Source organism: Methylosarcina fibrata AML-C10 (genome assembly GCF_000372865.1).
GTDB lineage: Bacteria > Pseudomonadota > Gammaproteobacteria > Methylococcales > Methylomonadaceae > Methylosarcina > Methylosarcina fibrata.
Window position 1 is genome coordinate 434,383 of sequence record NZ_KB889965.1, and the last position, 57,671, is coordinate 492,053.

Consider the following 57,671-nt stretch of genomic DNA (forward strand, 5'->3'; position numbering starts at 1 on the left):
GCTTTGTTGCAACGGACCCACCAGATAATAGGCCGGAACGATCACCGCCAACGCCAGGACCGACAGCATCACGGCCGCCGTTTGCGGCCAGCGGAAAAAGTCGAGGCTCAGCTTATGGTACCATTTAGGTTGAGTTGATTGTTTAGTACCGGAAGGCCGCGCACAGGCCTGTGTCGACGCGGAAGCTTCGGGCTGATGCAGCCGGCTCTTCAAGCGGGAAAAAGACGCCTGCGCCGCCGAGTCCAGGGCATCGGCCTGATTGACGGCCAGAGAAATCTTTTGCAGGATAGCCATTTCGCGCCTGCAGGTCAGGCACACTTTGATATGCTTCTCGACCGCCTTTAATTCGTGATCGTGCAGCGTTTTATTGACATACCACGGCAGCAACAGAGCTATTTCCTGATGGGCGAGATAAGGATTCACAGGATTTTCTTTCATTTTAAACTCCTGAATTTTCAAACGGCAGTGAAAATTCGCTCATTGTTCTTTAAGTACCAGGGCCAATTTTTTACGGGCATGATGCATACGGGTTTTAACGGTATTTTCCGGACAGTCCATCAATTCGGCGATTTCGCTGTAATGAAGTCCGTGATAATAGGTCAATTCGATCACGGCGCGCTGTTCGGCAGAAAGCCTGTCTAAAGCCGATTCCAGCCAGTTTTCCAGTTCCGTTTGAGCCGCCACGGTATCGTTTTGTGCTACCGCTGCCGGGTACAGTTTTTCGACCTCCATGTCATCCAGCGATTCTTCCGCGAAAGGGCGATGGTTCCGCAAGGTCTGGCGCGCTTTATTGTACGCAATACCGAGTATCCAGGTTGAGACTTGGCACTGGCCGTTGTAAGTTTCGGCTTTTTCCCAGACCACGTACATGACGTCGTTGATGACTTCGTCGATCATGTCCGTCCTTCGGGTTATCCTGGCGATAAAACGGAACAACCGGCTGTAAAATCGATGATAGAGCAACTCGAATGCTTGTTCGTCCGCTTGGCAAATCCGGGCGATCAAATCGGCATCCTGGTTGGGTTGATCTGTTTTATTTTCGGTATTCAATGGCTTGCCTGGTAATCCGTTCATGATGTTGAAGCGCGACTGAGCCTATAGGGTAAAAAATCGGATGATTTACATGCATTGTATTTCCGGTTATTACCAAAAGGTTCAACGGCTATGAAATTTTTTATGGGGTCGCGGCTCCGACAGGATGGTCAAAATCCGATGGCGACTGAAAAAAATAAGGTGGCCGGGAGGACTTCGGGATAATAACTGGTGTAGTCGGCGTCTCCATGGCTATGGCTGCTGGCGGTGGTAATCGCATCGGCATAACGAAGGTCCAGGGTGAGGAATTTGTAAAATCCAGTGAAGCCTGCATTCCAGTAAAAATAGTCGTAATCGATCGATTTTCGTGTTCTGGTATAGCCGGCGCTGCCGGAGAATTCCAGAAAGTCGGTGATCGGATATCGCCCGGTCATCTCGAATAAACCCGCCGGGTGGCCCCGGTCGTAGTAATCCTCGGAAAAGGAAGCGGCCAAACTGATAATGTCCCGGTAATGCAGAAACAGGTAAAATTCGTTGTAATCGGACGAAATTCCGTAAATGTCGCCGTCGTAAATATAATGGCTCCATTGAGTGTCGAGCCGCCAGTCCTCGGAAAGGCTGAAACTCCAGCCCAGATACGGCGTTACTTCAAAACGGGTCGCATTGGCAAAACCCTTGTCGCCGAAATCGACGGTGGCCATCGAGGCGCCCAGATAGCCTCCGGTCTTGTGTTCGTAGTCGATATTGGCCTGATAAGAGAACTGGTCGTTACTCTTGGAATAGCCGCGGCCTACGTAATTGCTGGTAACGGAGGCCGCTCCGTGAATATCGGCAAAAATTTTACCGGCGTATGGCAAAATCAGCATCGCGCAAAGCAACTGAGAGAGCAGATGTGGTTGATACAGGGTTACCATACGATAAATTATACCTGGGCTTATTTTTGTAACGAATGACCGCTAATAATACGTTAACTTATTCTAATATATCCTGCTTCTTTTTCTAACCCGGATGGCTCCCAGATGACAGATCGACAATCGATGGCCCGGAACGAGCGAGGGATTGGCCGTGCCTCGCGCAAGGAACTCATCGCATGGGCCTTGTACGACTTCGCCAATTCCGGCTATACCACGGTGGTGCAGACCACGATATTCAGCACCTATTTTGTCGGCGTGGTCGTCGGCACCGTAGCGGGAGTGTCGCCGGGCCTGGGCACGCTGCTGTGGTCGCTGTCGGTCGGCGCCGCCAATTTTGTCGTCATGGTCAGTGCTCCGGTGGTAGGGGCTATTGCCGATTACCGGGCCAGCAAGAAACTCTTTTTATTATTATCTTCCGTCGGCTGCATCGCGGCCACGGCCATGCTGGCGATGGTCGGTCCCGGGGACGTCCTTCTCGGGATGATCCTGGTGACGCTGTCGGTCGTCATGTTTGCTTACGGTGAAAATCTGGTGGCGGCTTTTCTACCCGAGCTGGTCCCCGAGCAGCAGATGGGGCGCCTCTCGGGTTACGGATGGGGCCTCGGCTATGTCGGAGGATTGCTGACTTTGCTGCTTTGTCTCGGTTACATCACCTGGGCGAAAGGCCATGGAATTACGGAGGCCCAGGCAGTGCCGGCGACTTTGCTGATCACCGCCGGCATTTTCGCCTTGACCGCCATGCCGACCTTTCTCTGGCTCCGCGAGCGGGCGCAACCGGTACCGGCCGAGATGAAACTGTCGGTCGTCACCGCCAGTTTTCGGCGGTTAAAGCACACCTATCAGGAAGCCAGACGTTTCCGGGATTTGATCCGGTTCTTGCTGACACTGGCCGTATACCAGTCCGGCGTCAGTACGGTCATCGTATTGGCCGCGATTTACGCCCAGGAGGAAATGGGCTTCGATACTCAGTCGCTGATCGCATTGATCATGGTCATCAACGTGACGGCCGCGGTCGGCGCGTTGATCTGCGGCCAGTTGCAGGACCGCATCGGTTCGGTGCCGACGCTGGCCGTCACCTTGGTGATCTGGATTGCCGCTCTGATTGACGCCTATATGGCCGAGCAACGTTCGGACATGTGGTTGAGCGGAAACCTGATCGGGCTGGCGATGGGCGCCAGCCAGTCGGTGGGCCGGGCCCTGGTCAGCAAGTTTTCGCCCGCCGAACGGGCAGGGGAGTTCCTGGGGCTGTGGGGATTGGTCAACCGGCTGTCGGTGATCGTCGGACCTTTAAGCTACGGCTTGATCAATTATTGGAGCGGCGGCAATCACCGTCTGTCGCTGTTGTCGACCTTGCTGTTCTTCGCAGCCGGGCTTCTTCTGTTGCTGCGGGTCGACGAAGCCCGGGGCCGCCGGGCCGCGGCCAATGATCCTTTGCTTAACGGCCGGTCTTAAACGGATTGGCCTGGTTGTCGGGCAGATGCAGCGAAATCAGAAAAGTGGCGGCGAAAACCAGAGCGCCCAGTACGAGTATCGATAGTACCGGGTCGGCTTGTTGCGAGGCGGCATAGGTGTAGCTTCCGACCGCCAGCAGCATCGTAAAATTCTGGAAAAAACCCTGAAGAGCAACGGCCGCGCCGCTGCCGATGCTGAGCTGGCCCAGCTCCTGCAGCGCCGCATTGACCGGCACGATGAACATGCCTCCGGTCAGGCCGACAAAGAACAGCATGAAGCGGGCCGGCCAGAGGCTGTCGGTGAAACCGAGGCCGATAATGAACAAAGCCATCAAATAAGCGGGCAACCGCGCGCGGCGCAAGCGTTCCAGAGGAATCAGCCGGGGCACCAGCGCCGATCCGGCCATAATGCCGACCGCCAGAAACAGGGTTAGCCCGGCAATTTCGGAAGCGTTCTGCAATGCCAGCATCAGGGGCGCCCAAGCGACGATCATCACTCTCAAAGTCGCTGCGGCCGCCCAGAACAGGGAAGCGCCCAGCATCGAAAACCTCGAGCGCGGCGTCGTGAAAAATTGTTCCATCTGCCGGAAAAACAAAAGGAATTGAGACCCGGACACAGCGGGTCGGCTGGGCCGGACCGGCAGATAGAGAGTGATCAGGGCGGAGGCCAGAAACAGAAATACGGTGCCCGACAAGGCCAGATCGGTGGAATAATCGGCCACTTTCGCGCCGATGCCCATCCCCATCAGAATCGCCAGAATGGTGGATCCTTCGATCAGGCTATTGGCTTTGACCAGATGCTGGTGCCCCGCTATTTCCGGCAGAATCCCGTATTTGGCTGGACTGTACAGAGCGGCGCCGGCGCCGACGAGGCCATAGGCCGCCAGGGGATTGACCTGCCAGAGCAGGAGGCCTGCGCCTGCGGCCTTGACCAAATTGGCAATGATCAATACCCGCGATTTGGCATGATGGTCGGCGAAGCCTCCGACCCAGGGCGCCAGCACGACGAAAGCGACCAGAAACGAGCTTTGCAGTGCGGGAACATACCAGGCGGCCTGGGACTCCTGCTTCATGACCAGAGCGATCACGGTAAACAGAATGGCGTTATCGGCAAAGGCCGACAGGAATTGGGCAATCAGTAACGGATAGATGAGTTTGTTCATTGGGCCGGTAGGATAGAGGATATGCGAATCTCGGAGCTGTTCATCGGCTGAATGCGGCACGGCAGCCGCGAAAATTCCGCCGGTTTTCCGTCCCTTAAAGCCATTCGTAAACGCTTCGTCGGTTCTCAAGTTTAGGCGATAATGGAGCAATCGCTTTACTCATCGAGTAGCCTTGCTGCCGCCGAAGCCTTCGCCTGCAATTCGGCCATGCGCTCGGTCAGTGTTTGCATGAACGCCTGACGGCTGCCTTCCCAATGCACGGGCGTGCCGACGAAAGCGTCGATGAAAAAAGGAACCAGAATGCATTCGCCTTTCGGCAGGCTTTTGCCCAGGCCGTAAAAGAAAACCGGCACCACCGGAACGGCCGGGCGTTCGCTGAGCAAATGGCCGAGGCCGTTCTTCAGCTTGCCCATTTTTTCGGGCTGGCCTCGGGTACCTTCGGGAAACAGAATCAGGATGGCTCCCCGATCCAGGGCTTCGGTCAGCGGCGCCAGTGCTTTTCGGCTATCGTGAACGGGCTTGCGCTCGATCGGAACGATGCCGACCACGTTCAATGCAAACCATTTCAACCATTTATTCCTGAGAAAATAATCCGAAGCGGCCACCGGGTGCACTCTGGGAATGATCCTCAAGGGAAACAGCGACATCAGCGCCAGCGCGTCGAGATGGCTGTTATGATTGGCAACGACGACCGCCGGTCCGGATGTCGGCAGGTAAGAGCGGTCCCGCACGTGCAGGCCCAGGATGATTAAGACCAGTGGCCTGACGACGAACGCGTAAAACAAAAGGCGCAGCATCGGCGGTTAATAGTAGAGATAATGGACGAAATGAAAGAACAAGGGCGCCGTGTAGGTCAGACTGTCGAGCCGGTCCAGAATGCCGCCGTGTCCCGGAAGCAGACTGCCGCTGTCCTTGACGCCGAGGTCCCTTTTCAGCGCAGAAATAGTGACGTCCCCAACAAAACCGCCGAGGCCGATCAGGGTGCCCGCCGCCAGCGAAGCGGCGAATGAAAGCGGCGTCAGATAAGGCGCAAACAGAACCGCCAGCAGCACCGTGGTCGCGACGCCGCCCACGAAGCCGGCGACCGTTTTATTCGGGCTGACCTTGGGCGAAATCTTTCGGCGGCCGAAGGTTTTACCCCAGAGATACTGGGCAACGTCGTTCAGTTCGGTCAGCACGACCAGGAAAATGAGCAGACCCATGCGGCCGCCCGCCGGATTGGCTGCGGCGGGCAATACCAGCATGTACGCCATATGGCTCAGGCTGAACACGGTAATCATCAGACCCCAGTGAAGCGTGCCGATCGCGCGCAGGAAGCCCTGGGTTTCGCCGATCAGAATCATGCGCATCGGCAGCAGAAGAAAGACGTAGACCGGAATGAAGATGATGAACAGGCCGTACCAGCCGGTCCAGACCCAGTAATACTGAAACGGGATGGCCAGATAGGCCCAGAACAGGACGCGGTGATCGGCGCGCCGTGTCGGTATCAGCGAAAGATATTCCTTGAACGCCAGAAAACTGACGAAACCCAGCACGGCCACCGACACGGTGCGGTTGAAAAGAACTGCCGCGGCGAACCCGCCGGCGATCAGCCACCAGGTCCGGACGCGTTGTCTGAGTTCGGTGTAATCGTGCTCGGGCCTCGTCCTGACCAGTGCGATCGAAGCGAGGCTGGCGATCAAGAGCAGGGCGCCGATCGCAAGGAAGGCGATTTGTACGCTGAAAGGCAAGCCATGCCAGCTCATTCTGCAGCTTCCTGCAAGGCGCGGCGCGAGCGGTTGACGACGGTCAGCAAGGTGAGCGCCAGGACCAACCCGAACAATCCGTTCAGCCATGTTCCCGGCACGACGCCGGCGCCGATGGCGAGCCCCGCCGCGCCGAAGACAAAGGCCCGGTCGCTCTTGCCCATCGGTCCGTCGTAGCGGCGGGATGCGCCTATCTGGACCGCGACGACGCCGGCCATTTCGGTCAGCAACGCGCCGACGGACGCGAGCACGACCCATGTCGGCGACACGCCCGGAAGCAGCGCAAACGGCAAATACAGTGCGGCATCCGAGACCACATCGGACAGTTCATTGAGCACGGCACCGAGAGGGCTTTGCATCCCATGTTCTCGGGCCAGCATGCCGTCGATGGCGTTCAGGGCCATGCGGATCAAGAGCACGGCCGGCAGCATCAGATACATTTCCGGCCGGGTGCGGCCCATCGCAGCCAATAGCGTTCCCGTGGCCAGCGACAAGGCCAGCGCGGCCAGCGTGACCTGGTTCGCGGTGAATCCGCCGTCCGCGAGCTTGCGGGTCAAGGGCCTAAGCCGATTCTGGAAAGCGGGCTTGAGATCGTAGATGGTCGCCATGCTGGTTTTTCCCGGAGCTGAAAATGATCGTTCAATCGGTTTGCTGTTGTTCTTAGGGTCGGCTCGATACCGGAGTTTTCGATTCTACTCCTCATCGTCGTCATCGTGCGGATCGCCGTCGATTTGCCGGGCGGCCAGCTCGGTGACGGCCGGATAATTGGTTTTTCCGGTCGCAAGCACCGGGATGGCGTCGACGACAAGGATTTTTTTCGGCAGTAAAATGGTCGCCACGCCTTCGGAGGCTTTGGCCAAGGCCTGAACGCTGGCCTGTTTTTCGGTGGTCAACAAAATGACCTGCTCGCCCTTTCTCGGATCGGGCAGGCTGACGGCGGCATGATGCGCTTCAGGCCAGGCTTGAATGGCCAGTTGCTCTACTGCGGTCAACGACACCATTTCGCCGCTGACTTTCGCAAAGCGTTTGCTGCGGCCGCGAATGCTGATGAAGCCTTCCGCGTCGACGTGCACGACGTCTCCGGTGTCGTACCAGCCTTTGCCGTAAATCGATTCCGGCGGCACGAGTTTTCCGGGGTGGTCGGCCAGCAAATAGCCCAGCATGATGTTGGGCCCGTAAACGTGCAGTTTGCCGGCGTCGCTCAGGCCGGGCACGGGCTCCAGTTGGTACTGCATGTGCGGCATGAAGCGGCCCACCGTGCCTTCCTTATAGAACATCGGCGTATTGACCGAGGCGATCGGCGTCGTTTCGGTGGCGCCGTAGCCTTCGAGAATGCGGATGCCGAATTTTTCGGCCCAGAGATCACGCGTCGTCGACTGAAGTTTTTCGGCGCCGGCCACGACATAGCGCATATTGAAAAAATCGTAGGGATTGGCTTTCTTGCCGTAGGCGGCGAGAAAGGTGTTGGTGCCGAACATGATCGTCGCCTTGATTTCGTAAGCGATTTCGGGAATGATGCTGTAATGGAGCGGCGTCGGATAAAAGAACACTTTCATCCCGCTCAAAACCGGCAGCATCGAGCCTACGGTGAAGCCGAAGGAATGGAACATCGGCAGAAAATTGAGTACGATGTCCTGCGGGTTGAAACTGATGCAGGCTGCCAGTTGTTTCAGGTTGGCCAGGATGTTCGAATGGGACAGCACTACGCCTTTCGGCGTGCCCTCGGAACCCGAAGTGAACAGGACCACCGCCGGGCTGTCCGGATGAAACTGACGGTCCTTGTACCAAAAGTCGGCGGTCCTGCCTTGCAGCCAGGCCTTAAACTTGTCTCGTTTGCCGATTCGGCCGGCCAGATCTTCCAGATAGACCAGAGTGACTTTCCGGGACAATTGCTCGGCTTCTTCGATCAGTTTGCCTTTTTCGATGAAACGGCGCGAGGTCAATACGGTTTTGACCCGGGCGGTGTTGCAGGCGGACAGCATGGCCGCGGAACCGGTGGAAAAGTTCAGCATGGCCGGGATGCGGCCGTGCAGTTGAAGCCCCAGAATCACACTCAGGGTATTGGTCGAATTGGGCAGCAGCACGCCGACCGCTTCCTCTCGCTCCGAGATGCCGGTAAAAGCGTTGCCCAGCGCGATCGTTCGAGTGATTACATCGTCATAGGACAGCGGTTTGCGCTCCAGGTCCTCGATGACCAGGTGGCTGCCGCCATGAATTCGGCGAGCTTCCAGCAGCGCGGAAAAAATGGTGCGGCGGTAATGGCTAGTGACGAACATCATGTCGATCATGATGTCGGTCAAAAGATGGCCGCTGTATTTTCGGCGTTCCTTGCCCTTCAGATGCTCTGGCGCGGCAATCCGGGCCGGCGGCAGGATCTGTATCCTGATTTTGGGAAACCAGCGCAACCTGACAATTTTACGCAGCCTGGACACGTGCGTGTATTGAGCGCCGTCGATGCGTATCGGCAGGATGGCGGCCTCGGAGCGATCGGCGACCATGCCGGTGCCGTCGTAGATTTTCATCAGGGAGCCGGTGACCGTGATGCGGCCTTCGGGAAAGATGACCGTTTTGGTATCGTGCTGCAAATGGTGGAGCAGATCCTTAAGTGATAACGGATGGCTGGGGTCCATCGGAAATACCTGCGACAAGCCGAGGAAGGGCCTTAACCACCAGCGCTGGGAAATGTGGGTATTGATGGCAAAGGTGATCTCGTCCGGCAAAAACACCCACAGCAGCAAGGGATCCAGAAAGGACGTGTGATTGGCAACGATCAAGACCCGTTTTCCGGCTTCGTGATAGTGTTCGAAGCCTTTGATTTCCATACGGAACAACAACGTCAATACTCCGGCCAAAAGCCTTTTTAGCACTTTTTTCAACATAGATTTTCTCCCGGCGCCATCTTAGCAAATTAAGACAAATCATATAGCGATTTACTATAATGGAAAATTAAACATTGTTCAATTATTAATTTTTCATTTCTTGATTCGTAATGACATCAGTAAATAACAAGAGGTTTTGTCGCTGCTCTTACGTCTATTGAGGCTGAGTTGTCATTCAAGACATGCGAGCTTTATCATCTCGATCGTGCTCGTCGATAACAAGGAGGAAAAATCGGTACGGACTTAAAGGATTCGTCTGTGCCCAAGCTTGCATTGGCTCGTGTTAACCCGTAACCTCGGACGTAAGGGCTTAACCGGACTCCGGATCAAACAGAGTCTGGAATGCGAGTCGTTAAAATTGAATGATGAAATCGGTACCCGCCAGAAACTGGCTGTTTTTCGTGCCCATATTGAAGGCGGGGCTTGTGGAATCAGCCCAGTCATAACGGATTTCCGGCCGGACGGTCAACCATCGGCAGGGTTTCCAGTTCAAACCCGCCGTCGTCTCGTAATAGCCCGCTTCGCCTGCCGAATAACGAAACCCGTCTTGATCGCGAAACCACTCCCAGCGTAAACCGACGCTCAATTTATTGTCGAGATCGTAGGTAAGATACTGGACGACAGAATACCATTCGGCATTCTTTCCCATGACGGCATGGTCCTGGGTTCCCAGGTCATGCTGCAGCACATAGCGCCATTTTCCGAGATTTTGCTGGAGAATCGCAGAATAATACATCAGCTCGGAACTCCGGTTTTTAAAGACGTCGCCCTGCAATACGGAAAAAGAAACGGTGGTGCCGGTATCGGCGTTCGTCCAGGTCAAACTACTCATCTGACTCCAGGCGCCCAAATCCCGGTCGAAATTGTCCGCGCCTGTCGTCACGCCGAGATTTATGCTCCATTGCTCGCTGAGCGCATAGCTGAAAAGCGCTCCGGTCGTAGTAAAAGGCGAAGACTTGAAGCTGTAGGAATGAGAGGAAAAGAAATTCGGCGGCGACGAGACGGATTCATAGCCGATGATACTGTAAAAGTGGCCGAACTTTCCATTCAAGCCGTTGCCAATGGGCGAAAACACTTCAACATAAGCCTGCGGCAGAGCAATATCATAATAGCGCAGGTTGCGCTGGCTGATTAAACTCGTGTCCCAATGTCCGCTGGCCTGGGTATAACGCGAATCCGTGCCGAACATGAAGTCGAAGCGTCCCCCCACATCCCAGTCCGTGGATTTGACCAGCGCCTTTTCAAGGAATAGATTCAACTGATATAAATTAAATTCTCCGGTCCGGTCGGTCATTGATACCGGGCCGTTGTTACGGTCGTTTGGATTGCTGGCGTTGTAATTGAAACCGGCAGTCGCCCAGCCGCCGAGATTCACTCCGTAACGCTGAATTTCGGCCCAATTGGAAGCATTCCTGCCCGTTAGAGCCGGAATCAGCCCGGCAGCCGGAGCAGCCTCATCCGAGTTAGCCGCAAAAGTAACTGCCAGGACTCCCCAGACGCCAACGAACTGTTGGAAATTAGAGCAAAGCGAGAACTTCATGGCTATTCTGGCAATTTTTTCACGGTATGCACCATTATGGATCATAAAGCACCATAGTTGTGCGTTTTATTCCTGATATCTCAAGCATCCAGGCTTAATATCCTAACCATTTGCGGTGTTTCATTGCTCATTACCATCTTTTCTATCAAGCCGAGGAATACGCCGAATGAATAGCCTGCACCGTTTCGGGAACTTAGGGCGCCGTAAAGGTCAAGTTAAAGGCTATGTGTTTTAATAAAGGAAGGGGAAACTGGCATGTAATATGCTGAAATATTACCTAAGACGGGATACTAAATATCGCCAAGCTTGTGTGAGGTTATCGTCACACTTCAAGCCATTATGTGGACAGCTTGGATTCTCGTCCAGAATGAATACTGAAGTACGGCTTCAATCGTCCTGATCACTCTGAAATAAAAGAGAAACGATTATGAAAACTGTAATATTTATGTCTTTACTGCTGTTAATAACAGCATGCGCATCCGATCCTAAACTGGCTTTGCAGAATGAAAATGATAAATTATGCGAAAATCACAAGCAGGATTTCCAGAATTTTCGGGCCGCGTTCGATAAAGAGCATGCTGAAACATGTGCGAGCGGGTGCGCATATACTGCATCAATGAATAAGAACTCCGATACAATGGAGCATATTGCCGGGCTATATTATTTGATGAACTGCGACGTCAATCATGGCAGATTGTAACAATGAACTTGGGTACGGTTTATAAGACCGGTGATCCATCGATTGAATCAGCTCCGCAACTGTAAGCGCGGGCAATGGCAATGCCGTTGAAAGCGCCGCTAGGAATCATCCGCTCCCAAACCACATGGGTAGCCCCGAGTTTTTCGGCATGATGAAGTGCGGAAGACTTGGCTAATGACTGCCAGCGATTGTTCTTGCCGTAACCCGACGATCCTTCGACCTTACCCAAGAAGTGACAATCCGCTACCGCGGATAGCCTTGCCTCTGTAGGCGTTGCCATGCTGAAAGAAGAAAAGCAAATGGCTAAGGCAATTGCCGTCACACCTTTCGTTATAGGCTTTCGATGTGCTTTGCGAACAAAAAAACCGGGCATGAGAAACTCCTTCCTTAAAAAAATCAGGTTACAAATTACCGGACATGCCAAAATAACTTGAAAATTATACGTTCAAGAAAATGGCCTGATTAAGGCAAATCGATATACCAGTTGCCAATCAAGTCCTTCAGTTGTGCACCAATATGGTGCGTATGATGCACAAATTCAATATTACTATACCCATGATATCGATTCAAAATCAAGGGGCAATTGGAGGCAAGTAAAGAGAATAAGATTAGCCTGCGAAGAAGTTAAAAATTTACGATTACGTCCGACGATATTATGTATTGACTGCTCTTTGCTCCATTATCGAAAGCTTGCCAGCCGTCGCTATGGTCATAGCGAATACTAGGCCTAAGATTCAACCAGGGCCAGGGTTTCCAGTTTGCGCCGAGAGAAACGGCATAATAATTAGCGGCCTGACTCGGCACTGTCGGATGTCGGGCCGGAGTCCCGACCCGTATGCCATCGTCATCACGAAACCATTCCAGGCGAAGACCTAGAATGGTTTCTTTGGAAAGATCGTAAGTTAAATAAGTCAAAAAACCATACCATTCTGCGCCGGGATTTTCATGGCTTTTGCCATGCCAGCCGTAGTCATGTTGCACAGTAAGCTGCCAGCGATCGTCTATCTTCTGTTTTACAACAGTGCTGAATAAATTGACGTCCTGGGAAGGTGTATCGCTCAAATAACCATGGGAACCGCTAAAATCCACTGACGTGCCGGTCTCGAGAAATGCCCAATTGATGCTGCCTATGAGCCCCCAATTTTCTAATTTATGTACAAAAGTGCCGTCCCATCCGGCATAGGGGCTACCTGTGACGGCTCCGACTTTTAAGCCGAGAGAGTCGTTTATCGCATAGCTGGCCAATATCCCGGTATGAGAAAATGGCTCTCCAAATTGCATGGCATAAGAGTGTGAATAAAAAAAATTTTCCGGCGCCATTACCGACTCATAACCAATCAAGGTATAAAATTCGCCTACCTTGACTCGCAGTCCTCGGCCAACCGGAGCAAAAATTTCCAGATAGGCCTGCGGGAAAGCGATACCGTAAATGCCTTGGTTCACTAAATGAGCGTCCCAATGCTTGCCCGGATCGCCCATTGAACGAGTGTAATAGGCATCGCTGCCGAATATAAAGTCCAACCTTCCGCCTATACTCCACCGCTCGGGCTCTCCCGAAGCGTGGCGTTCCAAAAAATGATAAAACTGATTTAGTTGCAGTTCGTCGGATCTATCCGAAAATCCTAGCGTACCGTTGAAACGGTCATTCGGCTGGTTAGTGTTATAAGTGACGCCGGCGTTCAACCAGCCTCCCCAATTCAACTCCATTTGTTCGAACAAGGACCATTGGTTAGGATTGTGTTCGGGGAATAGTTCAAACAACCCGGATGCGTTAGCCAGCGACGACGCTTCGGCGGCCACAAAAAGCTGTTGAATCAAAATAACTTTTAGCGATATCTTAAGAAACTGGCCTGATTTTAAAGGCTTTATTAAGTATGAAACAACCCAACTGGAGTAAGAACAAATGAAGGTCCATGGCTTCTTCGGGATATTATCCGAAAATTCTGAAAAAGATCGGGTTCGCACCGCGAGAGAGCCCCTGTGGCCTCTTTCCGCAGAAAATTGATGGCTATTTCCATACGGCGTCTTGTTCATTGATTGGCTCTTTGAAGTGATTCACGAAGTCCACAAGCAAGCTGTAGCGTAAAAAGATAAAGATTCTTAAAAGTATCGAATCGCTATTATAAAAATATTGTCGGTATTTTCCAAGCAGACCGTGGCAGTCCGTAGAAATTAGTCATGGTGATTCTTAATATGTACCGGTTTTTCTTGGCCGGTGTTTTCTCGGCTGCTCCTAGCCTGTATCATGTAAGCATTTTAAAAACGTGTACCCAGGTATGTGCCCAATGCTCGAACATGAAAGACGCCTGCATACTAACGACAAGATATGAAGATACTCAGCATTCATTTCAAAAACATCAATTCACTGGAAGGCGAGAATCGCGTCAATTTCGAACAGTCTCCGTTTACCGATACCGGCGTGTTCGCGATTACCGGTCCCAACGGATCGGGCAAGACCAGCATTCTGGATGCGATCACCCTCGGCTTGTACGGCGAGACTTTCCGTTTCGACCGGCCGGCAAAGCATGTCATGACCCAGCATACGGCCGAGTCTTTTTCCGTGATCGAATTTGCCCTGGGGGAGAACAAATACCGTTCGAGCTGGCGGGTGCAGAGGGAAGCGGAGGATCCGGCGGGCGAGTTGCTGCCGCCGGAAATGAGGCTGGCCTATCTGAACGGCGCCGAAGAAATATTGGCCGAATCGCCGCCGGAGGTCTGCGCCAGGATAACCGAGCTCACCGGCATGAATTTCCGCAACTTCACCCGTTCGGTGCTGTTGGCGCAGGGCGACTTTGCCGCGTTTCTGAATGCTCTCGACAGCGAACGGATGGATATTCTGGAAAAAATCGTCAGTTCCGACATTTATGAAGATTATAAAAGGGAACTCGTCGACAAAGTGGCCCAGGAGAAGCGCCGGCTGGAACTGCTGGAGCAGGACTTATCCCTTATCCCCCTCATGGACGCCGAAGCACTGGAAGCGTCCGGGCACGATCTGGACGATTTCACCGAACAATACGATAACTTACAGTCCGAATTCAACAAGCTGAAGCAGCAACAAGCATTGCTGCACAACATAAGCGCCTTACAAGACCGGAAGCGCGCCCAGGAAAACGATCTTCGGACCATGGAAGGCCGCATGGCGGCCATTCAGGAAAAACTGACAAGGATCGCTTCCTCCGGGGAGGCGTTGAATTACCGGGAGGACATCGCCGCAATCGATCAGCAAAGCGGGCTGATAGAACAGAGTCAGGCGGAACTGGGCGCCTTCCGGGACGAGCTTCGGCAACTGGAACAGTTGTTTACCAGTGCCGGCATCGATAGAACCGCACCGGCAGGACTTCAAAACAAATCGGTCGCAGGGCAGCAGCAAGCGATCGGCGACGCCAGGTCCGAGCTCGGCCAACTCGATTCCGCCCGGTATTCGGCAACGATGCTGCTGGAATCGCTGGCCAATCAGATCAACGGCAAGCAATCGGCGCTGTCGGAAGTGGCGGCCTGGCTGGAAGCTCATGCGGCGGATGAGCCGCTGCTGGCCAATTTCCCCGAAACCGCCCAATTGAAACGGCTCAGGGCGGAACTGGCCGACTTGACGGCAAGGCATACAGCGCTCGCGCAACGGTCAAAACATACGATTTCTTCATTGAAAAACCAGAAATCGTCGATCGAAAAAGAAAACGAAAAGCTCGCTCGTTTAAAGCTCCAGTTGGATTCGGAGATCGAATCGTTAAAGGAGTTTTCGCAGGAAAAGCCGATCGAGGAAATCGAGGAACTGCGCGTCGAGCAGCAGGAACGGGTTCAGTCCTTCAAGGAGTTGACGCAACTGGCGCTGGCTTATCGAAAACTGGTGGGCCAGGGTTCGAGTTTTTTCGGTCTGTTCAAGGGCAGGAACGCCGGCCGCCACGAGTCGGGCGAACTTGCCGTCGAACTGGAACAACTGTGGGAGACCATTAAACGCGAGGAAAACATCCGGCAGGTTCTGGATGCCGCGGTGGCTCGAGAAGCGTTGATGCGGCGAATGAGCGCCGAACGGCATATTCTGGTCGACGGCAAACCGTGTCCTTTATGCGGCTCTCTGCAACATCCTTATGCTTCGAAGCCACCCGCCGTAGGCGACTCGCAACAGGCTTTGGCGGATCAGCAGGCAAAACTCAGAGCGCTTCGCATTCATGCCGACAAGCTCGAGCAGCAGTTGAAAATCACTCAAAAACACGAGGAGCTGGATCAGGCGAGCCGTTTGGAAGCGCAGCAGATCAATGCGCGATGGATCACCTTGTCCAACCGCCTCAATATCCTGACGCCGGATCTTAATATCGATAACGTCAAACTGATGCAGCAATTGCTCGCGGCCGAAGAAAAAGACTTGAAGGACATCACCTTTCTGGCGGCAAAATGCCGAAGCAAACAGGCCGGTATCGAAAAATTAAAGGCTACGATTACGCAAAGCACCGGCTTGCTCGAACAACTGCAAGGCGGTCTGCAAAGGCTCGAGTCCGAAAAGGGAGAACAGGCGTCCGCGGAGTTGGAGGCCCTGGCTGCCCAGTTGACCCAATGCCAGCAGCAGGAAAAGGAACTGGCCGTCAAAGTCGAGGAGCAGGTGAAAGCTCTGGGCGAAAAAATGCCGGGCAAAGGCAAGGAAGACATGTTCTTCGACCGCTTGAACAGCCGCCGCCAGGAATACCATGGTCATGTTCTGCGCCGCAAGGAACTGAACGATGAACTGGAGTTTCTGAAGGCCAGGGAAGCGGCGACCCGGGATGAACTGAACGCGGTCCACGCCAAGCTCGACCGCAGCCGCGATCTGCTGAAAAACGAAGAGATCATCGGCCTGCATCTGGCGCTGATCGAAAAACAGCATTTGATTGCCGAGCAACAAAAACGGATTTCCGCTCAGGAAGCCGAACTCGCCGCCCTGCAAAAAGCGTTGCTGGAAAAAACCCGGGACACTCCTTTCGCTACGGTAAACGGATTAAGGGAAACTCTGGAATTGTTTCCGTTGCAGCCTCAATTGGAGCAGGAAAAGACCCAATTGACGCTGGCGATTTCCTCGATCACTGCGGAACTTGAAAAAACCGGGATGGACTTGGCCGCCGAAAAGGTTTCGGTCATGACCGAACTCAATCTCGACGAAATCAATGCGCAACTGAAAAGCGTCTCCGAAAAGATGGAGATTTCCCGTTTCGAAATCCGGCGCCTGGAATCCGTCATCAAGGAGCAGCAACGGTATCGGGAAAAATACAACGCCATTTCAGATTTGCTGGAAGAACAACAAAAATTGACCCGCCAGTGCCAGGCCGAAGCCGATCAATTGACTTCGGGCAGCGGCATGGAGTTCCGGCGCCGCGTTCAAGAGCGCATGATCGAACGTTTGTTGTCGCAAACGAATGCCGTTCTGGAAAAAATCAGCGGTCGCTATTATCTTCGGAAAATGCCGAGCGAGCAGGGACTGGCTCTGGAAGTCGAGGATACGTTCCAGGGCAACGTCCGCCGTTTGCCGAAGACATTGTCCGGAGGAGAAAGCTTTATCGTGAGCCTGGCTCTGGCGCTCGGATTGTCGGAGATGGCCAGCAACGGCAAATCGGTCGATTCCCTGTTTCTGGACGAAGGGTTTGGCGCTCTCGACGCCGAAAACCTGTATACCGTCATCAGCACACTGGAAAGCCTGCGCAGCCACGGCAAAACCGTGGGAGTGATTTCTCATGTCGAAAGCGTGCAGAAACGCTTTAAAGCGCAGTTGCAGGTCGTCAAAAAGCCGAATGGGATGGGCATGCTGAAAAAGGCTTCCTGATCCGTGCGGCTCTCCGCTCAAGGATGCACGCCGCCGTCCGTTTTTTGGGTCCAAAACATGCACCAGCCTTCCGGGCTGATTTTTCCTTCGACAAGATGGCAGGTGTCGGGCGCGACAAAATGCAGACAAAGATCACATTTCTGGTCGCCTTTGGGCTGGTTCTGGTATTGGGCTTGCGCCTTGCTGATTCCGCCTTGGGACTGAGCCTGGCCGAAACGGGGCAGGCACAGGACGCAGCCGGTGGCCAGCAATCCGCGCAGAACGGCACGGCGTGAATGATTGTGCTCTGGCATATAAAATTCCTCCGGTCGATGGCTCAAAAAAGGAAGAGCTTCAGTGACTATGGCAAATCTTCTTTGAATAAGTTCAAGGAACCGGCTTAAGGCAATCGGATGGGTTTTTTTGTTCTCTCGAATTTTATTATTGTGACCGCTCTTCGGATTTTGGATAGCCGTCGCGGGAAGTTTTTGATGGGGAAGGTTCTAACGCTTGTAATGCCCTTCCTGAGGAATCTTCAGAGAGGCGGCGCCGCCACGGAAACCCCAATGCGATTATTGAAGAAGTCTAAATCCGCGGCAGCCGTCATCCCGATGGTTTAAGCCTCTGCCTCAACAGGTTGCGGTTATGGTGCAGTCTCTCGCCGGGGAAGCGGGCATGGTGGCCGGCGTTGTCGCGGTGGCGGTGTCCGTAATGGTGACGTCGACCCGACGGTTTTGCTGGCGTCCGGATGCAGTTGAATTCGTGGCGACCGGGAAATTTTCACCCATGCCCTGAACGCTGATCCGATTGGGAGCGATGCCGTTGCTGACCAGAAATTCCATGACGGCATCGGCCCGCATCCGGGAGAGTTGCGCATTATAATCCGCAGAGCCCTGACTGTCGGTATGCCCTTCGATTTTCACCATGGTTTCCGGATGCTCTTTCAGATAGTCGACCAGTGGATAGATTTTCTGAAGACTGCCCGGTTTGAGCACGGCTCGGCCCGTGTCGAACAGGACATCGCCCAAGGTCACCAGAATGCCTTCCGGGACTTTTTTGGCTTTCAGTTTCTCGATTTCCGCTTCTCTGGCTTGAAGGCGAATCTGGTCTTGCTGATTTCTTAATTCTTCATAGGCTCGTTTCGATGCCGTCTGATCGGCCTCAGCGCGCGCTAAATCCAGTTTGAGCATGGTCAGATAGGAAAGATGCGACGTCTCGTGGAAATCTTCGTCTTCTTTCCAATTCTCTTCGGCTTGCCGCAGCAGTTGTTGTGCGGCAAGCAAATCCGCCGGTGCATCCGCTTTGATCTCGGGATCGTTTGCCGCCTGTCGATAATCCGCTTGCGCTTCCTCAAGCCCTCTGTGGTGAGGGGTGGCGCAAGCCGTCAGTAATACCGTACCCAGGATCAGCAAGATCCTGACCGATACGAAAGGTCGAAATATAATTTGTGGTTCCATGATAAACCTCCGGATGAGTCGATTATTGGCTTGAGTTTTCTCTCGAAGCTTCCTGTTTCAACGCTTCGATCGTCTTTCTCATATCCTCCAGTTGCTTGGCCTGTTTTGCCGCTTCGGTTTTGGCGTTGGCCAGCATGGCTTCGGCCAGGGCTTCTTCAGCCAGGCGGCCGGCTTCCTTATTCTCGTCTTCATCGACCTGTTTATGCGCCTGATTCAGTTTGGCACGAGCGCTGCTCAGGAGTTCGGGCTCATAGGCTGCGGCTCCGGCCCGGTCTGCGTTCGAAATGGAAATTTCGGCCTTCGAGATCGTTTCTTTCGGCGGCGGCGTCGAGGCGCATCCGGTTATAAACGACAGTAAGCTCGCCAATGCTGTTGATGCCATTCCGATTCTCAAAAACGTGTTATCTGTAAACATAATGCGCACCTTTTGTTGATCCTGGGATTCACGTGAATCCGTTTTGTGCAATGGGTTGAATGATCTTTAATTGTTTGTAATGGAGACCTGTATTTTTTGAATTTGACCTTCCGGTAAAATTACCTGATCATGCCTAAAACCCCGATAATGATGAGATAAATGGCAATGATGTAATTGAGCAAAGCAGGGCGAATCAGAATCAGAATCCCGGCTAACAGCGAAAGAAGAGCATTGGCATTGACATACATACGGTTCCCTCTCGGTTCGGAAGATGGGCCGGACGGACTGCCTGAACAGGTCCCGGTTTAAAACAGGGCAAATTCGAACTTCTGTTCAGACCATGACGTTGAGTATCGAATTTACGCCCGTCGTCTGGCGAAAACTATCGATCGCCTTAAAATTTATACTTATTGTTGAATTACCAACGGCTAATGTCGGTACGGTAGCCAACATAAAAAGGATCGTGACCGGAAGGCGTACCCAGACTATGGAAAGCCACGGGTGAAACGAGCAATGAGACGAACAGGCGGCATATTAGGAAGCCATCCTAAATCGATGCGAGTGATCGGGAAGGGCAACAAAGAGCGGCAGGTGCCGTTGCCGGAAGCCTTCGGGCAGGTGCTGGCATTGTCGACCGTCGGCAAGACGCCCGACGAATACCTGTTCGCCAAGCAATCTGGCGGCAAGCCGTCCGCGGGGTGTATGCGACGCGGGCTTATCTGTAGAAACTGATCAACAAGACCGGCGCTCAGAAGAAGGTTACGCCGCATAAACTCAGGCCCACCTATGCGACTCGCTTGCTTGAAAAGGACGCGCAGTTGGTCGGCATCAGGCGTTGCTTGGGCACGAAAGCATCGCGACGACGCGGATTTACACCCATGCGGAGCAGGAGCGGCTTAGTAAATTAGTGGCAGATATTTAAATTTTAAACTTTAAATTCCAAGGACATTCGATATGGGCAAAGCCAGTCGCAATAAACGCGTAAAAAGACAACAGGTCGCTCAGCTTGAGAAATACGGCGGCGTTAAACTATCTGCAGCCCTGATTGATATCTGCGAACCTTACGATTTCGACGATTTATCACTGGATGACTATAAAAAACTGATAATGATGGGTATCGCCGCCTGGAATATAGCCAATCAGCCGAAAGAAAAACGTGCCGAACGGATGCTTGGGTTTCTCGAAAAAATGCCGGGGTTAAAGGACGAGTTAGAAATGGATTTAGAAGCGATTATCAACGAACAAAAGGAACTACCCGCATCCATGGCGATATTGCAAATGCTGACGACCTTGATGCGGCGAAAAGAGGAGCTCTATCCAAACGATGATCGAATTGTGACGGATTACAAGCTAACGGAAACGGCAACAAAGCGGCATCTATCCGTGTCATCGATAATCCCTGACACAACTCGGCAGTTGCATTAACAAATCGGCGAGGGGGCGAGTCATGGACCCTATTTACCTGGAACGCCACGATCCTAAGCAAAACTTGCACCGGTTTTGCCAGATTCACGTTGTACCAGGGATATTCGGAGATTGGGCTCTGATCCGGGAGTGGGGAGGGTAGGTTCGCCTGGGACTTTGCGGAAGGATTGGTTTGAGAGCGAGGAAGAGGCAGTGGCTGCCGGCGAGAAGCTGACCGATTCTAAAAGGAAAAAAGGATATCGGTTCAGAATTGGATGATTGTCCGGAAAATTAGGAATTTTCGGACAATCATTCATCTCTCGCTTAGAACCGGAAAAACGGCCATTCGGGATCGCTCATTCTGCCCTCTCTTATTGAGCTTCTTTTTTGTAGAGGAATTTCCGGACGTTATTTTTGGGCGGCTTCTTAATGCGCATCATCCGTATGCCATGGTGGCAGCATGTAAATGTCATGAGGCTTTAAACCCATCTTTTTCAGCGTATCGATACTGGTTTTCTTCGCCATTTTCTGAAGATCGATCACGGTAATCGAGCTATCGTCCATTTCGGGTAAATTTAAAAAATTGTTTTGTACGAATGCATATTGCTCATCGGGTGAAAAGACGACATGATGCGAGCCAGCGGCGGTTGGGATTGATTTCAACAGCACAGGTTTTGCTATGGATTGGCCGCTAATGTCGAAAATATTCAAAGCGCCTGGCTTTGCGGTGGTGACGTATAACCGATCGTGCGCTCGGTTAAAATAAATTTCTAAAGGAACGCCTTGCTTGATTTCCGAAAAATCATAAATGGGCTGAAAATCAAACGTATCAGTATTGGCTTGCCATGTCGCTTTCCATAATTTGCCTCCGAACAGGGTAATGATATAAGCCAGCGGTGGATTCGCATGCGGCACGAATACCGCTTCTACCGGCGCAGAACCTGAAGGGCTGGGTTGGTCGGACAATTTATGCGTGGACAGCACTTTACCGCTCGCCGCTTCGATGACGGTGACGGTTTCACCGGGATCCTTTAGGTCCGACGGACGCACGGTGCTAGTAACGATTAGCCGATTGATATCTTCTTGCAGCCCAATGCCGTGGGGGTACCGAATAAAGGTCTCCGGCCCATTGGCAGCAATGACCTGTTTGACTTTATCCGTCTGCGCATCGCCGACGATCACATTGTTCGATCCCATACAGGTGAGATACCAGGTTTTTTGGTCTGCGGTGAACGCCATGTCTTCTCCGACCTCACACTCAGGCACATCCAGTAATTTAATGGTGTACGGCGTACGCTTCATGTCGATCACGCGCAAGGCACCATTGCCCAGGGCGGTGATATAGGCCTTGCTTAAATCCTTGTTGTAAAAGAAATGATGGGAAACCGTATCCGGCGGTAAAGGCAGATCGGTTAAGATTTTTCCGAATTGCGGCGAATCAGGATCTACATCAAGGATCGCAATGCCTTCCCGGCGCGGAGTGCTGCCGGGCTTGCTGTCGTAGTTCACCATGGCCAATATTTCGGCATGGGCCATCGTTGAAGTAAGCAGCAACAGACTGCACAGGGTCTTTACGATTGTTTTCTGGATTATTGTCATGGCTCATTTGAATGTCGAAATTTAAAAAATGCTCATTTGCAAGCGGTTACAAACTCGCTATTTAACTCGCTTAAACTTCCGCTGTTGCCGGTCGATGCCGAGTTTTATCTGAGAAATTCGATTGCTCGAATCCCTGCTTTCTCAGCACTTCTTTTGACCGTCGCTTGGCCTGAGGCAATAGAGACGCCATAGGCTTCAAGAAAGCCCAAGCCATTTTGGAAATCCTCTATCATTCCTGGGCGGCTAAAGCATCCTCGTTAAAAATGCCCGTCGATCATGTCATTGGACATAGTCATTTCCTCCTGAAATGGCGAAGGGTAGGGTGCTGCTTGTTTTTAAGATCATGCTTTAAACAAGCCTCCCAATAATTCGTCGTAGCACTGTTTTAAAGGCTCGGTGGAGTGTTCGATTTTCATGCGCAACAACGCCCCTTGCCAGGCATTTATCCAAAGATCTGCCATTTCCCGTGCGGGTTTGTCGGCGCGAATCGAACCTTCTCTTTGAGCGCAACTTAAAGCGAGCTCCCAAGCATTACGATAACTGTCTAACGCGGTCTTCAGGGCCATTCGGCAGACACCACTGGTGTCACCGACCTCGCCCATTAAATTTCCTAATAAACAGCCCCCCTTGAATTCGATGGCTTCCAGTTCTCTCATGGTTTCTTGAACATAACGCTCCATGGCCCCGAGAGCATTGCCTTCGGATTGTTCCAGATAACTTTGCAACCGTTCCACGTAGGTCGCTATGTAGTGAGTGATTGACGCTGCTGCAAAGTCTTCTTTACTGCTGAAATAGCTGTAAAAAGAGCCTTTAGGAATTTGTACGGCATCAAGAATCTCTTTTAGCCCTGTTCCATGAAAGCCCTGGAGCATGAGCAAGGAGACGCCTTGATTGAGTAAATTTTCACGCTTGGTTTGTTTTTTAGTAATCTTTTGCATGTGTGTAATATACGACCGGTCGTCTATATTGTCAAAAAAAATAGACCGGTCGTCTTTTTTATTCAGTCCATTTATCCCCTCGTTTTTAAGAGATAAGGATCGATGTTTAATCCTCAAAGTCACCTTCTGATAAACGCTAACTTTCTGTTATAACTCTAATTCTTATAACTATGTCTCGAAACTTATCTTTGAATAACCCATGTTGCGAATGAGTTTTCGGAGGCTTTTTGCTCGTCGGTTATGCCTGCGTTTTCAAGCAAGACCAAAATTCCGCCCTGCAACTGATGCGCTGAAGGCGGCAGGCTGTGAAAAGCTATTTGTCGAAAAAGCCTCCGGCAATCAACGGGGTCAGGTCTTGCAATCCAACATTTCTTCACTATAATTTCTTTCTATGGCAAGACCCTTACGCATAGAACTCTCAGGTGGCCTTTATCATGTCACCTCACGCGGCGACAGGCGCGAGGCCATCTTTTTCTCCGATGACGATCGGTTAGGCTGGCTGGATTTGCTCGGACAGGTTTGTTCCCGCTTCAACTGGATTTGCCATGCCTATTGTCTGATGACCAATCATTACCACATCGTCATTGAAACGCCGGAAGGCAACCTGGCGCAGGGCATGCGGCAACTGAACGGCGTCTATACGCAGATGACCAATCGCATGCATGGACGAGTCGGTCATGTGTTTCAGGGACGATACAAGGCAATAATGGTGGAAAAAGACAGTTATCTGCTGGAGTTGGCGCGCTATGTGGTGCTCAATCCGGTACGGGCCGGCATGGTCAACGATGTAGATGATTGGCCGTGGAGCAGTTATCCAGCAATGATCGGGTCACTGCCAACGCCGGACTGGTTACAGACTGATTGGCTATTAGGCCAGTTCGGCAGGCAGCGCAATCGTGCCCGGGCCGGCTATATCGATTTTGTGCGTGCAGGTATTGACCTGCCCAGCCTCTGGGACAAACTGCAGGGCCAGATTTATCTCGGCGACCAGGCTTTTGTCGCCCGCATGCAGTCCGTGCTGGCAAAGGATGAGGCGCTACAGGAAATCCCCCGTGTGCAACGCCGGCCTGTTGCCAAGCCGCTGGCTGAATATCGATTCGAGTATGCGCATGCCCTTCATGTTGGCATGGCACTGGCTTATCTTTCAGGTGATCATTCAATGAAGGCTATTGCCGAGGTATTCGGGGTGCATTATGCAACGGTCAGTCGGGCCGTCAAAGCATATGAACGGAATCACGGTAAATGATTGGCCTGCAGACATACTGAGCCAAGAGCTTCACACCAAAAAATGTTGGATTGCAAGACCTGACCCCGTTCTTGAGACCTGACCCCGTTCTTGCTCTTGCTGAATATCGATTCGAGTATGCGCATGCCCTTCATGTTGGCATGGCACTGGCTTATCTTTCAGGTGATCATTCAATGAAGGCTATTGCCGAGGTATTCGGGGTGCATTATGCAACGGTCAGTCGGGCCGTCAAAGCATATGAACGGAATCACGGTAAATAATTGGCTTGCAGACATACTGAGCCAAGAGCTTCACACCAAAAAATGTTGGATTGCAAGACCTGACCCCGTTCTGTTGACCCCGTTCTTGTCTTTGGACGCGAAAGACCTCGGGGCCGCCAAAATAATACTGTTCGACCCTGAGATTAGGGTGGAAGCGGTGGTGAAACGTTTTCGTGTATCCTCTTCTTCTACGTTATAACCTCCATCTGCCGAAAGGCAGAGGGGTCATTCAGAAGACCGAGCCATGCTGACACCGGTCGCCTATCTCGAAGCGCGAGGTTCTGCTCGCAATATTCACCGCGTTCTCTCAGTGGTGCCAGACGTCGTTAAATGAGCGCTTACGTTATTTTTGGCCAAATCCTTGGAGAAAAAACCGGAAGAAGGGCTATAAAAAAAGGCCCGGTGCCGGAAACTTGTCGGGCGGGCCTTATTTAGGACGTAGAGCCAAAAAGATCGAAGTCGAATTCTGTATCTGATTTCGCTGGCAAGCAGCCGTTTATTCAATAGAGGCCGGAGAGTGCTGCGGCTCCCCATCGGTTTTAACCATACCCTTATTTCATCATTTCCTTTTTGAACATCATGTCCAGCTTTTTATTGGTATCCTGGGAATTGGGCGGCGGTGGATAGGCAGCCGGCGCCGCGACTTGAGGCACGGCAACCGGCGGTGGCGGCGCCTGTACTTCCGGCGGTTTCACTTCCTGTCTTTCCTGGAGGCGGAACACGTCTCCGTAGGTGGTGTCGACGTCGAAATCGTCCCAGACATAGAGCGGGTAGGCAACGGGTTTGGTCGGCAGAGGGAAGGTGACCAAATCGGCCAATCCGACGGCCAATCGCCCTGCGGTATTTACTATGCCTTTGAATCCTCCGCCGAATATTCCGTAAAAAACATTGCCCTGGTTGGTCGTATTGATGATGTTTTTGGGAATTTCCAACGGACCGGTCAGCATATTGGCGAAGGCGTTCAACGCTTTGGCGCCGACTTCGCTGCCGTAGCTCGGATTGACGGTATTGGTGAAATTCGGTAACTGCGCGGTGCGGGACGGTTGCGAATAGCCGTAATTTTGCTGCATGCTCTGAGCATGCACCGACGCACTGAGTCCGGCAAGAAACAAAGGAACAAAAAAACGATGGAGGCGAATCATATCTAATCCTGCTGCTGGGTTTATTATTAACCGAAGTATAGCAGAGCTATTTTGATTTACCTGTCCGTGCCTTGACAAAGGCGCTGGCCATCGTGCCTTGTATCGGAGCGGGCGATTTCGGCTTGTGTACGGGTTTGGGTTGAGCCGGTCCGGTTTTCTGATTTTCGGAGACGGCGTCTTTTTTCATGGATAATGAAATGCGATGGCGTTCGATGTCGACTTCCAGAACTTTTACCTGCACGATATCGCCGGTTTTGACGACGTCGCGCGGATCTTTAACGAAGGTGTCGGCCAAATGGGAGATATGCACCAAGCCGTCCTGATGCACGCCGATGTCGACAAATGCACCGAAATTGGCCACATTGGTAACGACGCCGTTCAAGGTCATTCCGGGTTCGAGATCGGAAATTTTTTCTATCCCCGCTTTAAACTGAACGCTGGTAAATTCGGGCCGGGGGTCGCGTCCCGGCTTTTCCAGTTCCTTGATGATGTCGGTAACGGTCGGCAGTCCGAAATGGTCCTGGATGTAGCGGGCTGGATTCAAACCGCGTAAAAAGCCGCTTTGGCCGATGAGTTCGCGGATCGATTTACCGGTATCCTGCAAAATGGCTTCCACCACCGGATAGGCTTCCGGATGCACCGCGGAAGCATCCAGCGGATTGTCGCCGTTGACGATGCGTAAAAAACCGGCGGCCTGCTCGAACGCTTTTTCGCCGAGCCGGGGCACTTTTTTCAATTGCAGGCGGTTCTTAAAGGGACCGTATTCGTTACGGAAGGCCACGATGTTTTCGCTGACGCTCTGGGACAGGCCGGAAACCTGTTTTAACAGGGGAACCGACGCGGTATTGACGTCGACGCCGACGGCATTCACGCAGTCTTCGACAACGGCGTCGAGGCCCCGGGCCAACTGCACCTGGTTGACGTCGTGCTGGTATTGACCGACGCCGATCGCTTTGGGCTCTATTTTGACCAGTTCGGCCAGCGGATCCTGTAGACGTCTGGCAATGGAAACCGCGCCCCGCAGGGAGACGTCCAGGTCGGGGAATTCTTTGGCGGCCAGCTCGGAGGCCGAATAGACCGAGGCGCCGGCCTCGGACACCATCATTTTATTGAATTTGAGTTCGCCGTGCCGCTTTTGCAGATCGTTGACCAACTGTTCGGTTTCGCGCGAGCCGGTGCCGTTGCCGATACTGACCAGATCGACCCGATGCCGTGCGATCAATCTGGCCAGGGCCGCGATCGACTCGTCCCATTGTTGACGCGGAGGATGAGGATAAACGGTGTCGGTGGCCAGTAATTTGCCGGTGGCGTCGACCACCGCCACCTTGACGCCGGTGCGGATGCCGGGATCGAGCCCCATCGTGGCCTTGGCGCCGGCCGGAGCGGCCAATAGCAGATCCCGCAAGTTGCTCGAAAATACCCGGATGGCTTCCATTTCGGCCGCCTCGCGCAATTTCATTTTCAGGTCCAGATCGATTCGGGTGAATAACTTGATCTTCCAGGCGAGTCTTGCCGTCTCGGCCAGCCAGGCATCGGCCGGACGGGTGGCGTCGGCGATATCGAGAGGGCCTGCGGTTATTTTGGCGCAGAGGTCATGTTCGTATTGATCGTCTGAGCCGGGCTTGAGCGTCAGGGCCAGCAAGTCTTCATTGCGGCCCCGGAACAACGCCAGGGCTCGATGGGAAGGAATTTTATTGATGGCTTCCCGATAATCGAAATAGTCTTTGAATTTGACCGCTTCCTGTTCTTTTCCCGGCACGACCGTTGCCTGCAGAATACCATTTTGCCAGACGCGCTCGCGCAGTTCGGCCAACAATTCGGCATTTTCGGACAGCCTTTCCATAAGGATTTGTCGGGCGCCTTCGAGTGCGGCCGCCGTGTCGGCCACCCCTTTGTCGGCATCGACATAATCGTTCGCGGTGAGTTCGGGAATCAGGCTGCGATCGTTCAAAAGAGCGTCCGCCAGCGGCTCAAGTCCCGCTTCACGCGCCATCTGGGCCTTTGTCCGGCGTTTCGGCTTGTAGGGCAGGTACAAATCCTCCAGAAGGGTTTTGGTGTCCGCTGCCAGAATGGCATTCTCCAGTTCCGGCGTCAGTTTGTCCTGGCTGCGAATGCTGTCCAGAATGGTGCCGCGCCGATCGTCAAGTTCACGCAGATAGGATAAACGCTCCGCCAGGGTTCTTAATTGAGTGTCGTCCAGGCCGCCGGTGACCTCTTTGCGGTAGCGCGCGATAAAGGGAACGGTGGCGCCTTCGTCGAGCAAGGCGACCGCGGCTTCGACCTGTTTGTTTTTAACGGATAATTCTTCGGCAATACGTTGGATAATGTCCATTTTTCGATCAATCTTTGGGTTAATAAGGAAGTGTGCAAAAACCTTGGCGGTCGTCGATGGCCTCGATCCGAATTTCACTCCGGAGAGAGAAGGATGAGGCAGATTGAGTTTTTAAAGGGACATTGTAACAGTAAGTCAGACAGAGAGAATTCTGTTTGGAAGAAGAGCGTTCAGGCCTCCTCCTTTCGGGAAGAACGTTCGCCACCGGTTATACGCTGCGTCTTGGGAAGGCGATGAGACGGGATCGCGCTAAAAAAACAGGTTTGCCCGGCCGACCGTCAGAAACTGTCCGTCCGGATTCGAAATCTGAAAAAATCGATGGATTTCCCCGCTTCTTCAATGAGATGGACGCACCGATCCGGCGGAGCAACACACCGTACCGTCCGTAGGAAACGGCTCTATTGAATGCCTTATTCCGATTCTTAACTATACTGAGCGTAAATCCGGTCTTGCCCGGTTTAATACGAAATTAAGCTTTGGAAAATAAATTGAACTTTATTCCATGTAGGTGCCCGAAACCTGTAGCTCTGATATATCGTCCGGATTTTGATATAATTAGCCCAGATTAATGGTTGCTTACCTTTGCCGCATGGATTGGCTCTTTCCATAATCCCATTGTTCTCTTTGGCAACCACAATAGAAGGAAAAACACTTGAAAATGACGGTTCGGCTGCATTTCAATCTTATGCAGCATCAACAGATGCATTATCCGGCTCATGGGTTCGATTGCGATGCGAATGAATAGAACTGTTGTCGGAGTCTTGCTGTTAGGGTTGGTCACGGGAGTTACTGTTTTTGCCATCGTTCTGACCGTATTCATTAAAGAAGAAGTTCATACTTCCACATATCAATCGCGGTATCTTTCCGAAATCAGCAAGCAGTTGAGCTTCAAGCTGGAGCCCGGAGCCAGTTCGTCCATTCGCTATCCCGAATACGGCCCTTACGATCAGCGGCTCGGGTATACTTTGCTGCCGGATGCCATCGATCGTCTGCATAAAGCAGGGTTCGGCATTACCGCCCAGGCCTCTTCGTCGCCCATGATGACGCAACTGGTCGATAACGGCCTGTTCAACATCTATCGGGAAAAAACTCAGGCCGGACTTCGCATAGTCGATCAGTCCGACCGGGTGATCTTCAGCAATCTTTATCCTTACCACGGTTATCCCAGTTTTGAAGCCATTCCGCCGCTGGTGCTTTATACGCTGCTGTTCATCGAAAACCGGGAGTTGCTCGACGACTCCCGCAAGAACGTGAACCCCGCGGTCGAATGGGACCGGCTGGGTTACGCCAGCCTGCAGATGGTGGCGAACAAACTGGGCGTGACCGACAACGTTCCCGGCGGCAGCACGCTTGCGACCCAGATTGAAAAATATCGCCATTCCAGAAACGGATACACGAATTCGATCATCGACAAGTTCAGGCAAATGAGCAGCGCGTCGGTTCGGGCCTATTTATTGGGACCGGATACTCGGCAAATGAGGCGCGAAATCGCTTTGGCCTATCTTAACTCGATGCCGCTATCCGCCACTCCGAAAGCGGGAGAAGTGCATGGGCTGGGAGACGGCTTGATGGCCTGGTTCGGAGCCGATTTCGACAAGATCAATCGGCTGCTCGGTCCCGGCGCCATCAATTCGGGAGAACGGGTTACCGAGGAACAGGCCGTAGCGTATCGGCAGGTATTGAGCATATTGCTGTCGCAGCGGCGCCCTTCTTATTTTTTGGGGCCGGGCTATCCGGCGCTGCAGACGCTGACTAACAGCTATTTACGCCTGCTGGCGGAGCAGGGAGTGATTTCCAACTCGCTCAGGGATGCTGCCTTGCAGGCATCAACGGTCCGGCCTCAGCTTGCCGTACCGACGCCCGCAGTGTTCATGACCGAGAAAAAAACCCAGGCGGTTCTAAGGACTCGTCTGGCCAAAGCGTTAAACATCAAAACCATCTACGATCTGGACCGGCTCGATTTGACCGTAAAAACTACTCTGGATTTCGATACCCAACAGGCCGTCACTGCGGCGCTTCGCCGCCTGAACGATCCGGCCGAGGCGCGGGCGGCCGGCATTCTGGGCTTTCGATTGCTCAATGACAACGTCGATCTGACGCCGGTGGTTTACAGCTTGATGCTGTTCGAGCGAAGCGAAAGCGGCAATTTACTGCGGGTGCAGACCGACAACTACGATCAGCCCCTTGACATCAACGAAGGCATTAAACTGGATTTGGGCTCAACCTCAAAGCTCCGAACCATGGTGCATTATCTGGAGCTGGTTGCCGACGTCCATCAACAGTACAAGGATCGACCTGTCCAGGAACTCAAGCAGATCGAGCTGCATCCGCGCGATTACATTTCGGAATGGGTGATCGGCCAGCTCAAGGCTCAGCCGGGCATCCACTTGGAAGATTTGTTGAATCAGGCTCTGGACCGGCGTTTTTCGGCCAGTCCCGGCGAGTATTTTTTTACCGGCGGCGGTCTGCATCATTTCAATAATTTCGACAAGAGCGAAGATTCGAAGATCATGTCGATCCGGGACGCCTTGCGCGATTCGGTCAACCTGGTATTTATCCGGCTGATGCGCGAGATCGTATATCATCATTTATACAAGCCGGAAGGCCTGGCCCGCTGGCTGGAAAATCCGGATGATCCCCGGCACAAAGAATATCTGGCCCGTTTTGCCGATCTGGAAGGACGAGTTTATTTGCGACGCTTCTTCGCGCGCTACCAGGGCAAAAGCGAGGAAGAAATGTTGGCCCTGGTAGCCAAAAGGGTCCAGGCGAAGCCGTCGCGAATGACCATGCTGTACCGGGCGATTTTTCCGGACCGCGACTGGAGCCGGCTTAACGACTTTTTGAAAGCCTACGTCAGTAAAGCCGTCCTGGCCAAGGAGGACGTCTACGGATTATACGAAAAATATTCGGTGGATAAATTCGACTTGCAGGACCAGGGATTCATTACCAAAATTCATCCGTTGGAGCTATGGCTGATCGGCTATCTGTCGAAACATCCCGATGCCACCCGCGAAGAAGTGATGGCGGCCAGCGAGGGCAAGCGTCAGGAAGTGTATCGTTGGCTGCTCAAGGGCAAGCGGCGGGGGTCCCAGCAACGCCGCGTGATGACCTTGCTGGAGGCGGATGCTTTTAAGGAGATTCACAAGGCCTGGCAAAAGGTCGGTTATCCGTTCAGCCGGCTGACGCCGTCCTATGCCACTTCCATCGGAGCTTCGGGCGACCGTCCCGTGGCTTTGGCCGAGCTGTTGGGAATTATCCAGAACGAGGGCGTGCGTCTGCCGATCGTGCGGTTTGACCGGCTGCATTACGCGGAAGCGACGCCGTACGAAACCCTGCTGGATAAATCGGCGGATAAAGGTGAACGCGTGTTCGCTCCGGAAGTCGCCAGGGCGGCTCGGGGCGCTCTGATCGGCGTGGTCGAGGGAGGAACGGCGTCTCGTCTTAGAGGGGCTTATTCCGAAGCCGACGGCAAACCGATGGTGATCGGCGGTAAGACCGGAACGGGCGACCACCGCCAGCAAGTCTGGGGCGAAGGACACCGCTTGATCGAATCCAAATTCATCAGCCGTGCCGCCACCTTTGCGTTTTTCCTGGGAGACCGTTTTTTCGGCGTCATGACCGCGTACGTGGCGGGCGAGCAAGCGGAAAAATACCACTTTACCAGTTCGTTGCCGGTGCAGATCGTCAAATTTTTAAAACCGACGCTGACTCCGTTGTTGAATCGTCCCGTCCGGAAAGAAGGGGAGCCGAATCCTTTTTCAAAGGTGACGGTGGCCGCTTCCGGGAAAAATGCTATCGCGCAATTGGTGCCTTGATTTAGATCGTCATGGCAGTATCGCCGTTGCCAAGACCGGGCAAACAGGCCGGTTGGAGCTAAAATTCATATGTTGACGGGAAAGAAGTAGGTGCAAGCTTTCCCCAGTCATAACGGCTTTAAATCGTCTGCCTTTGTGCCCGAGGTCGCCGAATCCCGGCATTTCACAAGATTTTGCTGTCAGGGAAAGAAATCCGAAATCATGAAAATCCGGGCCCTGGCTGGCAGTTTCGAATACTCGACTGGATCGAACTTGATTCCGATAATTTCGGTCCGGCCGCTTGCCCGAATTGAAGATTCGAAAAAATCGATCAACTGTTTTCTATTTGATTATGATGTGCCGTGTTAGCGCCATGGGAGGAAGCTAATGACGACGTCCGAATTCGGACTTTCATCTTCAATCAACTATAAACGCGAGCGCTTGCATCGTCATCATTATGGGCATAGACTTTTTTACTCAATGCGATTCCCACTCCGATAAAATGCGCGGTTCCTGACTGGTTTAAGGCAGAGATAAAAGGTCCCTAAACGATACCTGTAAGTTTTTGATGGGAATAATCATAAAGATCATGCAATCGATACCCCGAACGCAATGGTTTCTATTAAACCATCCAAGGATTGGTCGTCGGGGACTCGGCGGGCATCTGGTCTCCGTTGTCGTCGTTGTACTTGCGTTCGCAGCAAGCGGGCCTGTTCAGGCAACTGACGACGATCAATTATTTAATCGCCTCGCCGTCGATTCATTCCCCGTCATTCCATCGCATAACGGCATACTCATTGTGGGCAGTGAACAAGACTATCCGCCTTTCTCCACCGGCATGACCGATGAAACCGCCGGCGGGTTTACCGTTGACTTATGGAAATCCGTGGCGGCAGAAGTCGGCTTGAAATACTCGATTCACGTGCGTCCTTTCCGTCAAATACTTAAGGAGTTCAAAGAGGGAAAGGTCGACGTGTTGATCAACCTTGCCCGTTCCAGGGAGCGCAGTCTCTTTGCCGATTTCACCGTACCTCACGTCATAGTGCACGGCGCCATCTTTGTTCGCAAGGGCGAAACGGGTATTCGTTCTGAGAAAGATTTTGCCGGAAAGTCCCTCATTGTGTTGAACGCCGACCTGGCGCATGACTATGCTGTAAGCAAAGGTTGGGGAAAACAACTGATATTGGTGGATACCTCCGCAGAAGGGATGAATTTGCTGGCATCGGGCAAGCATGATGCCATGTTGCTGAGCAAACTGGCCGGACAGCAGACACTGCAAGCCTTGAAGCTGACCAACGTCGAACCGCTGAAGGTCAAAGCGGGGTTTTCACAGAAATTCGCCTTTGCCGTACCGAAAGGACAATCCGAGTTGTTGGCTTTGATCAACGAAGGACTGGCGCTGACCAAAGCTAACGGAAGATACAACGAACTGTACGATAAGTGGTTCGGCGTTTACGAGCACAAAGAAGACGGACTGAGCGATCTGCTGGGCTATCTTCTGCCTTTGACCGGTATGTTTCTGACCATTACCGGATATTTATATTATCGGCGGCAACTTTTGTTCACCGACATTACTCAAATGAGAGAACATCAGGAACAGCTTGAACAATTCGCCCATTATGATGCCTTGACCGCTCTGCCCAATCGCGTGCTGTTGGCCGACCGCCTACAGCAGGCCATGATTCGGAACATGCGTAACAATACGTCGCTGGCGGTGGTTTTTTTGGATCTGGACGGTTTTAAGCAGGTCAACGACAAGCACGGCCATAATCTGGGCGACCAACTGCTGGTTGCCCTCACGCATCGCATGAAGGACGCGCTGCGGGAAGGCGATACGCTGGCCCGCTTCGGCGGTGACGAATTCGTCGCGGTGTTGGTCGATTTGGAACGACCGCAGGATTGTCAACCGGTGCTGTCGCGTCTGCTGGAAGCAACGTCTGCCCCGGTAACAATTGACGATATGGTGCTGCAGGTTTCGGCCAGCCTGGGCGTCACCGTCTATCCCCAGGACAACGCGGATGCCGAGCAACTCATGCGCCATGCCGACCAGGCCATGTACCAGGCCAAACAAACCGGCAAGAATTGCTACCATTTGTTCGACGTCGATCACGATGTCGCGGTAAAGACACGGCATGAGAGTCTGGAACACATCCGCCACGCGCTTGAACGGAGCGAATTCGTGCTTTATTACCAACCCAAGGTGAACATGAGAACCGGCGAGGTGATCGGTGCCGAAGCTTTAGTTCGCTGGCAACATCCCGAGCGTGGCTTGCTGGCTCCTGCGGTCTTTCTGCCCATTATCGAGAATCACTCAATTATCGTGGAACTGGGTGAATGGGTGATTGATTCGGCACTGGCTCAGATAGCAGAATGGAATATCGCGGGGCTGGACGTTGAGGTCAGCGTCAACATTGGCGCTCGTCAGTTGTTGTACGGCAATTTCGAGTCCCGCCTTGCCGAGCTACTGGCCGGACATCCGGGTGTTCGGCCGAAAAATCTGGTATTGGAAATTCTGGAAACCAGCGCGTTGCAGGATATTACCCAGGTATCCAGATTCATGCACGCTTGCCGGGACATGGGCATATGTTTTGCCCTGGATGATTTCGGCACCGGTTATTCTTCGTTGACTTATCTCAAGCACCTGCCTGCCGACATAGTCAAAATCGATCAAAGCTTCGTACGGGACATGATCGATTACCCCGACGATCGAACCATCGTCCAGGGTGTAATAGAACTGGCCAAGGCATTCCGTCGGTCCGTGATCGCCGAAGGCGTGGAAACGATCATGCACGGAGAGGTATTGCTGTCTCTGGGATGCGACCAGGCGCAAGGCTACGCTATCGCTCATCCGATGCCGGCGGCGGAAATCCCCGGATGGATAGCCAGTTGGCGCCCCGATGCAGCCTGGACGGCTAATGCCGCTTAGGTCGACAAAGTAGGGTTCGGGAATCAGGCTTGACGGCTGCCGCCCTGGCTTTTGCCGAAGGCGGCCGGTATCAAGCTGTTTGCAACAAAACGCATTTCGTTACGGGCAATAACCGAAATTATGGCCGCCCGGCACTGTTCAATAAAGGTTTTCGAGCTATCGGGCGCCGCTCGGCACGAACGAAAATCCCAAGCTTTTCTTCTTGGCATGATACATTGCCGAATCGGCTCTTTTGATGAGGGCTTCGCAGTTCTTGCCGTCATCGGGATAAACGGCGATGCCGATGCTGACGCCCAGATTGATCAGTTGTTCACCCAATATGAAAGTATCCCTGAGCGTATTGATGATCTTCTTGGCGACCAGCACGGAGGCCTCCTTGTTGGTTTCGGGCAGTAACAGGGCAAACTCGTCGCCGCCGAAACGCGCCGCGACGTCGGAGTCCCTAAGCGCCGTCAGCAGCCTTCTTGACGCTTCCTTAAGAATCTCGTCCCCCGCCGTGTGACCCATCGTGTCGTTGATGCTTTTGAACCGGTCCAGATCGAGAAAAAGCAGGGCAAAGGAGAGGTTTTTCCGCAAGGTGAGATTAATCGATTGTTGCAGGCGATCCATGAACAGCCGCCGATTGGCCAGCCCGGTCAGTTCGTCGTAATAGGACAACCAGATCAAATGATCGGCCGCTTCCTTGCGGGCCGTGATTTCATGCATGACGCCGTCCACGCCAATGCACATGCCGTAATCGTCGTAAATCGGTGAATCGTTTACCTCCAGCCAGTGGACGCGCCGTTGGGAATCATATACTTCTATTTGATAGGGTGGATTCGGAATGCCCTGGGTGCAATCTTCCATATATTCGTTGACCTTGAGATTGGCCGGATCGTCGGTCAGATAGTCCCGGTAATGGAGCATGAACTCTTCCGGAGTGTAGCCGAGGATGTGGGTAACCGACGGACTGACATAAGTAAATGCGCCTTCGCAATCGTATTTATAGAAAAAATATTCGCTGCTCTGGCTCTCGATCAGGCTGCGGAACGTATTCTCGTTGGAAGTCAATTCGGCGCTGCGGCTCAATATCAGACGCTCAAGATCGCTTTGCAACTGCTTGACGATCAGATTGGCGTTTTCAGCTTCGACGTTCGCCAGTTGAATTTTCTTGTTTTGCTGCCGGACCTTGATCAGTAATAACAATAAAATCAGCAGGAAAATCTGGGAAGAATTGGGAGAATACCAGGAGACGTCATTATCCGCCGCAGGTTTTACCGGTTCCAGGATCGGCTTGGGCGGCGGTACGGGCTCCGGTTGTTTGGCCGGCGTCACCCACTTGGCATAAATGGCGTTCATTTGTTTCTCACTGATCGAATCCAGTCCTTTCTGCAGAATGGTCGCCAGGATGGGCCAGTCTTTGCGGACCGCGATGCTTTCGTCGGTGCTGTTTCGATCGTAAAAATCGGCCAGTTTGACGTTATCGACCTGATATTTTTCCTGTAGATAATTGGCCGTGGCCATAAACACGATGGCGGCATCGATTTTTTGTTGATCGACCAATTTGATCCCTTCCAACATGGTGTCGACAAAATAAGGCTTGATCGACGGAAATTCCTTGATCACTTCATAGCCGTATTGATAACCCTTTCTTAAGGCGACTTTTTTACCGGCCAGGTCGGAGCGGTCGTTTACCGAAGGTTTGTTTTTATTGGTGACGATGACCAGGGATTTTTTGATGTACGGTTTGGTAAAGTCGAACCAGAAACTGCGTTCCGGCCGGTTGACCATGGTGGCGACCACGTCGATTTTCTGTTTTGCCGCCGCTTTGTAGAGCGCGTTCCAGTTGGTGCTCGGATGGGGTTGAAATTGAATGCCGAGATTTTTGCCGACGGCGGCAAGAATATCGACGGCGATGCCTTCAAATTGGCCCATATCGTTGACAAAACTGTACGGCGGCAACGAACTGTCGAAAGCAATCCGGATGGTTTTATGGGCGGCCAGCCAGGATTTTTCCCTGGCAGTCAACTTGATACCTTGCGTCGTTTTTTCCTGAGGGACATGGACGTTCCTCGCTTCAGCATGGGTCACACTGGATAAGCCAATTGAAAAAAACAACGTAATCAAATGGATCGTTAATTTGCCGCGGGAAAAATAATGCGACTTCATTTTGACATTCATTCTGAATAGGAGATTAATTGAAACCCTTATGGGAACATTCAACATTTTTATTCGGGTTTACTATCTAATTATGGTTCATGTCGCAACGGAGTAAAGATTTTATTTTCCTGATTTTTTTATAATTCGGGCTGCATTTTGTTGGTGACGCAAAGTTAGCGGCTGGAAGATAATTGTGAATGCCGGAATAGCCGCAATTGGTTCAAAGCCATCCGCCGGAAAGACGCATTGTTTAATTTTACCCAAAGATTCATGACAAAATAACCATAGGGAAGCCTGGGACCCTGGTTCGAATAGGCGATTTCATGGAAATGCCGGTTTTCATTTTCATGATGGCCGATGTGGTTCGACAAGCCGATGAGGGCGTAGCGGGTCATCCACGAATCGGTGACCCAGCCGAAGCTATGGCCGAACCGGCCTTCGTTCAGGCCCCAATGCTGGAAATAATTGACGGCTTCCAGGATGCGGACCGCCGCCAGGGCCTGGTAAAGAAACATCAGGACGGGAAGCCAGCCCAGAAGCGTCAGAATCAGCGCGATCAGAAGCAGTTCAATCGCCACGCCTTGCAATACCCGGTTCCGGAGCAATTTGAGCGGGCCGGTCAAGGCTTCGGCGGCCAGCCGGCTTCGTTCCGATTGCCAGGCAAAACGGAAATAGCCGAAATAAACCCTGCGCCAATAATCGTTGAAACTTTCGCCGAGCCGCGCGGTAGCGATATCGTCCGACATGCCCAGGCTCGGATGATGGCCCTGCTTGTGCGTGATAAAGAAATGATCGTAACAGACCGTGCATAACAATAAGCGTCCCAATTGCTGCATGACCCAGGCGGAACGATGAATCAATTCATGGGCGACCACGATGCCCGACGTGCCCGAACTGGTCCCCACCATGAATCTGAGAATGATTAAATTGATCAAGCCGGTTCCGATATCGTGAACAGAATGCCACGGCAATTTGCCGACATAGTCGAGCATGAGCCAAATGTTGGCAAGTTGCAATAGGCACAGGCCGTAAAGAATGCCGTCATAAAACAGGGACGAACGCGCCGCTTTCGCCGGATGGACGGCTTTGGGCCCGCGCCAGTCCAGCAGCAGTACGATCCAGAAAGGTATCGTCCAGGCCAGGGCGCCGGGTATGTCGTGCGGGCCGTTCGCCAAAAAAAGACAGGTGCTGACCGGCAATATAAGGCAAAGCAAATGGCTCAAAGAGTGCAACATCCTGATTTTATTTTTCTAATGAGGATGACAAGGCGCTGTTTTCATGTTCTGAATCGTTTTAATAAATAGCACCAGACCAGTGCAAATTTAAACCCTCTGCAGACAGATTGCAATGAACAATAGCCCGTGTAGATTCTCCGCCAGTGGTAATCGGCTGCTTCCATCCCCGACACGGCGATGACGTCGTCCAGGTAAAGCTGAATCGCTTCTTTTGCCAGAAAGGCGTGGCCCGACGCAACGTTGTCGATCGACGTGTGGACGTCGACGATGGCGGGATTGAGGCCCCAATAAGCCAGTTCTTCGGACAGACGCAAATAAACGTTGCCCAGACCGCTCAATTCGATCGCCATGTTCAAGCCCAGCAGCTCGGGCAAAAACGTGCAGGGAAATCTGGCGATCGCCAGGAGATACACCGGCAGATCGAAGGCGCTGTCGATAAATCCCGGATAATCGACAAATTCCCGGCTGGCGATCGGCGGCAGGTCAAGGCCGACGCTATTCAGCAATTGCCGATAGATGAAAGGATGGTTTTGTTCGAGCTTGCCGTTGCCGGCTTCGTCTTCATAAATTTTGCACAGCAAGGCGGCCAGGGCCGGGTTCGAGCCGAATTGGAGCCGGCTTACCGATTGAAGCCAGCAGCCGTCGGCCAGAATCGCCGGAGCGAACTGTTCGATGCCCCACAAATAAGCTTCCCTGGACAATTTGGGAGTCGAGCCGAGCGGCCGGTAGCGTTCGGTCTCCTGTCGGTAAAGGGTATCGATCAGCTCGTCCAAGGCCTGATGCGTATAAGATTTAAACGGCACTCGGCTGAACCGGTCAGCAGAGCGCAGCACTTTTCGAACTTTGCTACGGGCTGTGGCCGCCACCTCGGGGTACAGTTCGTCGTTGACCAGATGGTAATACAGTTCCCGATTGCCGAGTTTCGAAAAATCGATCACCGGGCCGGTGGGTTCCGCCGAGGCCAGAATTTCCGGCTCTGCCCGCCCGGAAGCAGGGCAGGCCGGTGGAATTTCGGCTTTTTCCGAAATCAGCCAGTTTTCTAGAATTTTTCTTTCATCCTGAGTCAGGACGCCGAACATCCGCCCATTGAAATCGAACAGTTTCAGCAAGGGGCTTGCCGAAGGGTTTGCCTTGTCAATGTAAGGCGACTTCGTCAATTCGGACAAAAAGCCGACGGCATCGAACGGCGATTCGGCGAACCAGTCGTTCAAAGATCGCCCTCCCACTTTAACCCGGCCATGATGGCCGGCCGCCGCGGCCGCTTTCTTTTCGAGCAGCATTGCCCATTGCCGGCCGAACGAGGGCGGATTCAACGCCTGTTGCAGCAGGTGCTGCCGGCAGCGTTCGGCTTGCACCCGGTACAGGCGGAAGCCCGAGCGGATCCGGTGCCATAAATCGGCGCCCTGATCGTTGAACGCATGCACATAGCCGCCGATAATTTGGTTGAGATCGGGAATGACCGAATGCTTTCGGCTTCGGCGAATTTCCAGGAAACGGTCCAGGTTTGGGTTGCCGTTTTCCGGTCGAAAATTTTCCAGAAGATCGGGAGATCGGCAATAAGCCAGGGTGAAACCGAGGATTTCCGGAAAAAACACGCGCGGGAAACAGGCCAGAGCCCGTTGCAGGCAGGCCAGCTCGAACAGGCAGCCGCCGATGGCTTCCTGCTGTGCGAAGGCCCGGCTGGTTAATGGGAGCAATGCCTGCCCCGTTGCCAGCAAAAGGCCAAGGAATAAATTTTTACCGGTTTCCGGGCGGGCCAATTTCAAATGGACGGCCATCAGATCGACGGTCAGAGGATTCTGGCTGGTGGCGGCCTGAGAGATCGAATGCAGCCAGCCCGGCTCGGTTAAAACGACCGGCGACAGTTGCAGGATACAGTTGTTGAATGCTTCCTCGGTCAACGGCGGAACTTTCGCCGGCCGGGGCAGGGCGGCGGATTCGGTTAAAACCGCATCGGGGCAGCCTGAATCGGAGATCGGGCCGGTTTCCTCAGCGCCGGCGGCCGCCAGATGCTGCCGAATAAAGTCGTAAACGGCCGGATAAACGGCCTCATGCTCGCTGACGTGCATCAGCGTATGAAAAAGTTCCCTACCGTCCAGCAGCCGGTATGGCTCCGCGGCGCGGTAAGCGTCTCGGGAAAAAACCGGCCGCAGGGACGGCGCGAAAGGATGAGGCTGCTCAGTCGTCACGCACTTTGCCGATCAGATAATCGTTAATCACCAGCGCATCGAGCCCGGTGGTCAAAAACACCGCCAGCGCATCTTCCAGGGTATGCACCAGCGGTTTGCCCATTACATTAAAACTGGTATTCAATAATACAGGGACATCGGTCAAGCGGTGAAAATGTTTCAATAAACGGTAAAACCGGGGATTCCATTCTTCCTTTACCGTTTGCAGGCGGCCGGTGCCGTCGACGTGGCATACCGCGGCGATCCGCTCCCGCATTTCCGGGCGGATTTTCAACGTTTTGTCCATATAGGGCGATTCCTGGTAATTTTCGAAATACCGGGAGCCGAACTCATGCAGAATGGAGGGAGCGAAAGGGCGAAAAGTTTCCCTGAATTTGATTTGTTCGTTGATCAGATCCTGAGTCTCGGCCGATCTTGGATCGGCCAGAATCGATCGATTGCCGAGCGCACGAGGGCCGAATTCGGCCCGGCCCTGGATCCAGCCGACCAGTTTGCCGCGGGCCAGAAGGCTCGCCGTGCGTTCGCAAATGCTGTCGGGCAGGTGCTCGACGGGCAGGGAGCGGTTGAATTTGACCAGTCTGGCGATCGATTCTTCGTCGATAGCGCTGCCGGTGTAAGGCGTCAGGAGTTTGGGCCGGTGGCTGCGCTCCGGATGTCCGGCATGATACGACAGCCAGGCCGCGCCCAGCGCACAACCGTCGTCCGCCGGGGCGGAAGGGACGTGCAGCCGACGGAACGGCGTCAGCCGGGTAATATTGCCGTTATGCGAGGAATTGAGCGCGCAGCCGCCGGCCAGAGCGAGATTTTCGCTGCCGGTGACTTCATGCAGATGGCACAACAGCCTCGATACCGTTTCCGCGAAAAAATACTGGCCGGTGTAGGCGATATCGGCGGTTCGCTCGATCGGGTCTTGCCGGTCGCGCCGATACCGGTCCAGTCGATCGAACAACCGCGAAGAGACGTATCGGCAATCGAAGCCCCGGACCGATACCGTAGCGCGGAGCAGGTCGTAGAATTCCGGATTCAATTGACCGTAGGGAGCCAGCCCCATCACTTTCCATTCTTCGCCTTTGAGCCAGTCGAAGCCGCACAGCTCGGTGATCTTCATATAATACAGGCCCAGACTGGCGGTTCCTGGACCCTTGGCCTCGTACAGGCGTTCCAGACGCCGGTTTTTATAGCGGTAGAAAGCCATGGCGCCCCGTTCGCCCCAGGAATCGATCACGGCGCAGGCGGCCTCCTCGAACGGGCTGCCGTAACAGGCGGTGGCGGCATGAGTCAGATGATGATCGTAGTCGGCGAACGTAATTCGGCAATCCGGGTATTTTTCCCGAATCGTGCGCGCCAGATTGAGTCCGGCACCGGCGATACTGTTCCTTTGGCAGGCCATCATGTGATGGATCTGGTAATTGGGCAAAGGCGAACGCAGCCTTTTGATGCCGTCTTTGAGTAAACCCGGCGCGGACAGGAAACTCAGCCCGGACATGGCCGATTCGTAAAAAGGGCGTTTTTTTCGCCAATTGATTGCAATGACGAATTCGCCCGCATCCGGACAAAACCGGGCCAGCAATTCCGGCACGCGAAACAACTGGTCGGGTTCGCAATTCAACGCCCGTTTGTTCTGCAAATAACGTTCGGTCGCTTCGGCAAACAAGACTTCGCCCTGATCGTCGATCACGGCCAACGCAGAGTCGTGATAGGTGACCGACAGGCCTATATGGTATTTTCTCATCCGTGCAGTCCGGCATGCTGATGGGGATGCCATCTTATCATCAAGCCGGAAGATCGGGATGACGGGAGTGCAAAAATACGTGGGCGAGGATGCCTCCGGCAAGAGCGATCCGTTTCCGAATCAGAGGCTTGAACGATTAAATTAATTTTGTGCCGTACCTCATACATGCGACCGGAAAATGCTCTAAGCTTACTTGGGAGAAGGACATTATGCCGAATACGGCGAACCCGCCCGTTGCAATGGGAGCGTCTCGGTAATTTTAAACTTTCGCCAGGCGTTAATGTCTTTTAATGTAAAGAAACTGGACTTATATGTAAGGAGATTTGTTATGCAATGGTTCGTTTTTTTAAAGACAGTTTTTTACGTGGCATGGTCTTTTTTGGTCATCAGCTTCATCATTCTGAGCAAAAAATACCGCTGATAGATAAAGCCAGAGAAAAAATTTATAAACATCTTAACCGGGAGCGGTGCTTAATTAACTGAGTACTGCTCCTTTTGGAGTTAATAAAATTTTAAACGGCATGAAAAGCCGATCGTTATCATTCCGTTCTGTATAAATGCGTAGATAAACGATTAGCCAGCGGTCATTTTCTCAACCGCTTCCCGGGCCGTGCGCAGGGCGCCTTCGATGAAGCCCTGGTAATCCGAAAAGGCTTCGCCGCAGATATGAACGTTGCGGGGGCCGTGCCGCTCCAGCGCGAACGCGGCGACTTTTTCCTGAATGTCCCAGGACCGGATTCCCGGTTTCCAGAGATGGCAGGCCGCTCCGTAAGGTTCGATGCCCCAGTGGCGAATGCCGTAATTGAGAATGCGTTTCGGATCGATGTTCATGAAATGAGCGAATGCTTGCGGCAGATGTTTGTCCCCGTCGATCTCGGCCCGCGTCTCATAGCCTTTGCGCAGATATTGAGTCCAGAAATTCATATAAGGCCGGTCGGCGTACACCATGATCAGACCCTTGCCGTCCGCTTTCTGATAATGCAGCTCCCGCGCCGGTAATTGCGCCAAATCCTGATGAGGAATATTTTCTTCCCACCACGGGTCCTGGACGACGAAAAAACATTTCAGCAAGGGGATGTCCAGAACCGAACCGAAGAGCGCCCGGATCGTCATCGGCAATCCGGCGATGCGGGACAGGCTGTGTTCCGGCAGCGCCAAAACCACGTGTTTGGCCATGCAGGGCGGTTTTTCCGAAAAATGCAGCCGAATCCGCTCCCGGTCGTGGCTTTCGATCGAAACCAGCATGTGCGCGCGGTGAAGATCGGCGCCCTGCTGCCGAATTCGCGCCAGCATCGCGTCGGTCAAGGCGTTCATGCCGTGGCGTATCGCTCTGAGGTGCGGACTCATCTGCAGCATCTTGACCCAGGTGATCAGCCAGGCGGCGGCGCTGGGGTTTTCATGGATGAAATGAAAAAAGCTCCCGTCTGCGATAATAAAGCGCAAGGCATGAGGGCTGATGACCCTGCCGAGCACGTTCCATAGACCTTGTTCCCAGAGCGGGCGTCCGAGAAAGACGCCTTCACGGCGGATCGCTTCGAGATCGTCTTCGCTAAGCGCCATCAGCTCCGTTTCCGATTTGTCCAGAACCCGCTGTATTGCCAGTTTGTACAAGCCGAGGCTGGATAGACCGCGTTCGGCATCTTCCACGGGATGGCGGCTGTGAAACTGCTGAGCCGGCGGACTCAGATATTCGGGAAAAGGTTGCGTTTCAACTCCCAGTTCTCGGATCAATTGCCCGAGCCGGACTTGCCGGACGGGATCGAAACGCATGGCGCCGTATTCGGCGTCGAAGCCGTGCATGGCGACGGTTTCCAGTTTGCCTCCGAAGCGATGGCTGCCTTCGAACAGGGCCACTTTCCACTCGGGCGGCGCATGCATCGCACAGTACAACCCTGCGACGCCGCCTCCCACGACCGCCAAATCGTATTCCGCTGCTTTCATGACGTCTCCCTGGCTCGAACCCCGGCCCTGCAAAAATATCCACTTTCGTAGCCGGCTGATCAATAGACCGATAAACGCAGAGAAAGTGTCATCGACAAGGAGAACGAGAGCTTTTTTGAAGAATCCGATCCTCCCGTGGAGTCCGAAGTCTGAAAGCATTGAGGATATGGGCTTTGCCTTATGCCGAATCGCCTGGCTTGATGCGGGAACGGGAATTTCCATACGGCTTCTAAGAATAAGACTGTTACTCTTCAAGCACCGCGTCGCCGTGATTTCATTTTTGCGGGTTTTGTCGCTTCCGTGCTGGGGTGGAGTGTGCTACGCTGATTCCAGGATAATCGCTTTATTTATCCGCTACCGATGGTCGTGGGAGAGTAGATCATTATGACGACACTCATTTCTCTGAAGCATACCGCATCCGAAATACACCGGGCGGCACGACTCTACCAGCCCAGAAACAGAAAAATTCTCAACGGCTGCATCTTTTATGAGCCCGAACTGATTCTTCCGCTGGAGTGGGATGACGAGACGCTCTGCCAGATGAACGAACTGCTTGCTTGTTCGTCAGTGGTTTCTTACGCGATTCTTCAACTGCTTTCGGCTACCCGGACCCATCTTCCCATTTCCCGGCGAGACAAGTGGGCATGGCGATCGATTCGCTATCTGAACGAAGATTTCGATCCCTGGGAAGATCCGCCCGATGCTCTCTATTATGTCGAACAGGTCCGGGTACCCGTCGAACGGATCCGGTATTTGCTTTCTTCTCAAGGCATCCGGAAAATTATCGATCAATTGTGCCTGCAACATAACGGCGACTATGTCGGCATGCCGGTATCGGAATCTCCTTGCACGGCGCAGGAAGCGATCGAGACCGCCTGCATGGACCGGTCCGTCACCCTGAAACAGGTTCGGTTCCTGCTGCATCTGAAGATTCACTATCTGGTGTCGTTGGCGGTCGTATGAAGACGAGGCAGAATCTCCGGCCGGATTTCGTGATTTTAACAGCAAAAATAACGGGTCTGACCGAATCGAAGCCTTTTCGGTTCGCATGGACGGCGTACTGCACGGCAGGGAGTTCATCAGTCCAGCCGTGAGGATGATTAAAGAATTCTCTTTCCGTCCGCCGCAAATCCGCATTCTGGCGGGGCAGGGCGCCGTAACAGCGCTTGCCTCGTTTTTGCCGGAAATCGTTTTCACACCAACGCGATTCGTAGGATTTGCGTTCACTCCGCAATAAATTCTGCGTAAAATGACACTTCTGACTTTCACCCGGCTGATCGATTTTCCGATTCCCGACGCACCAATCAGTTCAACCGAACTAAACTAAAGAAGACGAGCCTTAATCTTGCACCTGAAAATTCTTTTACCGATTCTTTTATTTGTTCCTCTGGAGGATGCCGTGAGCGCGCCAACTGTCAATCCCCAAATCGTAGCCCGAGTCGATCAACTTCTGGCTCAAATGACCGTGGAAGAAAAAGTCGGCCAGATGACGCAAGTCGATTTTACCGTGGTCGGCGCGCCTGAGAATGCCAATGCCGGTGAATTCATCGACCCGGCCAGGCTCGAGGATGCGGTATTAAGGCATCATGTGGGATCGATCATGAATACGCCGTTCACGCCGAACAACAAAGCCCAGACTATCGAAACGTGGCACAAGATTCAGGAAGCCGTCCGGGCGGTAGCGGCCAGATCGCGCTTGAAGATCCCGGTTCTCTACGGCATCGACGCCATCCACGGCGCCACCTATACGCAAAACGCCACGCTGTTCCCGCAAGCGATCAGCATGGCCGCGACCTTCAATCCCGATTTGAGCTTCCTGGAAGGCGAGATTACGGCGCGGGAAGTCCGGGCTTCCGGCTTGCAGTGGAATTTTTCGCCGGTGATGGACATCGGCCGCCAGCCGCTCTGGCCGAGACTCTGGGAAACGTACGGCGAAGACGTACGCCTGGCTTCCGTCATGGGCAGCCGTTACATCGAAGGTCATCAAGGCGCCGATTTCAGCGCGGCCGACAAAGGCATGACCTGCCTGAAACACTACGTCGGCTACAGCCTGCCGTTCAACGGCAAGGACCGGACCCCCGCTCTGATCGGCGAGCGCACGTTGCGTGAATATTTTCTGCCGCCTTTTGCCGCGGGCATCCGGGCCGGAGCGCCCACGCTCATGGTCAACTCGGCCGAAGTCGACGGCATTCCGGGGCACGCCAATCACCAGTATCTGACCACCATTTTAAGGGACGAACTCGGTTTTAAAGGCTTTACGGTCTCCGACTGGGAAGACATCAAGCGTTTATATACCCGCGACAAACTGGCGGCTTCGGAAAAAGAAGCGGTCAAAATCGCGGTCATGGCCGGGGTGGACATGAGCATGGTGCCGTTCGATTTTTCGTTTTACGAACTTTTGCTGGAACTGGCCAACAGCGGCGAAGTGCCGATGGCGCGCATCGACGAGGCGGTCGGCCGGATTCTGACGGTGAAATTTCAGGCCGGTTTGTTTGATCCCCCGAAACCGCCGATACCGGCGGAAGCCAATTTCGCCACCCCGGAGGCGGCCGCCATCAACCGGCAAGCGGCGCGCGAATCGATCATTCTCGCAAAAAACGACCGTCATCTGCTGCCGCTGAAAAAGAACGCAAACATCCTGGTAACCGGTCCGACCGCCAATCTTTTGAGCGTGATGAACGGCGGCTGGACCATTACCTGGCAGGGCAATTCGGAAGATTTATACCCGAAAGACAAACCGACGGTGGTCGGGGCGCTGCAAAAACAGTCCGAAGGGAAAATCACCTTCGTCGGCGGCCGTCGTTTCGACGAGCCGATCGATATAGCCGAGGTTGTCAGGGAAGCCGGGCGGCACGATTACATTCTGCTGTGCCTGGGCGAGCCGCCGTACACCGAAACGGTCGGCAATGTCCCTTCGCTGAATCTTCCCGAAGAGCAGACGGCCTTGGCCGATGCGGTACTGGCCACCGGCAAGCCGGTCATTTTACTGACTTTCGGCGGCCGTCCCCGCATCATCACGACGATCGCCGAGAAGGCGCAGGCCGTGCTGCTGGGCTTCTTGCCGGGCATGGAAGGCGGGGAGGCGGTCGCCGACATTCTCTACGGCGCCTACAATCCGGACGCCAAACTGCCCATCACCTATCCGCGCGACACCAACGACATCATGACCTACGATTACAAGCCCATCGAGTCGTTCGAATTGAATACCTACCATCCGTTGTATCCGTTCGGGCACGGATTGAGTTACACCACGTTCGAAACCAGCAACCTGGAGCTCGACAAGCCCGTCATCGGCTTGCAGGAAAACGTCAAGGTGAGCGTCGACGTCAAAAACACCGGCAGGATGGCCGGGAAGGAAACGGTTTTAGTGTATCTGAACGACGTCGCAGCCTCTGTGACCCGTCCCAACAAACAACTGAAAGCCTTTAACAAAGTGGCCCTCGAACCGGGAGAAAGCAAGCGTCTGGAGTTTACCTTGACCCCGTACGATCTGTCGTTTATCGGAGTGGATTTGAAGCGCATCGTCGAGCCCGGAGAATTTACCGTGATGGTCGGCAACGAAAAAGCCCGGTTTACCGTGAAACCATAAAAGAAAGCCTCCCCGACCTTTTTCATTCGGGACCTTATGCCGGCTAAAACGCCTTACTCAGGCTCTCTAAGCATTTTAACCTCGCTGTTTTTCATGTGGGGCTTTGTGACCTGCCTGAACGACGTTCTGATTCCGCATCTGAAGTCGCTGTTCATTCTGGACTATGCCGAGGTCATGCTGGTGCAGTTCAGTTTCTTTGCCGCTTACCTGCTGGTTTCGGTGCCCAGCGGGTATTTCGTCGAAAGACTCGGCTATCAGATAGGGATCATTACCGGACTCGCCGCCGCCGGCATCGGCTGCCTTTTGTTTTATCCGGCCGCAGAACGGCTGAGTTACCCGCTGTTTCTCGGAGCGTTGTTCGTGTTGGCCTCCGGCATCACTTTGTTGCAGGTGTCCGCCAATCCTTACGTGGCGGCGCTGGGATCGCCCGAGACCGCCGCCAGCCGGCTGACCCTGACGCAGGCGTTCAATTCACTCGGCACCACTCTGGCTCCGTATTTCGGCGGCCTGTTCATCCTGACGCTGCCGGTCAAAACGCCGGACGAACTGAAATCCTTGAATGCCGGCGCCCTGGCCGCTTATCAATCTACCCAGGCCAGGCTGGTCGAGATGCCTTATGTAAGCCTGGCGGCCATTCTCCTGGTCATCGCGCTGATCTTTACGGTCATTCCATTGCCCAGGGTGAATTCGCATGCCAACGAGCAGGAAGCGGCACGGCGCCCGACGGACGATCATCGGAGTGCCTGGCATTATCGGCATCTCTTGCTGGGTGCTCTCGGCATCTTTGTCTATGTCGGCGCCGAGGTCGCCATCGGCAGCTTTCTGATCGGCTACCTGGGCGAACCGAATATTGCGGGATTGTCCGCCCAAGCCGCCAGCCGCCATGTTTCTTTTTACTGGGGTGGAGCGATGCTGGGCCGGTTTGCCGGCGTCCCCCTGATGCGAACCGTTCCGGCCGGCAAATTGCTGACCGTTAACGCGCTGGCCGCCGGCGGGTTGACCCTGTTTGCGATGTTCGGAGACGGACTTCCCGCCATGTGGGCGATTCTGTCCGTCGGCTTTTTCAATTCCATCATGTTTCCGACCATTTTCTCGCTGGCGATCCAAGGGCTCGGCAAGCATACGGGGCAGGGCTCCGGCATTTTATGCTCGGCTATCGTCGGAGGCGCCATTCTGCCGGTAATACAAGGCCTGTTCGCAGACCGCATCGGCCTGCAGCCGGCCTTTTTCGTTCCGGCGCTGTGTTATGGCTACATCGCCTATTACGGCTGGTACGGCAGCCGGCCGGCGGCGCCGAAAGCCGCGTGCCTGGCTTCGTCAAAATAACGGATTTTTTGCGAAGCCGTTCACAGTTTTAACGGTTGCCCATCGAATCGCTCCCAAGCGGGCCAATCCCTGAAATCCTTCCTGAAGGCTGCCGGCCGCTTTTCCCGAAGAGCGCCAAGCCCGGTGATTGAGCCTTTCCCGGTCTCTATTTCAACGCTCCTTCCGATCCCGAATCCGCTATAATGAATTGCCAGAGCCAGAGCTATCAGGGCGTTTACGAATGCCTGGGGTGCCGGGCTAAGGGAGATTGGTAAGTGCCGGGAAGAGAAGGTTAATCGGCTTTTCGGCATTTTCTTAATGGACTCGCGTAAATCTTTAAAGGGCTTTTCCGAAAATGAATCGATGGACTTTGCGAATAGTGCTTTTATCGGCAGCGGCGATGGCATTGAATGCGTGCAGCAGTGCCGAGCCGGCAGTGGCACGTGTTAACTCCCGGCCTTATGGCCCGTCAGCCAAGCCGGAGGCCGCTTTACCGCCAGCCGTGTACACACCGGCAACGTACTCCGGCGTATTTTTAAAACCGGGCGAGCTCGAATCGGCGGTGGCATTCTGGCGCAAAGTTTATGCCGAGTGGCAGCGTTCGGAAGTCGTATTTCACGACGACCGTCATCTGGACGTGATTTACGAAGTGATGGTATTGCCGGGATACATCGACGACAGCCTAAGCGCCGAGCAAAAGGAAATCATCAATCAGCGCCGTAATTTCTGGAAAACTCAATTGTCTCTGCTCGAAAGCAAACGGTATTACAACGTGCCGCTCAATGCGGGCGACCGGCAGTTAATCGCCAAAATGGAACGATCCGGCCGGCCGCTCGCCGGCATTCTGTCCGGCGCCGCCGATCGAGTGCATGCACAGCGGGGAACCCGCGAGCGTTTCAAACGCGGGCTCGAGATCAGCGGGCGCTACGAGCGGCAATTCAGAAGAATTTTTCGCGACGCCGGGCTGCCGGAAGATCTGGCTTATCTTCCGCACGTCGAATCTTCGTTTCAGTCGGCGGCCAGATCCTCCGCCGGCGCCGTCGGCATGTGGCAATTCACCAAAGGCGCCGCAAAAAGATTCATGCCATCCCATAGGAAACGCGATCTTCGCCTCGATCCTTTCGCTTCCGCCGTCGGCGCAGCCCGCTATCTGAGCTATGCCTACCGGAATCTCGGCGACTGGCCTACCGCGATTACTTCGTTTAATCATGGCATCGGCGGCATGAAACGGGCACAAAATCAGGTCGGCCGGGACTTTGCCCGCATCGTGCAGAACTATTCGAGCCCCGCGTTCGGCTTTGCTTCGCGTAATTATTACGCCCAATTTCTGGCAGCGCGTGAAATTGCCAGCAATCCGATACAGTATTTTCCGGAAGGAGAAATGGTTGTCGATAATAACGGGCATCAAAGGATCAGTTTCAGCCGCTCCGATCTTTATCTGCTGGACGGTACGACCGCCGAAAAATAACCGGTCTTTCTTCTCCGCCACGGCATCTTGAATTTCCTGTACCGAAGGCGCCGGAAACGAAAGTCAGAAGGGCCGGTGCCCGAGCCGTTATTATACAAACCAGCCCCTGTTGTTATTTTCCAGGATGGCCATGACCGCCGGATGCTTGCGTTTGCGTTGCGCCGTAATCGCGTAGAATCTTTCAAAAACGGCGTCGATCTTACCGATCAATTGAGCTCCGTATTGTCTCTGAATTTCGATCTCTATGGCGATAGGCGCCACGAACAATCCTGTCCCCCCGGCGGCAAAAGTTTTCAATAAAGCGCTGTCCTCGATTTCGGCCTTGATGTCGGGATATAGACCTTGGTCATCGAACCATTGATCCAGTGACCGCCTCAGCGCGGTATTTTGGGTCGACAGTAGCAAGGGTGCGCCGTTTAAGGAATGTGGAAAATCCCGGGAATAGCGTTCGGCCAGTTCCGGCGTTCCGAATACCGCGACTTTGCTTTCGCCCAGCAGATGATTGAAAACCCGGCTGCCGACCGATGGGGTCGCCGGAATGTCCGAGAGCACCAAATCGATGCTGTGCAGGGAAATTTCGGAAATGAGGCGCTCGGCTTTGTCTTCGTGGCAGATCAACTGCACCGGTTCGCCGGCCTGAAACGCCGGTTCCAGCAATCGATAAGAGATCAATTTGGGCAAGGCGTCCGCGATACCGACGTTGAGCTTCAAGCCTCGCCCGCCGCTTCGCCCGAGGAGCGTCTGAGTCAACTCCTGGCCCAAGGTGAATATTTCCTCGGCGTAGCGGAAAATCGTCCGCCCCGTGTCGCTCAACACCAGCTTGCGTCCGTCCATATAGTAAAGTTTTTCGCCGACGGCCTGTTCGAATACGGCCAACTGGCCGCTGATCGTAGGCTGAGCCAGATGCAATTTTTCACTGGCGCGCGAAATGCTTCCTTCTTTGGCCACATGCCAGAAATAGAACAAATGCTGATAGTTGAGACGGTTCATGACGATTTAATATATAGTTTTTATCAATAATATGAATAGATATATTCTATTTTACTATTTATTGGCTCCTCCGTATTCTGTAGCTTGATAAATCCACTTTAGCCAGGGCAGAGAATCATGAAAATACCGAGTAAAGCGATAAAACAGTCACAAGCTATTCTCCGGCGGCTAGCGGAGGCTGAGGGGATGTTCCATTTTTCGTTGTTCCCGTTCGACGCCACGTTACATTTACCGGAACTTCGATCGAGCATTGCGCAACGTGTACGGTAGAGGAGCCAAAGCCTATGAATTTGACCCATTTAAAACAGCTGGAAGCTGAAAGTATTCATATCATCCGAGAAGTTGCCGCCGAATTCGAGCGGCCGGTGATGCTGTATTCGATCGGCAAGGATTCGGCGGTCATGCTGCATTTGGCGATGAAGGCGTTCTTTCCCGGTAAGCCGCCCTTTCCGCTGCTGCACGTCGACACGACCTGGAAATTCCGGGAAATGATCGAATTCAGGGACAGACTGACCCGGGATCTGGGCCTGGAGCTGTTGGTCTACATCAATCAGGACGGCGTCGCCCAGGGCATCGGCCCGTTTACCCACGGCAGCAAGAAACACACGGACGTGATGAAAACCGACGCGCTCAAGCAGGCCCTGAACCAATATCAATTCGACGCGGCCTTCGGCGGCGCCCGGCGCGACGAAGAAAAATCCCGGGCCAAGGAGCGGGTCTATTCGTTCCGCGACAAGAACCACCGCTGGGATCCGAAAAACCAGCGTCCCGAGCTGTGGAACATTTACAACGGCAAGATCGACAAGGGCGAAAGCATCCGCGTGTTCCCGCTGTCGAACTGGACCGAGCTGGACATCTGGCAGTACATCCATCTGGAAAAAATCCCGATCGTGCCGCTGTATTTCGCCAAAGAGCGGCCGGTGGTCGACAAGGACGGCATGCTGATCATGGTCGACGACGAGCGCATGCCGATCGGCCCCGAAGACAAGATCGAAATGAAACGGGTGCGTTTTCGCACGCTGGGCTGCTACCCGTTGACCGGCGCCGTCGAATCGAACGCGACCACGCTGCCTGAAATCATCCAGGAGATGCTCTTGACTACCACCTCGGAACGCCAGGGCCGCCTGATCGATCACGACCAGGCCGGGTCGATGGAACAGAAAAAGCGGGAAGGCTATTTTTAAGCCCGGTTTCAGCCTGCGCTCCGGTCCGCCCCCAGGACCGGCGATTCGACCGACGATATTGCACCCTTACAGGAATTCGAAGAAAGACTATGTCCCATCAATCCGATCTCATCAGCACCGACATCAACGCCTATCTGGCTCAGCACGAACGTAAGGAATTGCTGCGTTTTCTGACCTGCGGCAACGTCGACGACGGCAAAAGCACGCTCATCGGCCGTCTTCTGCACGACTCCAAAATGATCTACGAAGATCAACTGGCCGCGGTGCAAGCCGACAGCGTCAAGTCCGGCACCACCGGCGCCGGCAAGATCGACCTGGCGCTGCTGGTCGACGGCCTGCAGGCGGAGCGGGAACAAGGCATCACCATCGACGTCGCCTACCGCTACTTCTCCACGTCCACGCGGAAGTTCATCATCGCCGACACCCCGGGGCACGAACAGTACACCCGCAACATGGCCACCGGCGCCTCCACCTGCGACCTGGCGATCATTCTGATCGACGCCCGTTACGGCGTGCAAACCCAGACCAAGCGGCACAGCTTCATCGCTTCCTTGCTCGGCATTCAGCACATCATCGTCGCGGTCAACAAAATGGATCTGGTCGATTACAGCGAAGCCACGTTCAACCGGATCAAAGAGGACTACCTCGCCTTCACCCGGGCATTGTCCCTGCACGACATCCGTTTCATTCCGATTTCGGCGCTGGACGGCGACAACGTCGTCCATCCGAGCGCGCACATGCCCTGGTTCACCGGCGAGCCGTTAATGGATGCATTGAACCACGTCCAGATCGCCAACGATTACAATTTCACCGACGCCCGCTTTCCGGTGCAGTACGTCAACCGTCCCAACCTGAACTTCCGGGGCTTCTGCGGCACCGTCGCCGCCGGCGTATTCCGCCAAGGCGACCGGATCACCGCGCTGCCTTCCGGTAAAAGCAGCACGATCAAATCGATCGTCACCTACGACGGCGAGCTGACACAAGCCTTTCCGCCGATGGCCGTGACCCTGACCCTGGAAGATGAAATCGACATCAGCCGCGGCGATATGATCGTCGGCGCCGACACGACCCCGGCCGTCGTCGCGGACAAATTCAACGCCCACATCGTCTGGATGAACGAGAAGGCGCTCGCCCCCGGCCGCCAGTACACGCTGAAACTGGCCAGCCGCAGCGTGTCCGGTTCCGTTTCGCTGATCCACCACCGGATCGACGTCAATACGCTCGAGCATCACGACGCCAACGAACTGAAACTCAACGAGATCGGCTACTGCACCGTGTCGGTGAATGCCCCGGTCGTGTTCGATCCGTACCGGGCCAGCCGCGGCACCGGCTCGTTCATTATCATCGACCGCCTCAGCAACGGCACCGTCGGCGCCGGCATGATCGTCGGCGCCACCGGCGACGAAGCGCTCCAACCCGTCAGCATCGAAGAACGCGCAGCACGCTTCGGACAAGCTCCCTGCGTGATCGACTTATACGGCGATCACGCGAAGCAGACGGCTTCCTGCCTGGAGCGCAAGCTGTTCGATAACGGACATATGGTCGTCATTCTGGAACACGGCAGCGAGGAAGCGATCGCGTCGCTTAAAAGCGCCGGACTTCTGTGCCTGACTGTGAACGGAAAAGACGTCAAGAGCGATCTGGCTTTCAACTGCGCCGAGCGCACTCTCGACGAAATTTATCAAAGTTTAAAAAATTCATGCATAATTTACTAACCGAAAGTCAAGCTATGACGGTTTGTCTGTCTGGAGTCGGCGAACGGGTCGGCGCTGAACTGGACTATTCGGTAAGAAAATGCTCCGTCGGGGCATTACCGATAAAACTGAAATGGACGGGAAATGATACCTACGGGAAAATCTTGAGAAGCCTCAAAATGCTCAACAACAGCCGGGCGTTTGCAGTCGGATTGACTCATTTACTCTAACAGGGAAAAGCAGCTTATGACCTCGCTCGCAAGCCCGTTGCAGCGACTCCAACATTTGATCCGGATCGAACGCGAAGACATCGGTACGCTGATTGCCTACGGCATCGGTGTCGGCGTGATGTCGCTGGCCACGCCCGTTGCCGTTCAGGCTCTGGTGAATACCATCGCTTTCGGAGCACTCTTTCAACCCTTGCTGGTGCTGACGCTGGTGCTTCTGGTGCTGGTTGGCTTCAGCAACATGCTGATCGCTTTACAGTTCTACGTCGTGGAAATGCTCCAGCGCCGGCTGTTCGTGCGTTTTTTCGACGAAGCGGCTGCACACCTGAAGCAGGCTCATATTGCCAGCCGCGATCATCACCATCTGCCCGAATTGGCAAACCGGTTTCTGGACGTCGCCGGGCTGCAGAAAACCGCCTCCGTGTTATTGCTGGAAACCTTGGGCTACGTTCTTCAGACCTTGATCGGCATGATCCTGCTGGCGTTTTATCATCCCTTGCTGTTGGCGTTCGACCTGTTCGTGATCGCCGCGCTCTGGGGGATCTTGTTCGTCATGGGAAAAAACGGAGTAAGCACGGCCATTGAACAATCCAAAGCCAAATACGCCGCTCAGGCTTGGCTTGAGAATATTGCCGCCAATCCGTTGCTGGGCAAGGCGGCCGGCGATAACGCCTTTCTCGGCGAGAAGACCGATCACCTGGCACGAAACTACCTGGACGCCTGCAGCCGGCATTTTCGGATACTGGCGCGGCAAAACACCGGCGCGTTGGTCCTGCATACGCTGGCGAATACCTTGCTGCTCGGCATGGGCGGATGGATGGTGATCAATTACCAACTGAGCTTGGGGCAGTTGATCGCGGCCGAACTGGTCGTCAGCGCGATGATTTACGGACTGACTCGTTTGGGAAAAACTCTGGAAAATTTCTACGAACTGCTGACCAGCGTCGACAAGATCGGCCATTTGCTCGACATCCCTCAGGAAAGCACACGAGGGATCGGCTTTGAGCCTACCGGAGGCTCTTGCCGGCTGGACGTTTACGGCGTCTTTCTGCCGGAAAGCCCGAACACGGATTCGCTGCGCGGAATCGATTTGCATCTTGAGCCCGGCGACCGGCTGGTGCTAAGCCGCGGTGCCGACCGGGGAACGTTGCTGGAAGTCTTGTTCGGGCTTAGAACGCCGGTCCAGGGCTATGTTCGCCTGAACCATCAGGATCTGAGGGATCTGAATCTGGGCCAGTTGCGCGACAGCGTCCATCTCGTTCGGGAAGCCGAGATCATCGAGGCCACCGTCCTGGACAATTTGTGCCTGGGCCGGGATCTGGATTTGGGCGGCCTGAGGCAGATTCTGGCGCAAGTCGGTTTGCTCGAACCCTTGGACGCTCTGCCTGACGGGTTGCACAGCCGTCTCGGCGCCGATGGCATGCCCTTGACCAGGGAGCAGTGCCTGCGTCTCACCTTGGCGCGGGCTCTCGCTGGAAGGCCCGGGCTGCTGCTGCTGGATGGGGTGCTCGACCGCATCGACTACCGGGTGGTGCCCGCTCTGCTCGATGTGCTTCTGGCGAACGAGGCTCCGTGGACGCTGATCGTAACCAGCCGGCATCCCGAAATTATCGCCCGCTTTAATCGCCATGCGTTTATTCAGCAAGGGATGCTACACGAACAGACGTTCGAAAATCAAGGAAAGCTTTGATGATGGAGAGTAACCGAAATAATGACGGAGCTGTGCCGTTGGCTCCTTTGGCGATGGCGGAAACGTCGCCGCTGGCGCGCCGGATTGCCCGCTCGCTGGTCGTCTTGTTCATGATCTTGTTCGTACTGCTGGCTTTGACGCCCTGGCAGCAGAACGTACGGGGAATCGGACGCGTCGTCGCCTATGCGCCGACCGAGCGTCAGCAAATGATTACCGCCACCGTGGAAGGACGGGTGTCGCAATGGTGGGTAAGAGAGGGAACGCCTGTCAAACGGGGCCAGATCCTGGCCGAAGTGCGCGACAACGATCCTTTGCTCGTCGAGCGACTTAAGATAGAAAAGGAAACCTTGCTGGCGCGGCAGGCGGCCACCGAGGCCCGAATCGAAACGATCCGGGAACAAATCCGGATGGCCGAAGAAGCGCGGCCTCAAGCTTTGGCCGCGGCGCAATCCCGAGTCGACATGGCCCGCGAACGCTACAAGGCGGCCGCTCATGCGCTCGAAGCGGCGCGAGCGGCCCGTTTGACCGCCAACTTGAATCTGGACCGCCAGCAACAGTTGCGCAGCAAAGGCCTGTCTTCGCAGCGGACGCTGGAGCTCTCCCGCCAGGAAATGGCCTTTCGCGATACCGAAGTCGAGCGCGGCCAAGCGATGCTGCAATCGGCAAAAAACGAGATCGAGGCGCTGGCTTCCGACAGGCAAAAGCTGGCCGCGGACGCTACGGCCGCCATCGAAAAAAATCGCGCCGATCTCAATAAGGCGATCGAAGACCAAAACTATGTCAAGGCCGATTTGTTGAAGCTGGAAACGCGCCTGGCACGCCAACTGACGCAAACGGTGACTGCGCCCCGCGACGGCATCATTTTACGCTTATTGGCCAACCCAGGAGCGGAACTGATCAAGCCCGGGCAGCCTCTGGCGATCCTGATTCCGGACACGGTCGAACGCGCCGTTGAACTCTGGGTCGACGGCAACGATCTGCCGCTGATCGTCAACGGCAGCCGGGTCAGGCTCCAGTTCGAAGGTTATCCGGCGATTCAGTTCGGCGGTTGGCCGGAATTTTCGGTCGGCTCGTTCGGCGGCCGGGTCGCATTGATCGACGCAACCGATGACGGCAAGGGTCATTTCCGTATTGTAGTGACACCCGATGCGAACGATGTCGCTTGGCCCGGGGTGCGCTTTCTCCGCCAGGGTGTCCGGGTGAACGGTTGGGTATTGCTCGGCCAGGTGACTCTGGGTTATGAATTATGGCGAATTTTCAACGGTTTTCCTCCCTTGATCCTGCCCGAAACCACCGTCGTCGATAAGCCCAAAGACGACGGCAAAACGACCGGCGGCGACGAGAAAAAAGATTCATGAATAAACTCCTGAAGCTCTTTCTTGTTTTATTGGCCTGCTGGCCTCTGGCCGGAACGCCCCAGGCTGTCTCGCCTTTGACGCTGGAAGAGGTGCTCGACGCGGCGCTGCGGGCTTTTCCCGGACTGCTCGCCGCCGAGCAGCGTAAAGAAGCGGCGGCGGGAGACTATCAAACCGCGCAGGGCGGCTTCGATACCCTGTTGAAAATTCAAAACCGTTGGTCTGTCAGAGG

Annotated in this window: 43 protein-coding genes and 1 pseudogene (2 of these 44 only partly in view); 19 read left to right on the plus strand and 25 right to left on the minus strand. The window is 54.0% G+C overall.

Annotation, left to right across the window (positions count from 1 at the left end):
• The 3 genes from A3OW_RS0102195 to A3OW_RS23830 form a co-directional block, all read right to left on the minus strand.
• Positions 1-438, minus strand: partial view of a S8 family serine peptidase gene (locus tag A3OW_RS0102195; RefSeq protein ID WP_020561798.1) — the 5' portion only. 300 nt of this gene lie to the left of the window's left edge; the window shows 438 of its 738 coding nt (coding positions 1-438); its start codon is at positions 436-438; its stop codon lies beyond the left edge, outside the window.
• A gap of 39 nt (positions 439-477) precedes the next feature.
• Positions 478-1,074 (minus strand): RNA polymerase sigma factor, encoded by a 597-nt coding sequence (locus A3OW_RS0102200; protein WP_026223266.1) that lies wholly within the window; start codon positions 1,072-1,074, stop codon positions 478-480.
• A 128-nt stretch (positions 1,075-1,202) separates the two neighbouring features.
• Positions 1,203-1,946: a TorF family putative porin gene (locus A3OW_RS23830; RefSeq protein ID WP_020561800.1), complete on the minus strand. Its 744-nt coding sequence runs from the start codon at positions 1,944-1,946 to the stop codon at positions 1,203-1,205.
• Positions 1,947-2,051: 105 nt separating this feature from the next.
• On the opposite strand from A3OW_RS23830, the gene A3OW_RS0102210 reads away from it, so the two are divergent.
• On the plus strand, positions 2,052-3,398 hold the full coding sequence (locus A3OW_RS0102210; protein WP_198291278.1) for an MFS transporter: 1,347 nt from the start codon (positions 2,052-2,054) through the stop codon (positions 3,396-3,398).
• Here A3OW_RS0102210 and lplT read toward each other — a convergent pair.
• The 8 genes from lplT to A3OW_RS0102255 form a co-directional block, all read right to left on the minus strand.
• Complete coding sequence (gene lplT, locus A3OW_RS0102215) at positions 3,382-4,560, minus strand: lysophospholipid transporter LplT (protein ID WP_026223267.1); 1,179 nt, start codon at positions 4,558-4,560, stop codon at positions 3,382-3,384. The genes A3OW_RS0102210 and lplT overlap by 17 nt on opposite strands.
• Before the next feature lie 155 nt (positions 4,561-4,715).
• The gene (locus A3OW_RS0102220; RefSeq protein ID WP_020561803.1) at positions 4,716-5,357 is read right to left on the minus strand and encodes a lysophospholipid acyltransferase family protein; all 642 of its coding nucleotides are present in this window, start codon (positions 5,355-5,357) and stop codon (positions 4,716-4,718) included.
• A gap of 6 nt (positions 5,358-5,363) precedes the next feature.
• Positions 5,364-6,305 carry a phosphatidate cytidylyltransferase gene (locus A3OW_RS0102225; protein ID WP_020561804.1) on the minus strand — a complete coding sequence of 314 codons (942 nt, stop codon included), beginning with the start codon at positions 6,303-6,305 and terminating at the stop codon, positions 5,364-5,366.
• The gene (locus tag A3OW_RS0102230; RefSeq protein ID WP_020561805.1) at positions 6,302-6,913 is read right to left on the minus strand and encodes a CDP-alcohol phosphatidyltransferase family protein; all 612 of its coding nucleotides are present in this window, start codon (positions 6,911-6,913) and stop codon (positions 6,302-6,304) included. Before A3OW_RS0102230 ends, A3OW_RS0102225 begins: the two co-directional genes overlap by 4 nt.
• A gap of 84 nt (positions 6,914-6,997) precedes the next feature.
• A complete protein-coding gene (locus A3OW_RS0102235; RefSeq protein WP_020561806.1) occupies positions 6,998-9,184 on the minus strand; it encodes an AMP-binding protein in 2,187 nt (728 codons plus the stop codon).
• A 352-nt stretch (positions 9,185-9,536) separates the two neighbouring features.
• Positions 9,537-10,724 carry a porin gene (locus tag A3OW_RS0102240; RefSeq protein ID WP_020561807.1) on the minus strand — a complete coding sequence of 396 codons (1,188 nt, stop codon included), beginning with the start codon at positions 10,722-10,724 and terminating at the stop codon, positions 9,537-9,539.
• 719 nt (positions 10,725-11,443) lie between these two features.
• A complete protein-coding gene (locus tag A3OW_RS26805; protein ID WP_020561809.1) occupies positions 11,444-11,797 on the minus strand; it encodes a hypothetical protein in 354 nt (117 codons plus the stop codon).
• A 251-nt stretch (positions 11,798-12,048) separates the two neighbouring features.
• Positions 12,049-13,458 (minus strand): porin, encoded by a 1,410-nt coding sequence (locus tag A3OW_RS0102255; RefSeq protein ID WP_083918118.1) that lies wholly within the window; start codon positions 13,456-13,458, stop codon positions 12,049-12,051.
• 292 nt (positions 13,459-13,750) lie between these two features.
• On the opposite strand from A3OW_RS0102255, the gene A3OW_RS0102260 reads away from it, so the two are divergent.
• A complete protein-coding gene (locus A3OW_RS0102260) occupies positions 13,751-17,209 on the plus strand; it encodes an AAA family ATPase (RefSeq protein ID WP_020561811.1) in 3,459 nt (1,152 codons plus the stop codon).
• A 17-nt stretch (positions 17,210-17,226) separates the two neighbouring features.
• Here A3OW_RS0102260 and A3OW_RS0102265 read toward each other — a convergent pair whose 3' ends face one another.
• The 4 genes from A3OW_RS0102265 to A3OW_RS26810 form a co-directional block, all read right to left on the minus strand.
• Positions 17,227-17,502: a hypothetical protein gene (locus tag A3OW_RS0102265; protein WP_020561812.1), complete on the minus strand. Its 276-nt coding sequence runs from the start codon at positions 17,500-17,502 to the stop codon at positions 17,227-17,229.
• 315 nt (positions 17,503-17,817) lie between these two features.
• Complete coding sequence (locus A3OW_RS0102275) at positions 17,818-18,645, minus strand: OmpA family protein (RefSeq protein ID WP_020561814.1); 828 nt, start codon at positions 18,643-18,645, stop codon at positions 17,818-17,820.
• Positions 18,646-18,667: 22 nt separating this feature from the next.
• Positions 18,668-19,027 carry a DUF4398 domain-containing protein gene (locus A3OW_RS0102280; RefSeq protein WP_051091844.1) on the minus strand — a complete coding sequence of 120 codons (360 nt, stop codon included), beginning with the start codon at positions 19,025-19,027 and terminating at the stop codon, positions 18,668-18,670.
• 152 nt (positions 19,028-19,179) lie between these two features.
• Positions 19,180-19,308 (minus strand): DUF3096 domain-containing protein, encoded by a 129-nt coding sequence (locus A3OW_RS26810; RefSeq protein ID WP_020561816.1) that lies wholly within the window; start codon positions 19,306-19,308, stop codon positions 19,180-19,182.
• Between the two features lie 265 nt (positions 19,309-19,573).
• Between A3OW_RS26810 and A3OW_RS27570 the strand changes: the two genes are divergently transcribed.
• The 3 genes and pseudogenes from A3OW_RS27570 (at position 19,574) to A3OW_RS26815 (ending at position 20,743) form a co-directional block, all read left to right on the plus strand.
• Positions 19,574-19,792: a site-specific integrase gene (locus A3OW_RS27570; protein WP_157385771.1), complete on the plus strand. Its 219-nt coding sequence runs from the start codon at positions 19,574-19,576 to the stop codon at positions 19,790-19,792.
• A gap of 222 nt (positions 19,793-20,014) precedes the next feature.
• Positions 20,015-20,485, plus strand: coding sequence for a hypothetical protein (locus tag A3OW_RS0102295; protein ID WP_020561817.1), 471 nt, complete (start codon positions 20,015-20,017; stop codon positions 20,483-20,485).
• A 22-nt stretch (positions 20,486-20,507) separates the two neighbouring features.
• Positions 20,508-20,743, plus strand: a pseudogene (locus A3OW_RS26815) (WGR domain-containing protein).
• 147 nt (positions 20,744-20,890) lie between these two features.
• On the opposite strand, the gene A3OW_RS0102300 reads toward A3OW_RS26815, so the two are convergent.
• Positions 20,891-22,057 (minus strand): YncE family protein, encoded by a 1,167-nt coding sequence (locus A3OW_RS0102300; RefSeq protein WP_026223270.1) that lies wholly within the window; start codon positions 22,055-22,057, stop codon positions 20,891-20,893.
• Between the two features lie 347 nt (positions 22,058-22,404).
• Positions 22,405-23,001 (minus strand): TetR/AcrR family transcriptional regulator, encoded by a 597-nt coding sequence (locus A3OW_RS0102310; protein ID WP_026223271.1) that lies wholly within the window; start codon positions 22,999-23,001, stop codon positions 22,405-22,407.
• 391 nt (positions 23,002-23,392) lie between these two features.
• Here A3OW_RS0102310 and A3OW_RS0102315 point away from each other — a divergent pair, with 391 nt between their 5' ends.
• Together A3OW_RS0102315 and A3OW_RS27575 are read left to right on the plus strand one after the other, a co-directional pair.
• Positions 23,393-24,247 carry an REP-associated tyrosine transposase gene (locus tag A3OW_RS0102315; protein ID WP_026223272.1) on the plus strand — a complete coding sequence of 285 codons (855 nt, stop codon included), beginning with the start codon at positions 23,393-23,395 and terminating at the stop codon, positions 24,245-24,247.
• 140 nt (positions 24,248-24,387) lie between these two features.
• On the plus strand, positions 24,388-24,507 hold the full coding sequence (locus A3OW_RS27575; RefSeq protein ID WP_157385971.1) for a helix-turn-helix domain-containing protein: 120 nt from the start codon (positions 24,388-24,390) through the stop codon (positions 24,505-24,507).
• A 551-nt stretch (positions 24,508-25,058) separates the two neighbouring features.
• Here the strand turns inward: A3OW_RS27575 and A3OW_RS0102325 are convergent.
• Together A3OW_RS0102325 and A3OW_RS0102330 are read right to left on the minus strand one after the other, a co-directional pair.
• On the minus strand, positions 25,059-25,649 hold the full coding sequence (locus tag A3OW_RS0102325; RefSeq protein WP_020561823.1) for an exosortase system-associated protein, TIGR04073 family: 591 nt from the start codon (positions 25,647-25,649) through the stop codon (positions 25,059-25,061).
• A 46-nt stretch (positions 25,650-25,695) separates the two neighbouring features.
• Positions 25,696-27,981, minus strand: a complete 2,286-nt coding sequence (locus A3OW_RS0102330; protein ID WP_020561824.1) for a Tex family protein — start codon at positions 27,979-27,981, stop codon at positions 25,696-25,698.
• 737 nt (positions 27,982-28,718) lie between these two features.
• On the opposite strand from A3OW_RS0102330, the gene A3OW_RS0102340 reads away from it, so the two are divergent.
• Together A3OW_RS0102340 and A3OW_RS26185 are read left to right on the plus strand one after the other, a co-directional pair.
• Positions 28,719-31,796 (plus strand): transglycosylase domain-containing protein, encoded by a 3,078-nt coding sequence (locus A3OW_RS0102340; protein ID WP_232422313.1) that lies wholly within the window; start codon positions 28,719-28,721, stop codon positions 31,794-31,796.
• Between the two features lie 778 nt (positions 31,797-32,574).
• Positions 32,575-34,701, plus strand: coding sequence for an EAL domain-containing protein (locus tag A3OW_RS26185; protein WP_020561828.1), 2,127 nt, complete (start codon positions 32,575-32,577; stop codon positions 34,699-34,701).
• A gap of 156 nt (positions 34,702-34,857) precedes the next feature.
• Here A3OW_RS26185 and A3OW_RS0102355 read toward each other — a convergent pair whose 3' ends face one another.
• From A3OW_RS0102355 to A3OW_RS0102370, 4 genes are all read right to left on the minus strand, one after another.
• Positions 34,858-36,849 (minus strand): diguanylate cyclase domain-containing protein, encoded by a 1,992-nt coding sequence (locus A3OW_RS0102355; RefSeq protein WP_020561829.1) that lies wholly within the window; start codon positions 36,847-36,849, stop codon positions 34,858-34,860.
• A 164-nt stretch (positions 36,850-37,013) separates the two neighbouring features.
• Complete coding sequence (locus A3OW_RS0102360; protein WP_232422314.1) at positions 37,014-38,063, minus strand: fatty acid desaturase; 1,050 nt, start codon at positions 38,061-38,063, stop codon at positions 37,014-37,016.
• A gap of 53 nt (positions 38,064-38,116) precedes the next feature.
• Positions 38,117-40,264 carry an iron-containing redox enzyme family protein gene (locus A3OW_RS0102365; RefSeq protein ID WP_020561831.1) on the minus strand — a complete coding sequence of 716 codons (2,148 nt, stop codon included), beginning with the start codon at positions 40,262-40,264 and terminating at the stop codon, positions 38,117-38,119.
• Positions 40,254-41,996 carry a carbamoyltransferase family protein gene (locus A3OW_RS0102370; RefSeq protein ID WP_020561832.1) on the minus strand — a complete coding sequence of 581 codons (1,743 nt, stop codon included), beginning with the start codon at positions 41,994-41,996 and terminating at the stop codon, positions 40,254-40,256. The genes A3OW_RS0102365 and A3OW_RS0102370 overlap by 11 nt, the downstream gene beginning before the upstream one ends.
• 333 nt (positions 41,997-42,329) lie before the next feature.
• On the opposite strand from A3OW_RS0102370, the gene A3OW_RS27580 reads away from it, so the two are divergent.
• Positions 42,330-42,479: a hypothetical protein gene (locus A3OW_RS27580; RefSeq protein WP_157385773.1), complete on the plus strand. Its 150-nt coding sequence runs from the start codon at positions 42,330-42,332 to the stop codon at positions 42,477-42,479.
• A gap of 90 nt (positions 42,480-42,569) precedes the next feature.
• Here A3OW_RS27580 and A3OW_RS0102385 read toward each other — a convergent pair whose 3' ends face one another.
• Positions 42,570-43,937, minus strand: a complete 1,368-nt coding sequence (locus A3OW_RS0102385; RefSeq protein ID WP_020561834.1) for a flavin monoamine oxidase family protein — start codon at positions 43,935-43,937, stop codon at positions 42,570-42,572.
• A 384-nt stretch (positions 43,938-44,321) separates the two neighbouring features.
• Here A3OW_RS0102385 and A3OW_RS0102390 point away from each other — a divergent pair, with 384 nt between their 5' ends.
• The 4 genes from A3OW_RS0102390 (at position 44,322) to A3OW_RS23850 (ending at position 50,299) form a co-directional block, all read left to right on the plus strand.
• A complete protein-coding gene (locus A3OW_RS0102390) occupies positions 44,322-44,900 on the plus strand; it encodes a hypothetical protein (RefSeq protein ID WP_020561835.1) in 579 nt (192 codons plus the stop codon).
• Positions 44,901-45,336: 436 nt separating this feature from the next.
• Positions 45,337-47,526, plus strand: a complete 2,190-nt coding sequence (locus A3OW_RS0102400) for a glycoside hydrolase family 3 N-terminal domain-containing protein (RefSeq protein ID WP_232422315.1) — start codon at positions 45,337-45,339, stop codon at positions 47,524-47,526.
• 36 nt (positions 47,527-47,562) lie between these two features.
• Positions 47,563-48,852 carry a sugar MFS transporter gene (locus A3OW_RS23845; RefSeq protein ID WP_051091785.1) on the plus strand — a complete coding sequence of 430 codons (1,290 nt, stop codon included), beginning with the start codon at positions 47,563-47,565 and terminating at the stop codon, positions 48,850-48,852.
• A gap of 415 nt (positions 48,853-49,267) precedes the next feature.
• The gene (locus tag A3OW_RS23850) at positions 49,268-50,299 is read left to right on the plus strand and encodes a lytic transglycosylase domain-containing protein (protein WP_232422316.1); all 1,032 of its coding nucleotides are present in this window, start codon (positions 49,268-49,270) and stop codon (positions 50,297-50,299) included.
• A gap of 90 nt (positions 50,300-50,389) precedes the next feature.
• On the opposite strand, the gene nhaR is transcribed toward A3OW_RS23850, so the two are convergent.
• Positions 50,390-51,289 (minus strand): transcriptional activator NhaR, encoded by a 900-nt coding sequence (gene nhaR, locus A3OW_RS0102420; protein WP_020561841.1) that lies wholly within the window; start codon positions 51,287-51,289, stop codon positions 50,390-50,392.
• A gap of 242 nt (positions 51,290-51,531) precedes the next feature.
• Here nhaR and cysD point away from each other — a divergent pair, with 242 nt between their 5' ends.
• The 5 genes from cysD to A3OW_RS0102450 all read left to right on the plus strand — a co-directional run.
• Positions 51,532-52,473 carry a sulfate adenylyltransferase subunit CysD gene (cysD, locus tag A3OW_RS0102425; RefSeq protein ID WP_269746792.1) on the plus strand — a complete coding sequence of 314 codons (942 nt, stop codon included), beginning with the start codon at positions 51,532-51,534 and terminating at the stop codon, positions 52,471-52,473.
• An 89-nt stretch (positions 52,474-52,562) separates the two neighbouring features.
• Positions 52,563-54,188: a sulfate adenylyltransferase subunit CysN gene (gene cysN, locus A3OW_RS0102430; protein WP_020561843.1), complete on the plus strand. Its 1,626-nt coding sequence runs from the start codon at positions 52,563-52,565 to the stop codon at positions 54,186-54,188.
• 225 nt (positions 54,189-54,413) lie between these two features.
• A complete protein-coding gene (locus tag A3OW_RS0102440) occupies positions 54,414-56,084 on the plus strand; it encodes an ATP-binding cassette domain-containing protein (RefSeq protein WP_020561845.1) in 1,671 nt (556 codons plus the stop codon).
• On the plus strand, positions 56,084-57,442 hold the full coding sequence (locus tag A3OW_RS0102445) for an HlyD family secretion protein (RefSeq protein WP_020561846.1): 1,359 nt from the start codon (positions 56,084-56,086) through the stop codon (positions 57,440-57,442). The genes A3OW_RS0102440 and A3OW_RS0102445 overlap by 1 nt, the downstream gene beginning before the upstream one ends.
• Positions 57,439-57,671 carry the start of a TolC family protein gene (locus tag A3OW_RS0102450; protein WP_020561847.1) on the plus strand. The gene runs 1,180 nt beyond the window's last position, so only the first 233 of its 1,413 coding nucleotides appear in the window; the start codon lies at positions 57,439-57,441; its stop codon lies off the right edge, out of view. The genes A3OW_RS0102445 and A3OW_RS0102450 overlap by 4 nt, the downstream gene beginning before the upstream one ends.

Excerpts from the sequence above, each read along its gene's own strand:
- A3OW_RS26810 (WP_020561816.1), bottom strand. The coding sequence starts at position 19,308 with ATGTATGTCAATGCCAATGCTCTTCTTTCGCTGTTAGCCGGGATTCTG.
- A3OW_RS0102220 (WP_020561803.1), bottom strand. The coding sequence starts at position 5,357 with ATGCTGCGCCTTTTGTTTTACGCGTTCGTCGTCAGGCCACTGGTCTTA.
- A3OW_RS0102275 (WP_020561814.1), bottom strand. The coding sequence starts at position 18,645 with ATGGAACCACAAATTATATTTCGACCTTTCGTATCGGTCAGGATCTTG.
- A3OW_RS0102200 (WP_026223266.1), bottom strand. The coding sequence starts at position 1,074 with ATGAACGGATTACCAGGCAAGCCATTGAATACCGAAAATAAAACAGAT.
- A3OW_RS0102240 (WP_020561807.1), bottom strand. The coding sequence starts at position 10,724 with ATGAAGTTCTCGCTTTGCTCTAATTTCCAACAGTTCGTTGGCGTCTGG.
- A3OW_RS0102390 (WP_020561835.1), top strand. The coding sequence starts at position 44,322 with ATGACGACACTCATTTCTCTGAAGCATACCGCATCCGAAATACACCGG.
- A3OW_RS0102235 (WP_020561806.1), bottom strand. The coding sequence starts at position 9,184 with ATGTTGAAAAAAGTGCTAAAAAGGCTTTTGGCCGGAGTATTGACGTTG.
- A3OW_RS0102330 (WP_020561824.1), bottom strand. The coding sequence starts at position 27,981 with ATGGACATTATCCAACGTATTGCCGAAGAATTATCCGTTAAAAACAAA.
- A3OW_RS23830 (WP_020561800.1), bottom strand. The coding sequence starts at position 1,946 with ATGGTAACCCTGTATCAACCACATCTGCTCTCTCAGTTGCTTTGCGCG.
- A3OW_RS0102225 (WP_020561804.1), bottom strand. The coding sequence starts at position 6,305 with ATGAGCTGGCATGGCTTGCCTTTCAGCGTACAAATCGCCTTCCTTGCG.
- A3OW_RS23845 (WP_051091785.1), top strand. The coding sequence starts at position 47,563 with ATGCCGGCTAAAACGCCTTACTCAGGCTCTCTAAGCATTTTAACCTCG.
- A3OW_RS0102265 (WP_020561812.1), bottom strand. The coding sequence starts at position 17,502 with ATGCCAGAGCACAATCATTCACGCCGTGCCGTTCTGCGCGGATTGCTG.
- A3OW_RS0102210 (WP_198291278.1), top strand. The coding sequence starts at position 2,052 with ATGACAGATCGACAATCGATGGCCCGGAACGAGCGAGGGATTGGCCGT.
- A3OW_RS27575 (WP_157385971.1), top strand. The coding sequence starts at position 24,388 with ATGGCACTGGCTTATCTTTCAGGTGATCATTCAATGAAGGCTATTGCC.
- A3OW_RS27570 (WP_157385771.1), top strand. The coding sequence starts at position 19,574 with ATGAGACGAACAGGCGGCATATTAGGAAGCCATCCTAAATCGATGCGA.
- A3OW_RS27580 (WP_157385773.1), top strand. The coding sequence starts at position 42,330 with ATGGTTCGTTTTTTTAAAGACAGTTTTTTACGTGGCATGGTCTTTTTT.
- A3OW_RS0102340 (WP_232422313.1), top strand. The coding sequence starts at position 28,719 with ATGAATAGAACTGTTGTCGGAGTCTTGCTGTTAGGGTTGGTCACGGGA.
- A3OW_RS0102280 (WP_051091844.1), bottom strand. The coding sequence starts at position 19,027 with ATGGCATCAACAGCATTGGCGAGCTTACTGTCGTTTATAACCGGATGC.
- A3OW_RS0102230 (WP_020561805.1), bottom strand. The coding sequence starts at position 6,913 with ATGGCGACCATCTACGATCTCAAGCCCGCTTTCCAGAATCGGCTTAGG.
- A3OW_RS0102315 (WP_026223272.1), top strand. The coding sequence starts at position 23,393 with ATGGCAAGACCCTTACGCATAGAACTCTCAGGTGGCCTTTATCATGTC.
- nhaR (WP_020561841.1), bottom strand. The coding sequence starts at position 51,289 with ATGAACCGTCTCAACTATCAGCATTTGTTCTATTTCTGGCATGTGGCC.
- A3OW_RS0102295 (WP_020561817.1), top strand. The coding sequence starts at position 20,015 with ATGGGCAAAGCCAGTCGCAATAAACGCGTAAAAAGACAACAGGTCGCT.
- A3OW_RS0102325 (WP_020561823.1), bottom strand. The coding sequence starts at position 25,649 with ATGATTCGCCTCCATCGTTTTTTTGTTCCTTTGTTTCTTGCCGGACTC.
- A3OW_RS0102385 (WP_020561834.1), bottom strand. The coding sequence starts at position 43,937 with ATGAAAGCAGCGGAATACGATTTGGCGGTCGTGGGAGGCGGCGTCGCA.
- A3OW_RS0102260 (WP_020561811.1), top strand. The coding sequence starts at position 13,751 with ATGAAGATACTCAGCATTCATTTCAAAAACATCAATTCACTGGAAGGC.
- lplT (WP_026223267.1), bottom strand. The coding sequence starts at position 4,560 with ATGAACAAACTCATCTATCCGTTACTGATTGCCCAATTCCTGTCGGCC.
- A3OW_RS0102310 (WP_026223271.1), bottom strand. The coding sequence starts at position 23,001 with ATGCAAAAGATTACTAAAAAACAAACCAAGCGTGAAAATTTACTCAAT.
- cysN (WP_020561843.1), top strand. The coding sequence starts at position 52,563 with ATGTCCCATCAATCCGATCTCATCAGCACCGACATCAACGCCTATCTG.
- A3OW_RS0102255 (WP_083918118.1), bottom strand. The coding sequence starts at position 13,458 with ATGAACAAGACGCCGTATGGAAATAGCCATCAATTTTCTGCGGAAAGA.
- A3OW_RS0102355 (WP_020561829.1), bottom strand. The coding sequence starts at position 36,849 with ATGAAGTCGCATTATTTTTCCCGCGGCAAATTAACGATCCATTTGATT.
- A3OW_RS26805 (WP_020561809.1), bottom strand. The coding sequence starts at position 11,797 with ATGCCCGGTTTTTTTGTTCGCAAAGCACATCGAAAGCCTATAACGAAA.
- A3OW_RS0102370 (WP_020561832.1), bottom strand. The coding sequence starts at position 41,996 with ATGAGAAAATACCATATAGGCCTGTCGGTCACCTATCACGACTCTGCG.
- A3OW_RS0102445 (WP_020561846.1), top strand. The coding sequence starts at position 56,084 with ATGATGGAGAGTAACCGAAATAATGACGGAGCTGTGCCGTTGGCTCCT.
- A3OW_RS0102440 (WP_020561845.1), top strand. The coding sequence starts at position 54,414 with ATGACCTCGCTCGCAAGCCCGTTGCAGCGACTCCAACATTTGATCCGG.